Raw genomic sequence first — 55,754 nt, 5'->3', positions numbered from 1 at the left:
CCGGCGTGGTCAAAAACATCACCGAGTACGGTGCGTTCGTCGACCTGGGCGGCATCGACGGTTTGCTGCACATCACCGACATGGCCTGGCGCCGCGTGCGCCACCCGAGCGAGGTGGTGCAGGTGGGCCAGGAAGTCACCGCCAAGGTGCTCAAGTTCGACCCCGAACGGCAGCGCGTCAGCCTGGGTCTCAAGCAAATGGGCGACGACCCCTGGCTGGGCGTGGCGCGCCGCTACCCGGCTGGCACGCGCCTGTTCGGCAAGGTGACCAACATCGCCGACTACGGCGCCTTCGTCGAGCTGGAGCCCGGCATTGAGGGCCTGGTGCACGTGTCCGAAATGGACTGGACCAACAAAAACGTCGCCCCCAGCAAGGTTGTGTCGATCGGCGACGAAGTCGAGGTCATGGTGCTGGACATCGACGAGGACAAGCGCCGCATCAGCCTGGGCATGAAGCAGTGCAAGCCCAACCCCTGGCAAGAGTTCGCCGACACGCACCGCAAGGGCGATCGCGTCAAGGGCCCGATCAAGTCGATCACCGACTTTGGCATCTTCGTCGGCCTGGACAACGGCATCGACGGGCTGGTGCACCTGTCGGACCTGTCGTGGAACGAGCCCGGCGAAGTGGCCGTGCGCAACTACAAGAAGGGCCAGGAAGTCGAGGCCGTGGTGCTGGGTGTGGACGTGGAGCGCGAGCGCATCAGCCTGGGCATCAAGCAGCTCGACGCCGACCCGTTCACGACCTTCGTGTCGATCCATGACAAGGGCGCCACGGTCACCGGCACGGTCAAGAGCGTCGACGCCAAGGGCGCCGAAATCGACCTCGGCAACGATGTGGTGGGTTACCTGCGCGCCAGCGAGATTTCGCGCGACCGCGTGGAAGACGCCCGCAACGTGCTGAAGGAAGGCGACGAGGTCACCGCGGTGATCATCAACGTCGACCGCAAGAACCGCAGCATCCAGCTCTCGATCAAGGCCAAGGATGCCGCCGACCAGCAAGAGGCGATGGCCAGCCTGGCCAGCCACGCGGGCAACGCCGGCACCACCAACCTGGGTGCGCTGCTGCGCGCCAAGCTGGACAACAGCGGCAACTGACACCCAACCCGCACCCCCTGCGCAGGCGTGCCGTCCTTGGACGGCATGTGGCCTGCGGGGGCGCCCCACCCCGCCGGTGGCCGTCGCAGGCCCCGGCGGGTTTTTCGTTGGGCATAATCGCAGCATGAACCGCAGCGACCTGTTCGACGCCCTGGCCGAGCACCACCCGCAACTGACGGCCGACGATGCCGAGGCCGCCGTCAAAACCATCCTGGACGCGATGACGCAAGCGCTGGCGCGTGGGCAGCGCATCGAGCTGCGCGGCTTTGGCAGTTTTGCGGTCGTGGCGCGCGACGCGCGCCTGGCCCGCAACCCCCGCACCGGTGAAACGGTCGCGGTGCCGCCGCGGCGCACGCTGCACTTCAAGCCCGGCAAGGCGCTGCGCGAAGCGGTGGACGCCGCGGCCCACCCAGGCACCCCGCGATGAAGCTGTTGGGCTGGCTGCTGCGCGCGGCGTTTTTTCTGCTGGTGTTTGCGCTGGCGCTCAACAACCAAGCGCCGGTGGTCGTGCATGGCCTGTTTGGCACCCGCTGGGAAGGGCCGCTGGCGCTGGTGCTGCTGATCGTGTTGTTGCTGGGGGTGGTGCTGGGGGTGTTGGTGATGGCGCCCCTGTGGTGGCGCGCGCGCCGCCAGGCCCGCCAGTCGGCGACCGCCCCTGCGGCGCCAGCCGCCGCAGCGTCAGCCGCCGCGCCCCCGCGGCCACAACCGGACTTGCCCGATGCCGTTTGATTGGTCCTGGTTGTTGTGGGCACTGCCCGTGGCGTTTGCCTTGGGTTGGCTGGCGTCGCGGCTGGACCTGCGCCAGTGGCGCTTGGAGGGACGCCGCACCCCGCGGGCGTACTTCCGTGGCCTGCACCACCTGCTCAACGAACAGCAGGACCAGGCCATCGACGCCTTCATCGAGGCGGTGCGCAACGACCCGGACGCGGCCGAGTTGTATTTTGCCCTCGGGGGGCTGTTCCGCCGCCGCGGCGACTACGATCGCGCGGTGCGCGTGCACGAACACCTGCTGGCGCGCGCCGACCTGCCGGCGGCCGAACGCGAGCGCGCCCAGCACGCGCTGGCGCACGACTTCCTCAAAGCCGGTTTGCTGGACCGCGCGGAGGCGGCGTTCAGGGCGCTGTTGGGCACCCGCTACGACACCGACGCCCGGCTGGCCCTGCTGCACGTGTACGAGCGTGGCCGTGACTGGGCGCGCGCGGCCGAGATGGCCGAGACGCTGGAAGGCAGCGCGCACGGCAGCTTCCGGCTGCGCCGCGCCCACCACCTGTGTGAGCAGGCGATGCAACTGCAACGCCAGCAGCGCACCACCGAAGCGCTGGCGCTGCTGGAAGGGCTGGTGCAGCGCACGCCCGAATCGGCGCGTGCCTGGGTGGCCTTGGCCGAGCTGCGGCAAACGCTGGGCCAGACCGAGGGCGCGCTGCGGGCCCTGCACGCGCTGGCCCAACACGCGCCCGGGCATCTGCCCTTGGTGGCGCACGCGCTGGCCCAGTGGTCACGGGCGCTGGGCAAACCCCACGCCGCGCAGGCGCGCGCGCTGCTGCAGACGTGGGCCAGCCAGCACCCGCCCGCGCTGGACGTGACCCAGGCGCTGGCCACGCTGGACGACGACCCCGCGCAGGGGCGCCGGCGCTACGTCGAGCACCTGCGGCACGAACCCTCGCTGGTGGCGGCCAACCTGTGGCTGGCCGGTGTGGGCTTGGGTGACGACGACGCCGAACCGCTGGTGCGCCGCGCGCTGGAGCGCGCCTGCGAACCGCTCAAGCGCTACCGCTGCGCGGCGTGCGGCTTCGAGGCGCGTCAGTATTTTTGGCGCTGCCCCGGCTGCCAGGGCTGGGACACCTACCCGCCGCGGCGCGTCGAGGAGCTGTAGCGCATCCGCGGGGTGGTGGTTCCTGCCCTTAGCCGGCCGCCAGGTCGTGCAGGGTCACCTCGTCGGCGATGCGGTACAAGCGCCCCACCCGGTCCAGCGGCTGCAGCACACCACGCTTGACGAGCGCGCTGATTTCGCGGCTGACGGTCTCCAGCTTGAGGTCCATCATCGCGCCCATGTCCTCGCGCGAAAACAGCGTCACCACCGCGGGGTCGGAGGCGTGGCGCATCTTGAGCACGAAATTGGCCACCCGCTGGCGCGCCGTGCCGAAGTTGAGCTTGGCCAGCCAGTCGTCGGCTTCGCGCAGGGCCGCCTGCCACTTTTGCAGCAGGCGCATGTGCAGCCGTGGCGAATGCTGCGCCAGACGGTGGATCACCTCGGTGGGGATGCGGCACACCGACGCTTCGGTCAGCGCCACGGCCTCGCTGTCGTAGCGCGCGCCGGCCAGCGCCTCCAGACCCACGACGTCACCCGGTCGCAGCACGCGCAGCACGCGCTGGCGCCCGTCGGGGGTGCTGCGCACGAGCTTGACCATGCCCGTGCGCAGCGTGTACACGCTGTGCGCCGGCGCCGCTTCGCCGTAGAGCGTCTGCCCGGCGGCAAACACCAGGTCGTCGATCGGCGCGTGGATGAGGTTGAAGTCCTGTTCGTTGAGGTCGGCAAACAGCACCATGTCGCGGATGCCGCACGCCTTGCAGTCCGCGGTGCCGCGCCAAGCGGATTCGACTTTGATCGGGATCATGCCTGCATTGTCGCCGTTGCCGCCCAAGCGTGCTTGCGCCCGCGGGGCGATGCCCCCGCCGTCATCAGCCAAAAGGGCGCTTTCCCCGCCGGGAAAGCGCCCTGGGTTGGGCCGAGGTCCGTGGGACCTTGCAGGTTGCCCCTGCAGGTCACGACACCCGCGGCGCCAACTCGCCCTTTTCGTAGCGCTTGGCCATTTGCTCCAAGCTGTACACCTTGCCGATCTTGCTGGCCATCCCGGCGCTGCCAAAGGCCTCGTAGCGCGCCTTGCAAATGCCGCTCATGGCCTTGGTGGCCTCTTTGAGGAATTTGCGCGGGTCGAAGTTCTTGCGGTCTTCGGCCAGGTGCTTGCGGATGGCCCCGGTGGCGGCCATGCGCAGGTCGGTGTCGATGTTGACCTTGCGTACCCCGTGCTTGATGCCTTCGACGATCTCCTCCACCGGCACGCCGTAGGTGGTGCCCATGTCGCCGCCGTAGCTGTTGATGATGGCCAGCCAGTCCTCGGGCACGCTGGAGCTGCCGTGCATGACCAGGTGCACGTTGGGGATGCGGGCGTGGATTTCCTTGACGCGGTCGATGCGCAGCACCTTGCCGGTGGGCTTTTGCGTGAATTTGTAGGCGCCGTGGCTGGTGCCGATGGCGATGGCCAGCGCATCCACCTGGGTTTTTTGCACGAAATCGGCCGCCTCATCCGGGTCGGTCAGCAGCATCGAGTGGTCCAGCTCGCCCTCGGCGCCGTGACCGTCTTCCTCGCCGGCCTTGCCCGTCTCCAGGCTGCCCAGGCACCCCAGTTCGCCCTCGACCGAGACGCCGCAGGCGTGCGCAATGTCGGCCACCTGGCGCGTGACGCGCACGTTGTACTCGTAGCTGGCCGGCGTCTTGCCATCTTCCAGCAAGCTGCCGTCCATCATCACCGAGCTGAAGCCCGACTGGATCGAGCGCATGCACACGCCGGGCGAGGCCCCGTGGTCCTGGTGCATGCAGATCGGGATGTGCGGGTACATCTCGATGGCCGCCGCGATCAGGTGGCGCAAAAACGGCTCACCGGCGTAGGAGCGTGCCCCCGCCGAGCCTTGCAGGATGACGGGGCTGTCGACCGCGTCGGCCGCCTGCATGATGGCGTGGATTTGCTCCATGTTGTTGACGTTGAACGCGGGCAGGCCGTAGCCATGCTCGGCGGCGTGGTCCAGCAGTTGGCGCAGGGTGATCAGTGCCATGGTGGTGCTCCTCGGGTCTCGGTCGATGTCGTGATGGAAAGCGTGTTCGCCCCAGGCCGCATCAGCCACGCGCGCGCCGCGCCAGGATCTCGAACGCCGGCAGGGTCTTGCCCTCCAGCACTTCGAGGAAGGCGCCGCCGCCCGTCGAGATGTAGCCGACCTGGTCTTCGATGCCGTACTTGGCGATCGCCGCCAGCGTGTCGCCGCCGCCTGCGATCGAAAACGCCTTGGAGCGCGCGATCGCCTGCGCCAGCGTCTTGGTGCCGTGCTCGAACGCGGGGAACTCGAACACCCCCACCGGGCCGTTCCAGACGATGGTGCCCGCCGTCTCCAGCATCGCGGCCAGCGCCTGCGCGGTTTGCGGGCCGATGTCCAAAATCATGTCGTCCGCGCCGACGTCGGCCGCGGCCTTGACGGTGGCCGGGGCGTCGGCTTTGAACTCGGGTGCCACGACGACGTCGGTCGGGATCGGCACCTCGGCGCCGCGCGCGCGCATCGCCTCCATCACCGCCTTGGCCTCGCCCACCAGGTCGGGCTCGGCCAGGCTCTTGCCAATGGGCAAGCCCGCGGCCAGCATGAAGGTGTTGGCAATGCCACCCCCGACGATGAGGCGATCGACCTTTTGCGCCAACGACTGCAGGATGGTCAGCTTGGTCGACACCTTGGAGCCGGCGACGATGGCCACCAGCGGACGCGCCGGCTGCTCCAACGCGCGCCCGATGGCGTCGATTTCCGCCGCCAGCAGCGGACCGGCGCAGGCCACCGGCGCGTACTCGGCGATGCCGTAGGTGCTGGCCTCGGCGCGGTGCGCGGTGCCAAACGCATCGTGCACAAAGATGTCGCACAACGCCGCCATCTTGCGCGCCAGCTCGGGGTTGTTTTTCTTTTCGCCCTTGTTGAGGCGGCAGTTTTCCAGCAGCACCACCTGACCCGGCGCCACGCTGAAGCCCCCGTCGACCCAGCGCTGGATCAACGGCACGGGCTGCTGCAGCAGCTCACTAAGACGCTGGGCCACCGGCGCCAGCGTGTCCTCGGGCTTGGGTTGCCCCTCGGTCGGGCGGCCCAGGTGGCTGGTGACCATGACCGCCGCGCCGGCGTCCAGCGCCATGCGGATGGCGGGGATCGAGGCGCGGATGCGGGTGTCTTCGGTGATGCGCGCCACGCCGTCGTCGAACGCCAGCGGCACGTTGAGGTCGGCGCGGATGAACACGCGCTTGCCCTGGGCTTGGCCCTGGGCGCACAGGTCGGCAAAACGGATGAATTCCATGGCTTGGCTCGGCTCGACGGAGGGCAGGTGCGCCGCGCGGCGCGGCGCGGCCCTGCCCGGTGGGTCGGTGGGGTCAGGGCGTCGGCGTCACAGCGAACGGCCCACCACGCGGGCCATCTCCAGGCACTTGTTGGAGTAGCCCCACTCGTTGTCGTACCAGGCCACCAGCTTGACGAAGGTGGGGTCGAGCTGGATGCCGGCTTCGGCGTCGAAGACGCTGGTGCACACCTCACCGCGGAAGTCGGTGGCCACCACCTTGTCCTCGGTGTAGCCCAGCACCCCGGCCAACCCGCCCTCGGCCACCGGCTTGGCGGCCATGGCCTTCATCTCGGCGCAGATGTCGGCGTACTGCGCGGGGTTGTCCAGCTCGCAGGTCAGGTCCACCACCGACACGTCGCTGGTGGGCACGCGGAAGGCCATGCCGGTGAGCTTTTTGTTCAAGCTGGGGATCACTTTGCCCACCGCCTTGGCCGCCCCGGTGGAGCTGGGGATGATGTTTTCGAGGATGCCACGGCCGCCGCGCCAGTCCTTGTTGGAGGGGCCGTCCACCGTCTTTTGGGTCGCCGTGGCGGCGTGCACGGTGGTCATCAGGCCACGCTTGATGCCCCACTTGTCGTGCACCACCTTGGCCAGCGGCGCCAGGCAGTTGGTGGTGCAGCTGGCGTTGGAGATGATCTCCTGCCCCGCGTAGCTGGTGTGGTTGACGCCGTAGACGAACATCGGGGTGTCGTCCTTGCTGGGCGCGCTCATGATGACGCGCTTGGCGCCGGCCTGCAGGTGCTTGCGCGCGCCCGCGTCGTCCAGGAAGATGCCGGTCGATTCGATGACGACGTCGGCGCCCACGTCGCCCCAGCGCAGGTTGGCCGGGTCACGCTCGGCGGTCAGGCGGATGCGGCGGCCGCCCACCACCAGCGTGTTGCCCTCCACCGCCACCTCGCCCTGGAAGCGGCCATGCACGCTGTCGTACTTGAGCATGTAGGCCAGGTAGTCGGGCTCCAGCAGGTCGTTGATGCCGACGATCTCGATGTCGCCCTGGAAGTTGCGCAGTGCGGCGCGAAACACCATGCGGCCGATGCGGCCGAAACCGTTGATACCGACGCGGAGGGTCATGGGAACAAACTCCTTGCAGATGGGAAAGAAAAAACCTCACAACATGGCGGCTCGCCAGCGTCGCGCCACCACCGTCCCTTCAGGCGCAACCCGCGCTGGCCGTGGCCGTGCGCAGCACCGCCGGTCGCAGCGCGCCAAAATCCGCGATCACCCGGTCCGGCGCGCTGGCTTCGATCGGCTCGCCCATGTTGTAGCCGTAGGGGACGCACCACACCGCAACGCCGGCATGGCGGGCCGTGGCCACGTCGATCGACGAGTCCCCCACCAGCAACGCGCGGCTGCGGTCAACCCCGTAGCGTAACAGGCTGTCGGCCACCGCCAGCGGGTTGGGCTTCTTGACCGGCAGCGTGTCGCCACTGATGATGCGGTGAAACAGCGGCGCCATGCGGTGCGCGTCGAGCACGCGGGCGGTGTAGCGGGCCTCCTTGTTGGTGACCACGACCAGCTTGACGCCCTCGGCGCGCAGCGCCTGCAACGCCTCGATGACGTGCGGATACGGATGGCTGCGGGTGCCGCAGCGCGCCTCGTAGTGGCGCTGGAACACGGCCTCGGCGGCGGTGAAATAGGTCGTGTCGGCCCGCACGGCGTCGACCGTGCGGCCCAGGCGGGCCGCCAGCGCCTGCACCAGCAGCTCGCGCGTGCCGTGCCCGATCCAGCGCGTCACCTCGTCCAGCGACGCGCTGCCCAGCCCCAGCTCGGCCAGCGTGTCGTTGACCGCGTCGGCGATTTCGGGCGCGGTCTCGACCAGCGTGCCGTCCAGGTCGAACAGGATCAGGTCGAACGGCAAATCGGTGTGCGTCACGCTCACGCCAGCACCCCTCGCACGGCCTCGGCCACCTTGGCCGGCGTCAGGCCGAAAAACTCGTACAAGGCCGGCGCCGGGGCCGATTCGCCAAAGCGGTCGATGCCCACCACGCGCCCGCGGCGGCCCACGTACTTGGCCCACAGGTCGGGGTGGGCGGCTTCCACCGCCACCGCGGGCAGCCCGGGCGGCAGCACGCTGTCCTGGTAGGCGGCGTCCTGGCGGTCGAAGACGCTGGTGCTGGGCATCGACACCACGCGCGTGGGCACACCCTCGGCGGCCAACAGCGCCTGCGCCTTGAGCGCGATCGACACCTCCGACCCGGTGGCGATGATGACGGCGCGCGCACCGTCCATATCCTTGAGCACGTAGCCGCCGCGCGCCGCACCGTCGGCGTGCGCACGCTCGGTGACCACCGGCAGGTTTTGGCGCGACAGGCACAGCGCCGTGGGGCCATCGCGCCGCTGCACCGCGGCGGCCCACGCCACCAGGGTTTCCAGCGCATCGGCGGGGCGCCACACGTCCAGGTTCGGGATCAGGCGCAGGCTGGGCACGTGCTCGACGCTTTGGTGCGTGGGGCCATCCTCGCCCAGGCCGATGGAGTCGTGCGTGAAGACGTGGATGACGCGCTGGCGCATCAGCGCGGCCATGCGAATGGCGTTGCGGCTGTAGTCGGAAAACGTCAGGAACGTGCCGCCGTAGGGCAGGTAGCCGCCGTGCAGCGCGATGCCGTTCATGATGGCGGCCATGCCAAATTCGCGCACGCCGTAGCTGAGGTGGTTGCCCCAGCGATCGCGGCCGGCGATGGTGCAGCCTTTGAAGTTGGTCAGGTTGGAGCCGGTCAGGTCGGCGCTGCCGCCGAAGAACTCGGGGATCAGCGGCGCCAGGGCGTCCAGCGCCAACTGGCTGGCTTTGCGCGTGGCCACGGCGTCGGTGCGCGCGGCGGCCGCGTCGAGCAACGTGGGCAACCGCTCGGCCAGGTCGGCGCGCAGCTCGCCACGCATACGGCGCTGGAACTCGGCCGCCAGTTCAGGAAACGCGCGCGCGTAGGCGTCGAAGCGCTGCTGCCACGCGGCTTCAGCGGCCGCACCGTGGCCGCGCGCATCCCAGGCGGCGTAAACGTCGGCCGGCACCTCGAACGGGGGGTGCGGCCAGTCCAGCGCGGCGCGCGTGGCCGCCACCTCGGCCGCGCCCAGGGCGGCACCGTGCACGTCGTGCGTGCCCGCCTTGTTGGGCGAGCCTTGGCCGATGACGGTCTTGCAGCAAATCAGCGTCGGCTTGCCGTCCGGGCGCATCGCCTGGGTGCGCGCCAGCCGCAGCGCGGCGTCCACCGCGTCGGGGTCGTGGCCGTCGACGTCGCGGATCACGTACCAGCCGTAGGCCTCGAAGCGCGCCGGCGTGTCGTCAGCAAACCAGCCTTCGACATGGCCGTCGATGGAGATGCCGTTGTCGTCGTACAGCGCGATGAGCTTGCTCAGCCGCAGCGTGCCCGCCAGCGAGCACACTTCGTGGCTGATGCCCTCCATCATGCAGCCGTCGCCCAAGAACACGTAGGTGAAGTGATCCACAACGGTGTGGCCCGGGCGGTTGAACTCGGCGGCCAGCAGCTTTTCGGCCAGCGCCATGCCCACCGCGTTGGCGATGCCCTGCCCCAGCGGGCCGGTGGTGGTCTCCACGCCCGGCGTGATGCCCACCTCCGGGTGACCCGGCGTTTTGCTGTGCAGTTGGCGGAAGTTTTTCAGCTCCTCGATCGGCAGGTCGTAGCCGGTCAGGTGCAGCAGCGCGTAGATCAGCATCGAGCCGTGGCCGTTGGACAGCACGAAGCGGTCACGGTCGGGCCACGCGGGGTTGGCCGGGTTGTGCTTGAGGTGGCGGTTCCACAGCACTTCGGCGATTTCGGCCATGCCCATCGGGGCGCCGGGGTGGCCGCTTTTGGCCTGCTCCACCGCATCGACGGCCAACATGCGAATGGCGTTGGCCATGCGGCGCGCCAGCGCGGGCGCGGGAGCGGGACGGACGTGGAGAGGTTCGTGGTGTTGCATGGTGTCGTTGGGGGACGTCGTCAAAGGCGTGATGATCGCACCTTTCGGGCGTCACGCCAGGCCCAGGGCACGCCGCCGGCGCTCCATCATGCGCCAGATGAACGGGGTGAAGATCAGCTGCATGGCCAGCTCCATCTTGCCGCCGGGCACGACGATGGTGTTGGCGCGGCTCATCCACGAGCCGTCGATCATGCTGAGCAGGTACGGAAAGTCGATCCCCTTGGGCTTGGCGAAGCGGATCACGCACACGCTCTCGTCGGCGGTAGGGATGTCACGCGCGATGAAGGGGTTGGAGGTGTCCACCACCGGCACACGCTGGAAGTTGACGTGCGTCACCGCGAACTGCGGGCAGATGTAGTTGACGTAGTCGGGCATGCGGCGCAGGATGGTGTCGACCACCGCCTCCTGGCTGTAGCGGCGCTGCGTCTTGTCGCGGATGAGCTTTTGGATCCACTCCAGGTTGATCGAGGGCGCCACGCCGATGAGCAGGTCCGGGTACTGCGCGACGTTGACCTTGTCGGTGACCACGGCCCCGTGCAGCCCCTCGTAAAAGAGCATGTCGGTGTCGGGCGGCAGGTCCTCCCACGGCGTGAAGGTGCCCGGTTCCTGGCCGTAGGGAGCGGCTTCCTCCTCGTTGTGCAGGTACTTGCGGCAGCGCCCGCGGCCGGTTTCGGCGTAGGTTTTGAACAGGTTTTCCAGCTCTTCGAACAGGTTGGCCTCGGGGCCGAAGTGGCTGAAGTGCCGGTTGCCCTTGGCCTCCTCTTCGGCCATGCGCTGGCGCATTTCCTTGCGATCGTAGCGGTGGAAGCTGTCGCCCTCGATGATGGCGGCTTTGACGCCCTCACGCCGGAAAATGTTGGCGAAGGTGCGCGTCACGGTCGAGGTGCCGGCGCCGGACGAGCCGGTGATGGCGATGATGGGGTGTTTTTCGGACATGGCTACGTTCTCCTCGGGTGCTTCGAATCCGGTGCGCGCGGCCGGCGGCTTCAGTCGCGAAACAGGGTGCGCTCGGCAAACAGCGGGTTGTCGTCCTTCAGCGGCGCGGGCTCGCGGTGGTAGCGCTCGATGCGCTCGACTTCGTTTTTGCTGCCAAACACCAAGCCGATGCGCTGGTGCAGCGAGGTCGGCTGCACCTGCAAGATCGGCTCACGCCCGGTGCTGGCGCGCCCGCCCGCCTGTTCCATGATGAAGCCCACCGGGTTGGCCTCGTACAGCAGGCGCAGGCGGCCCGGCTTGCTGGGGTCTTTGGTGTCGCGCGGGTACAGAAAGACGCCGCCGCGCATGAGGATGCGGTGCGCCTCGGCCACCATGCTGGCGATCCAGCGCATGTTGAAGTCCTTGCCACGCGGGCCGGTTTTGCCCGCCAGGCACTCGTCCACGTAGCGCTTGACGGGGGGCTCCCAAAAGCGGCTGTTGGAGGCGTTGATGGCGAACTCCTGCGTGTCGGCCGGCACGCGGATGTCCGGGTGCGACAGAAAAAACTCACCCAGGTTGGGGTCCAGCGTGAAGCCGTGCACCCCGGTGCCCACGGTCAGCACCAGCATCGTCGAGGGGCCGTACAGCGCGTAGCCTGCGGCCAACTGCTGGCAGCCCGGCTGCAAAAAGTCCGCCGCCGTGACGTCGCGGCCGCTGTCGATGACGTCCTGCGGCGCGCGCAACACCGAAAAGATGCTGCCCACCGAGACGTTGACGTCGATGTTGCTGGAGCCGTCCAGCGGGTCAAACACCAGCAGGTACTTGCCGCGTGGGTACACGCCGGGGATGTTGTACGGCTCGTCCATCTCCTCGGAGGCCATGCCCGCCAGGTGGCCACCCCACTCGTTGGCGCGCACGAACAGCTCGTTGCTGATGACGTCGAGCTTTTTTTGCTCCTCGCCCTGCACGTTGATGGAGCCGGCTTGCGCGCCCAGCACCCCACCCAACGCGCCAAAGGCCACGCTGCGCGCGATGGCCTTGCACGCCAGCGCCACGTCCAGAATAAGCGCGTTGAAGTCCCCGCTGGCGCTCGGGAAGCGGCGCCGCTGTTCGATCAGGAACTGGGTCAGCGTGGTGCGTTGGTCCAGGGGCATCGGGTTCTCCTCGGGTTCTTCGTGTCGTGTCGGGGGTCAGGCCGGGGCGCCGACCGCTTCGGCGTGCCACTGACGCAGCGTCGGCAGGGTCAACCCGTCCAGACTGGGCAGCACGCGCAGCGCGCCACGCACATCGTGGTGCGCGGTAAACGCGTTGGGCGTGACGATGGTGGGCAGCCCGCAGGCGCGCGCGGCCTGCAGGCCGTTGGCGGAGTCTTCGAACGCCACGCACGCCGCCGCCGGCAGACCCAGCCGCGCCAGCGTTTGCTGGTAAACCTGCGGGTGCGGCTTTTTGCGCGGCGCGGTGGAGGCGTCTTCGATGACGGCAAACGCGCGTTGCCAGTCCGGCCCCATGGCCGCGCGCAGCAACGCCGCGATGTTGACGGGCGACGTGGTGGTGGCGATGGCCAGCCGCAACCCCTCGCGCTGCGCGGCTACGATCAGGTCCAGCACACCGGGGCGCAGCTGCACCGCGCCCTGGCGCACGGCTTCTTCGTAAAAGGCGGTTTTGACCTCGTGCAGCCGGTCGATGAAGGCGCGCAGCTCGTTGCCGTCGATGTCGCGCCGCTCGGGGTACACCTGTTGCCAGTAGTGCTGGATGCGCTCCTTGCCGCCCGAGACTTCCAGCAGCCGGGTGTACAGCGCCTCGTCCCACCGCCAGTCCAAGCCCTCGGCGGCGAAGGCGGCGTTGAACGCCGCCAGGTGCGCGCGCTCGGTGTCGGCCAGGGTGCCGTCGACGTCGAAAATCAGGGCTTGCAGCATGGCGCCACTCCTACGTTGCGTGGCACCACTATAAGCACAGTCTTACATAAGGTAAATTCACAATTTCTTTATTTCAACTTCAGCTTTGACTGAACATGCGCAACGCCACCTTCCGCCAACTGCGCGTCTTTGTTGAAGTGGCGCGCCACCTGAGCTTTTCGCGCGCGGCCGAGGCGCTGCACCTGACGCCGCCGGCCGTGACCATGCAGATCAAAGAGCTGGAAGGCCACGTGGGACTGCCGCTGTTCGAGCGCCAAGGGCGGCGCGTGGCCCTGACCACCGCCGGCGAGTACATGCTGGTGTACGCGCGCAAGGTGTTGGCCACGCTCAAAGACGCCGAGGACACCGCCGCGCGCCTCAAGCGCCTCGAAGCCGGTCAGTTGACGATCGGCATGGTGGGCTCAGCCCAGTACTTCTTGCCTTACCTGCTGGCCGCGTTTCGGCGTGAACACCACGGGGTGGACGTCAAGCTGGTCACCGGCAACCGGGAACAACTGCTGCGCCTGCTGCAAGCCAACGAGCTGGACGTGGCCATCATGGGCCGCCCCCCCACCGAGCTGGCCGTGCGCGCCGAGCCGTTCGCGGCCCACCCGCATGTGTTCGTGGCGCCACCCGCACACCCGCTGCTGCGCATCGGCCACCCCTCGCCCGAGGCCTTGGCGCCGTACCCGTTCATCGTGCGCGAGCGCGGCAGCGGCACCCGCGCGCTGTTGGAGCAGTTTGCGCACAAGCACGGCCTGGAGCTGCGCGTGGCGATGGAGCTGCCCGACAACGAGGCCATCAAACAAGCCGTGATGGCCGGCTTGGGGCTGGGGTTGATTTCGTTGCACGCGCTCAAGTTCGAGCTGGAGCACGGCCTCATCGTGCGCTTGGACGTCGAGGGCACGCCGCTGGTACGCGCCTGGCACGTGGTGCACACACTGGCCAAGCTGCTGTCACCGGCGGCCGAGGCGTTTCGCTACCACGTGCTGGAGCACGGCGAAGCGTTTTTGGCCGAACGCTACGGCGCGCTGTTGGCACTGCAACCGTCGGCCTGACGCGTTGCGCATCGGCGCACGCGGTCAGGCCGCTCGATGACGGGCACGCCAGGCGTGCACCCGCCGCGCCACGTCGCCCGCCTGGGCCACCACGTCCACCCCCGGGGGCAACGCGCGGCCGTGGCGCTGCGCGCCAGCGCCGCCCACCCACAGCGCCACGTTGTCGGGCAGCCGTGTGCGCAGCTGCACCAGCTCGTCGACGAGGTCGCGGCGGCCCACGTAGGCGCTGTAGCTCAGGCCCACCACGTCCACCGCCAGGCGCCGCGCCGCCGTCACGATGTCGATGAGCGGGGTTTGCGCCCCCAGCACCACACGCTCGCACCCCTGCAGCGCCAAAAAACACTCCGCCATCAGCAACCCCAACAGGTGGGGCTCACCGGGCGTGGTGGTCAACAACACCCGTGGCGCCTGCTTGGGCGTGCCCGGCGCCGCATCCAGCGCCGCAATCGCCTCGCGCAGCGTGCGCTGCACCACCTCGGTCCACAGGTGCTCCTGGTACACGCCAAGGCGGCCTTGGGCCCACGCCTCACCCACCGCCACACACATCGGCGCCACCAACGTTTGCACGGTTTGCGCCAGCCCGTGCTGCTGCAGCGACGCGCGCAGCGCCTGTTGCACGCGCTCGCCCTGGTCCGCCTCCAGCCAACCGAGCCACTGCGCCAGCACGGTTGCCTGCGCGTGTGGCGGTGTCGGCGCGGTGGACGGCGCCACGCGCGGCCCGCGCGCGGCCAGGTCCTGCAGCGCCGTCAGCGGCAAGCCCACCACCCTCCCCGGACGGTGGCCCAAATCCAACAAGCGCCGGATCAGGCGCAAGCGCTGCACCTGGGCGGTGTCGTAACACCGGTCGCCATGGGCGTCCCGCCCCGGGCGGGGAAAGCCGTAGCGCCGCTCCCAGACACGCAACGTGTCTTTGCCGATGCCGGTGTCGCGCTCGACATCGGCAATCGTCCACGTTGGGGCTTGGTCGGTGGACGAGGCATCGGAGGGTTGCTGCTCAGACATGGTGGTGCGGGCCGGTAACCTTGATCATCGCATGGATTTTTGTCTAGGACACAATAACCGCACCCACGGATCGGTCATCCGTCCGCGCCGTGGCCCCAAGCCACCCACCCCAGGAGCACACCATGCGCGTCGCCATCATCGGATCCGGCATCAGTGGTCTGGCGGCGGCATGGCGTTTGCACCGCAGCGCGCAGGTGTGGCTGTTCGAAGCCGCCCCGACCTTCGGCGGGCACACGCGCACGGTGGACGTCACGTTGCCCGACCACCGCGGCCGGCCGCTCACCCACCCCGTCGACACCGGGTTTTTGGTCTTCAACCACCGCACCTACCCCGGGCTGACCGCGCTGTTGGCGCAACTGCAGGTGCCCACCGCACCGGCCAGCATGTCGTTTTCGGTGCGCGTGCCGGCCACAGCGGGCCACCCCGCGCTGGAGTGGGGCGGGGCCTCACTGGCCACCGTGTTTGCCGACAAGCGCAACCTGTTGCGACCGCGCTTTTGGGCCATGCTGGCCGACATCGCGCGCTTCAACCGCCTGGGCACCGCGCTGGCGCTGGGCGACCACGGCGCGGCGCCGTGGGACGAGCCGCTGGGGGCGTTTTTGCGGCGGCACCGCTTTAGCACGGCGTTGCGCGACTGGTACCTGTTGCCGATGCTGGGCAGCATCTGGAGTTGCCCCACGGAGCGGATGCTGGACTTCCCGGTCGGCATGTTGATGCGCTTTTGCCACAACCACGGCTTGCTGCAAATCAACGACCGGCCGACCTGGTACACGGTGGCCGGCGGCGCCCGCCAGTACGTGCAGCGCATCGTCGCGCGGCTGCCGCACGCCCACGCCCGCACGCCGGTGCGCCGCATCGTGCGCGATGACTTCGGGGTCACCGTGCACACCGACACCGGCGCCGCCCGCTTCGATGCCGTCGTGTTGGCCACGCACACCGACCAAGCGCTGGCGCTGCTGGCCTCCCCCTCACCCCAGGAGCGTGCGGTGCTGGGCGCGATTCGCTACCAGCGCAACCACGCCGTGCTGCACACCGACACCAGCGTCATGCCGCGCCGCCGCTCGGTGTGGTCCGCGTGGAACTACGAGCACACCCCCCACGCCGCGGGGCGCGGCCACGTGTGCCTGCACTACTGGCTCAACGCGCTGCAGCCGCTGCCGTTTGCCCAGCCGGTGATCGAATCGCTCAACCCCCAAGGTCCCATCGACCCCCGGCGGGTGCTGGACACCTTCACGTTCGAGCATCCGGTGTTGGACCACGCCGCCGTGGCGGCGCAGCGCCAGTTGCCCCACCTGCAGGGGCATGCGCGCACCTGGTACGCCGGGGCGTGGGCTGGCTACGGGTTTCACGAAGACGGGCTGCAGGCGGGCTACGCCGCGGCCGACGCCTGCCTGGCCGCGCTGGGCCGGCTGCGCGCCGCCGCCTGAGGCCGGGGTTAGGAGCACCGCACGATGGCCAGCCGCCCCACCCCACCCGACCCGGTGCTGATTGGGCGCGGCTGGGTGCAGCACCAGCGGCTGCGCCCCCAGCCCCACCGCTTCGGGTACCGGACGTGGTTCGCCCTGCTGCCGATGCACGTGTTGCCCGAGGCCGCCGCCCGCGCGGGGCTCGCGCTCAACCGTCCGGGCTGGGTGGCCTTCGACGAACGTGACCACGGCGACGGGCGCAGCCCTGCCGCCGGCGGCGCGCTGGCCTGGCTGCGCGAGCTGCTGGCCGCCCACGGCATCGCCGACGCCGACGGCCCGGTGTGGTTGCAGACGTACCTGCGGGTCTTGGGCTACGTGTTCAAACCGGTCAGTTTTTGGTACTGCCACCGCGCCGATGGCACGCTGCGCGCCATCGTGGCCGAAGTCAACAACACCTTTGGTCAACGTCACTGCTACCTGCTGGACGCGCCCGCCTGGGGACGCACGCTGTACGCCCCCAAAACCATGCACGTGTCGCCGTTTGCGCGCGTGGAGGGTGGCTACGCGTTTCGTTTTTTGCGCACGCCGCTGGACGGCGCGCCGCCGCAGCGCATCGTGGCGCGTGTCGAGTACCGCGACGCCGCCGGCGCCCTGCTGTTGACCAGCCTGTCGGGCGCTTTGCAGCCGGCGCAGCCGCGCGAAGCCGTGCGGCTGCTGCTGCGCCACGGCTGGCACAGCGCGGCGGTGATGGCACGCATCCACTGGCAGGCGCTGCAACTGTGGCGCCGCGGGGTGCCGTGGTTTCACACCCCTGCAGCGCCGGCCGTGCACGTCACCCGGCAACAACCCACCCTGGCCCCTTGGAGCCCTTGATGAGCACACTGACCGCGCCCTCCTTTCGCACCGGTGACGACGGGACACCCGCGTGGCGCCACGCGCCGCCCGCCGGCCGGATCCTGCTGCGCTTGCTGCAGCGGTTGCAGCACGGCACGCTGGAGCTGCACACCCCGCAAGGGGTCACGTTGTGCCTGGGCCACGGCACCCCCGCGGCGCGGCTGGATCTGCATGACTGGAGCGTGGCAGGGGCGGTGCTGCGGCATGGCGACATCGGCCTGGCCGAGGGCTACCTGCGCGGGCAGTGGTCCTCGCCCGACGTGGTGGCGCTGCTGCGCCTGGCGCTGGCCAACCGCGCGGCGCTGGGTGGCGCGCTGCACGGGCACTGGGGCGCGCGGCTGCTGCACCGGGTGAGGCACTGGCTGCGCCGCAACACCCGCCGTGGCAGCCGACGCAACATCCACGCCCACTACGACCTGGGCAATGGCTTTTACCGCCTGTGGCTGGACGACACGATGAGCTACTCGGCGGCGTGGTTCGGGGGTGACCGCAGCCAGCCGCTGGAGCAAGCCCAGCACGCCAAAATGCGCCGCGCCTTGCACGCCTGCGCGCTCAGGCCGGGCCAGCGGCTGCTGGACATCGGCTGCGGCTGGGGCGCACTGGCGGAGCTGGCGGCACGCGAGTTCGACGTCGAGGTCACCGGCGTCACGCTGTCCAGCGAGCAACTGGCGCACGCCATGCAACGCATCGCCCACGCGGCGCTGAGCCACCGGGTGCAGCTGCGCTTGCAGGACTACCGTGACATCGACGACGGCCCCTACGACGCCATCGTCTCGATCGAAATGATCGAAGCGGTCGGCCGCGCGTACTGGCCAACCTACTTTGGCACGCTGCAGCGGCTGCTGCGCCCCGGCGGGCGGGCCTGCATCCAGGCCATCGTGATCCGCGACGAGCTTTTTGACGACTACCTGCGCGGCAGCGACTTCATCCAACAATACATCTTTCCCGGGGGCTGCCTGTTGAGCCGCGGCGAGCTCGAACGCCAGGCCCGCCGCGTCGGGCTGCAGATGGCCGACATGGTGGCCTTTGGGGGCGACTACGCCGAAACCTTGCGCCGCTGGCGCGCCGCGTTCGACGGCCAGCGCGACGCCGTGCGCGCGCAAGGCTTTGACGAGCGTTTTGTGCGGTTGTGGCACTTTTACCTGGCCTACTGCGAGGCTGGCTTCGACGCCGGCGACATCGATGTGGTGCAAGTCACGCTGGTCAAACCGTGAGCGCGCATGCGCCCTGGCGTGCGCGCTGCTGACCTGGGCGTGCACGCCTGCGGCGCTGGCCTCGGCGCAGCACGAGCCAAGCGCCCCTGGCGCAGCCGCCGCGGTTGCCGACTGGTTGCCCGAGGCGCGGCTGGTGGGGGCGGGCACCCTGCGGTACCTGGGTCTGACGGTGTACCACGCGCGGCTGCTGGCCCCGCCCGGCTGGCAACCCGACGACCTGGGACGCGCGCCGCTGGTGTTGGAGTTGACGTACCAGCGGCGTTTTCGGGGGGCCGACATCGCCCAGCGGTCGGTGCTGGAAATGCGTCGCGCCGAGCCCTTGGCGCCAGCAGACGAAGCCGCTTGGTTGGACGCGATGCGGGGCATCTTCCCCGATGTGGCGCCCGGGGACCGTATCGCCGGGTTGTGGCTGCCTGGCTGGGGGGCGCGTTTCGTGTTCACCGGCGCCGGCGGGCGCAGCCGCATGCTGGGCGAGGTCGCCGACGCGCGCTTCGCGTGGCGCTTTTTTGGCATCTGGTTGGCTCCCACGACCTCGGCGCCCGAGCTGCGCCAGGCGCTGCTGGGCCAACCGCCTGCCCAGGCTGCGGCCCGATGAGCGCAGCGGCTGACCCCACCGCCCACGGCTGGCGCTACGGCCTGCCCGGCCTGCCGCTGGCGTTCGCGGCGTTGCCGCTCTACGTGCACGTGCCCCACCACTACGCCACGCTGGGGGTGCCGTTGGCTGCGCTGGGCGGGGTGCTGCTGGTGGCCCGCGTGGCCGACGCGCTGACCGACCCGCTGATCGGGCGCGGGCTGGATCGCGTGTTCCGCCGTGGCGCAGCGGCCGTGCTGCGTTTGGCGTGGCCAACGGCGCTGCTGCTGTGGTGCGGCATGGCGGCGCTGCTGCGGCCACCGGCGCTGGCGTCCGGTGCGTTGGCGTGGTGGGCGCTGGCGTGCGTGGTGGCGACCACGCTGGCGTACAGCGTGCTGACCATCGCGCATCAAAGCTGGGGCGCGCGGCTGGGGGGTGACGCGGCGCAGCAGGCGCGCATCGTCGCTTGGCGCGAAGGCTGCACGCTCGTCGGCGTCGTCACCGCGTCGGTGCTGCCCACGCTGGCCGGCTGGGACCTGACCTTGGCCGTGCTGGCGGGGCTGCTGCTGGCCGGCTGGCTCGCCTGGACGCGCGCTCCGCGACCGGCCACGGGCCGCCCGGGCGCCCCTGCCGCCCCCATGGCCGAGCTGGGCCTGCCCTGGCGCCGACCGGCGTTTCGGTGGTTGATGGGGGTGTTCGTGCTCAGCGGACTGGCCAGCGCCATCCCGGCCACCTTGGTGCTGTTTTATGTCGGCGACCGCCTGCAGGCGGCGCACGCCGCACCGTGGCTGCTGGCCGCGTACTTCGTAGCCGCCGCGGCCGCCATGCCGCTGTGGCTGGCGTGGGTGCGACGCGTGGGGGTGGCGCGTGCGTGGCTGACGGGCATGCTGCTGTCCATCGGGGTGTTCGGCTGGACGGCCACGCTGGACGCGGGCGATGTGGCGGCGTTCGCGTGGGTGTGCGTGCTGTCAGGGGCGGCGCTGGGCGCCGACCTGGCGCTGCCGGCGGCGCTGTTGGCCAACGTCGTGGCCGACGTCGGCGACCGCGGGCAGCGCGAGGGGGCGTACTTCGGCTGGTGGAACCTGGCGGCCAAGGGCAACCTCGCGCTGGCCGCAGGCGTGGCGCTGCCCGTGCTCGAGCTGCTGGGCTACACGCCCGGCACGCGCGACCCCGCCGGCCTGCAAGCCCTGACGTGGGCTTACGCCGTGCTGCCCTGCGGCGTCAAGGCGCTGGCGGCCTGGTGGCTGTGGCAAGGGTTGGGGCGCCACCACCACCGACCCGCCCCCGTGCCGCCCATGGCGCCACCCGTTTGACCCCGGAGGTTGGATACGTATGCGCAACACCGCCGCCTCGCGCCGTCTGTGCTGTGGGCTGCTGGCCGTCGGGGCCGGCTGGCTGTTGGCCGGCTGCGCCGCACCCCCTGTCGAAACCTACGCTGACGAGCGCCCCGCGCTGGACCTCAAAACCTATTTCAATGGCCGGCTGCTGGCGCACGGCATGTTCCAGGACCGCAGCGGGCGGGTGGTGCGCCGTTTCGTGGTCGACATGACCGGCACGTGGAACGGCAACCAGGGCGTGCTGGACGAACGCTTCACCTACAGCGACGGCAAGACCGAGCGGCGTGTGTGGCGTCTGGTGGACGACGGCGATGGCCGCTACCGCGGCACGGCCGACGACGTGGTGGGCCAGGCCAGCGGACAGGCGCGGGGCCCTGCCTTTAACTGGCGCTACACCCTGCGCTTGCCGGTCGATGGCACGGTGTACGAGGTGCAGTTCGACGACTGGATGTACCTGATCGACGAGCGCGTCATGCTCAACCGCGCCACGATGCGCAAATGGGGCATCCGGCTCGGCGAGGTGACGCTGACCTTCACCAAGCTGGAACCATGAGCTTGAACCCACCGTTGCGCGACTGGGGCGGACGGCGCGCGTGGATCATCGGCGCCTCGTCAGGCATCGGGCGGGCGGTGGCCGATGCGCTGCACGCGCGTGGCGCCCGCGTCATCGTCTCGGCCCGCCAGGCCGATGCCCTGCACGCCTGGGCCGCCGCTGCACCGGGCCGCCACGCCCTGCCGCTGGACGTCACGGACCGCGAGGCGGTCGAGCACGCCGCCGCCCACGCCTTCGCTGGCGGCGCGCTGGACCTGGTGCTGCTGTGCGCCGGGCACTACCGCCCCATGCGCGCCACCGCCATCGACACCGACGAGCTGCTGCGGCACCAGCGCATCAACGTCGAGGGCGTGCTGCACACGATGGCCGCGTGCGTGCCCAGGCTGCTTGCCCAGGGCCACGGCCACCTCAGCCTGGTAGGCAGCGTGGCGGGTTACCGTGGCCTGCCGCAGGCGCTGGCCTACGGCCCCACCAAGGCCGCCCTGACCAACCTGGCCGAGGTGCTGTTTTTGGACCTGCGTCCGCGTGGGCTGGGGGTCAGTGTGATCAGCCCCGGCTTCGTTGCCACGCCGCTGACGGCGCACAACACCTTTCGCATGCCGGCGCTCATCACCCCCGAGCAGGCCGCGCAGGCCATGCTGCGCGGCTGGGCGCGCGGCGCGTTTCACATCCACTTTCCGCGTCGCTTCACCAGCGTGCTGCGCGCCCTGCGCTGGCTGCCCGACCGTGCCTACTTCGCCCTCATCCACCGCGTCACGGGCTTGTGAAGATGAGCACCCCCATCGCATCCCCCTTCACCGGCGACCCCAACGCGGCGCCGCTCGTGCGCGCCGTCGATTTTTTCGAAACGCTCACCCCCGCGGCGCTCGTGCACCTGGACCGCATGTTCACCGACGACGCACGCTTCAAAGACCCGTTTCACGAGGTGCAGGGCCTCAGCGCCATCCGCGCCATCTTCGAGCACATGCACCAGCAGCTGGACCAACCCCGCTTCGTGGTGCACGATCGCCTGGGCGACGCACGCCAGGGCTTCGTGACCTGGGTATTCACGTTCCGCTGGCGCGGCCAGCGCCAGCCGCGGCCCATCCGCGGCTGCACGCACTGGCGCTTCGCGCCGGACGGTCGCATCAGCGAGCACCGCGACTACTGGGACGCCGCCGAGGAGCTGTACGAACAGTGGCCGGGCCTCGGGGCGTGCATGCGCTGGCTCAAGCGCCGCGCCGCGGCCCCGCTGCCCCGGTAGGAGGCCGCGCGATGGCCGTGCAACTCGTGTGGTTCAAGCGCGACCTGCGGGTGCAGGATCACGCCGCCCTGGCGCACGCGGCGCGCGGCGGCCCGGTGCTGCCGGTGTACATCGTCGAGCCGGACCTGTGGCAGCAGCCCGAAGCCGCCGCCCAACACTGGGGCTTCATCCGTGAAAGTCTGCTCGAGCTGGACGCGGCCCTGCGGGCCAGCGGACGGCCCCATGCCCGGCTGCACGTGCTGGTTGGCCACGCCGTGCCCGTGCTGCAAGCCCTGCACCGCACGTTGGGCATGGCGGCCATCCACGCCCACGAGGAAACAGGCAACGCGTGGACGTTTGCGCGCGACCGCGCCGTGCGCCGCTGGGCCCGCGCGCACGGCGTGGCGGTGCACGAGGTGCCGCAGTTCGGCGTCGTGCGCGGCCTGCGTGACCGCGACCAATGGCTGGCCGCGCGTGAACGGCTGATGGCGGCGCCGCTGGCGCCCTGGCCACCCGCTGAACTCGCGTTTGCCCCGTGGCCCTTGCCCACGCCCGCGGGGCTGGACCCCGTGGCGTGGCGCCTGAGCGGCGACGGCGCTTGGCAGCCGCAACCCTGGCCCACGGCGCAGGCGCTGGGCTTGGATCCGTGGGAGCCTCCGGCGCGTCAGCGCGGCGGCCGCAGCGCCGCGCAGGCCACGCTGCACAGCTTTCTGCACACGCGCGCGGCGCAGTACCGCGGCGGCATCTCGTCGCCGTTGAGCGCGCCCACCGCCTGCTCACGCCTGTCGCCGTACCTGGCGTACGGCGTGCTGAGCCTGCGCGAGACCGTGCAGGCCACGCGCACCCAGGCGCAAGCCCTGGCCGCGGCGCCCCGCGGCCGTGACAACGCCGACCCCGACACCGCGCACGCCCGCCGTCTGCTGGCCGGGCTGCGCGCGTTTGAGAGCCGCCTGTACTGGCACTGTCACTTCATCCAGAAGCTGGAAAGCGAGCCCGCGCTCGAACACCACAACCTGCACCGCGGCTACGACGGCCTGCGCGAGCACGACGGCAACCCCGTGCACCTCGAGGCCCTGCACCAGGGCCGCACCGGCTGGCCGCTGGTGGATGCCTGCGTGGCCATGCTGCGGCACACCGGCTGGCTCAACTTCCGCATGCGCGCCATGCTTGTGTCGGTGGCGGCGTACCCGCTGTGGCTGCACTGGCGACCGGTGGGCGTGTGGCTGGCGCAGCTGTTTTTGGACTACGAACCCGGCATCCACTGGCCGCAGATGCAAATGCAGTCCGGCACCACCGGCATCAACGCCACGCGGGTCTACAACCCTGTCAAACAGGCGCTGGACCACGACCCCCACGGCGTCTTCGTGCGCCACTGGTTGCCGGCGCTGCGTCGTGTGCCCGACGCCTGGCTGTTCGAGCCCTGGCGCATGCCGGCCAGCGTGCAAGCCACCTGCGGCGTACGCCTCGGCATCGACTGGCCCGTGCCACCGGTGGCGCTGGACGAAGCGTTGCGGCAGGCCAAAGCACGCCTGCACGCCTGGCGCAACCGACCCGGCATGCGCGTGCAAGCGCAAGCCATCGTGCAACGGCACGGCTCGCGCCGCGGTATGCCCGCTGGCCGCGACGGCCAAGGCCGCGAACCCGCGACACGCCGCCGCCCTGTGGCCGCGCCCGGGCAGCTGAGCCTGTGGTAACCACCCAGTGGGTGGATACGGCACGCCGCTTGGGGGCTTGGGGCCCGGTTACGGTCGCACCACTGGCCCGCCGCTGAACACCAACCCCGCCACAAACCGCCGCACCACCCACGCCAAATGGCTGCGCCGCGCCGCCGCGCGGCCGTGCCGTGGTGGCTGTTGGTACAGCACGCGCGCCATGTCCAACCCCATGGCCATGCCGATCAGGGTTTCCGCTTCGCGTACCGCGTCGTTGCAGCGCGCCCCGCGCTGCACGGCGTAGCGCTGCAGCAGCGCCGCCACTTCGTCCACCGCCTGCTGCGGCCCCAGGTGCCAGATGCGCTGCAAATCGGCGCGCCGCTGCGGCAGCGCCGCCACGGCCTGCAGGTAGCGGCGGTACGCGGGTCGCGTCACGAAGCACAGCAGCCCATCGAGAAAACGCACCAACGCCCGCACCAGCGCTTCCTCATCGGGTGGCACGGTGTGCAGCGTGTGCAGCAGCGGCGCGGCCTCGTGCGCCACCAGGGCGCGCAGCAAGGCGTCGCGGTCAGGCCAGCGGCGGTACAGCGTCGCCTTGGACACGCCGCTGGCCTGCGCCACCGCCTCCATCGTCAACTGGGCCGGGCCGCCCTGCAGCAGCAAGCGGCGCGCTGCGTGCAGGATCGCCGCGTCTTTGCGCACGTCCATCGGACGCCCGGGCGCGGGGTGGCACCCACAGGCAACGGCAACAAGCGGTGTGGACATATCAATTAGTGTACGATACCGTTCACTAATATTCCACACCCAACGCGGAGATATGTCCATGGAGCGGTTGCGAGTGTCGATCGTTGCCGTTGCGCTGCTGGCCACGGCGCTGCTGGGGTGCCAGCGTGCCCCAGAACGCGCGACCAGCGCCGACGAACGCCCCTGGGTCGTGACCGCAGCGCCGCGCCCGCTCGGCGGCCAGGCCTTGGGGCTTTCGGGCACCGTGCGCGCGCGCATCGAAGCGCCGCTGGCGTTCCAAGTCGGCGGACGCATCGTCAAGCGCCACGCGGATGCGGGGCAGGCCGTGCGCGCGGGGCAGGTGCTGTTCGAGCTCGACGCGGCCGACTTGGAGCAAGCCGTGCGCGCCGCCGAAGCCGACCTGGCCGCCGCCGAAACCGCCGCCCGCACCGCGCAGGCCGACCTGGACCGCGTGCGCGCGCTGCAGGCGCAAAGCTTTGTCAGCGCGCAAGCGCTGGAGCGCGCCCAGTTGAGCGCGCGCGAGGCCGCCAGCCGCCGCGACGCCGCTCAGGCGCGGCTGGCGCAGGTGCGCAACAACCGCGGCTACGCGGCGCTGCGTGCCCCCGCCGACGGGGTGCTGACCGACGTCACCGGCCAGCCCGGACAGGTGGTGGCGGCGGGGCAGCCGGTGGCCACACTGGCCCAGGCGGGCGCGCGCGAAGTCGAGGTGCAGTTGCCCGACGGCGTGACGCCCCCGCCGCGTGGCGAGGCGCAGTTGCCCGGTGGACACAGCGTCGCGCTGACGCTGCGCGAGGCCGCCCCGGTCGTGGACCCGCTGGGCCGCACGCGCCGCGCACGCTACCGGGCGCCGGACCTGCCGGCCGAGCTGCCGCTGGGCAGCGTGGTGGCGGTGCGGCTGGCGGGCCCGAACGCGCCCACCTCCGCGCCGACGGCCCCCGCACCCGCAGCCGGTGCTGCGGCCTGGGTCGTGCCCGTGGGGGCGCTGGACGAGCGCGCCGAAGGGCCGCGCGTGTGGCGCGTGCGCGAAGGCAAGCTGGAGGCGGTGCCGGTGCGCGTGCTGCGTGTGGACGACCGGCAGGCGCTGGTGGTGGCGCCGCTGGCGCCGCAGGATCGCATCGTGGCGCTGGGCACCCACCTGTTGCAGCCGGGCATGGCGGTGCGGGAGCGCGCGTCATGAGCTTTCCGAACCTGTCGGCGCTGGCCGTGCGCGAGCGCGCCGTCACGCTGTTTTTCCTCATCCTGGCCGTGTTGGGCGGCGTGTACGCTTTTGCCACGCTGGGGCGGGCCGAAGACCCCTCGTTCACCGTGCGGGTGATGCAGGTCAACGTCGCCTGGCCGGGCGCCACGCCCGAGCAGTTGCAAACGCAGGTGGTGGACCGGCTGGAGAAAAAAATCCAGGAGGTCGAGTACCTCTACCGCATCGAAACCACGATCCGCCCCGGGCAGGCCACGCTGCAGGTGGAGTTTCACGACTACACCCCGCAGGCCAAGGTGGCCGAGCTGTTTTACCAGGTGCGCAAGCGCATGTGGGACGCGCAGCGCGAAATGCCCGCCGGCGTTATCGGTCCGGTGGCCAACGACGACTTTGCCGACGTGTACTTCAGCCTGCTGGCGCTGACCGCGCCCAAGCTACCGCACGACGAACTCGTGCGCGAGGCCGAGCGGCTGCGCGACCAGATCCAGCGCATCGAGGGCGTGCACAAGGCGCTGATCCTGGGCGAGCGCACGCAGCGCGTGTACCTGGAGTTCGACAACGCGCGGCTGGTCAACCTGGGGCTGTCGCCGCAAGCCATTTTCGAAGCTATTGACGCCAGCAACCGGCTGCTGCCCACCGGGCGGCTGGAAACCGACGGCCCGCGCCTGCACATCCGGCTGGATGCCGACCTGTCCGACCCCGAGGCGCTGGCCGCGCTGCCGATACGCGCCGGCGGCAAAGTGATCCGGCTGGGCGACATCGCCACCGTCCGCCGCGGCTACGAAGAGCCGCCCTCGTACCTCGTGCGCGCGCGCGGGCAAGACGCCGTGCTCATCGGCGTGGTCATGAACAAAGGCGAAAACGGCCTGCAGCTCGGCCAGCGTCTGCAAGCGTACCTGGAGCGCGAAAAGGCCGAGCTGCCCCTGGGGCTGGAGCTCACCCAACTCACCAACCAGGCCGACGCCATCGCCAAGGCGGTGGACCTGTTCCAGATCAAATTTTTCGTCGCCGTGGCGGTCGTGATGGGGGTGAGCATGCTGGCCATCGGGCTGCGCGCCGGCCTCATCGTCGGCATCGCGGTGCCGGTGACGCTGGGGTTGTCGTTCGTGGTGTTCAAGGCCATGGGCATCAACCTGGACCGCATCACGCTGGGGGCGCTGATCATTTCGTTGGGTCTGCTGGTGGACGACGCCATCATCGCCGTCGAGATGATGTTGGTGAAGATGGAAGAAGGCTGGGACCGCATCCGCGCCGCCGCGCACGCCTGGAACGTGACCGCCGCGCCAATGCTGTTTGGCACCCTGGTGACGGTGGCGGGCTTTTTGCCCATCGGCTTTGCCCGCTCGGGCGTGGGCGAATACGCCGGCAACATCTTCTGGGTGTTGGGCGTGAGCCTGCTGGTGTCGTGGCTGGTGGCGGTCACCTTCACGCCCTACCTGGGCGTCAAAATGCTGCGCGACGTGCCGCCCGAGCAGCGCCACAGCCACGAAGGGATCTACCAGACCCCGCTGTACCAGCGGCTACGCACCGTGGTGGCCTGGTGCGTGACGCACCGCAAAACGGTGGTGGCGGGCACGGTGGGCCTGTTGGTGATCTCGGCCATTGGCATGGCCAAAGTCGTGCCCAAGCAGTTTTTCCCCAGCAGCGACCGCACCGAGGTGTTGGTCAGCGTGTACCTGCCGCAGGGCACCAGCGTGCGCGTCACCGACCAGACGGTGCGCCGCCTCGAAGCCATCCTGGCGCCGATGCCCGAGGTCAAAACACTGTCGGCCTACGTCGGCGCGGGCGCGCCGCGCTTTTTCATCTCGGCCAACCCCGAGCCGCCCAACCCGGCGTTTGGCAAGCTCATCGTCGTCGCCCACGACGAAGCGGCGCGCGACCGTATCATCGCGACGCTCGAAGAACATATCCGCAGCGGCGAATTCGCCGAGGCGCGCATCCGCGTGGCGCGGCTGTTGTACGGGCCGCCGGTGGCCTGGCCGGTGCAGTTCCGCGTCTTTGGCCCCGACCCGGTGCAGCTGCGCGCCATCGGGTACCGTGTGCGCGAGATCATGGCCGCCAACCCGCATGTGGTCGATGCGCACCTGGAGTGGGACGAGCGCGTCCCGGTGCTGGCGCTGCGCACCGACCCCGACCGCTTGCGGCTGATGGGCCTGACGCCCCAGGACGTGGCGCAACAACTGCAAACCCTGCTGGAGGGCGCGCCGGTGACGCAACTGCGCGTGGGCAACCGCACGGTAGAGCTGACCGCGCGCGGCGCGCTGCAGGGCGGCCGCGTCAGCGCCGACACCTTGGGGGCGCTGGAAGTGCTCAACCGTGACGGCCGCAAAATCCCGGTGGCGCAATTGGGCACGCTCGAGGTGCGCTACGAAGAGCCCGTCATCAAGCGCTACAACCGCGAGCCGTTCGTGGCCGTGCAGGCCGAGGTGCGCGGCGCCCAGCCCAACGACGTCACGGCGGCGGTCTGGCAGGCGCTGGCGCCGCTGCGCGCCGAGCTGCCCGAGGGCTACCGCGTTGCCATCGGTGGCTCGGTCGAGCAGTCTGAAAAGGCCAACCTGTCGATCCAAAAGCTGCAGCCGCTGATGGTGGCCGCGATGCTCGTGTTCATCATGCTGCAGATGCGCTCGTTTGCCGGCACGTTCATGGTGGTGGCCACGGCGCCGCTGGGGCTCATCGGCGCGGTACTGGCGCTGCTGGTGTTTTGGCAGCCGTTTGGCTTCGTGGCGCTGCTGGGCCTGACCGGTCTGGCGGGCATTTTGATGCGCAACACGCTGATCCTGACGCAGCAGGTGGCCGACAACTTCGAGGCGGGCATGGCGCCGTTTGAGGGCGTCGTGGAAGCCGCCGTGCAGCGGGCGCGGCCCGTGGTGCTGACGGCACTGGCGGCGGTGTTGGCGTTCGTGCCGCTGACGCACGACAGCTTCTGGGGGCCATTGGCCTACGTGCTGATCGGCGGCGTGGCGGTGGGCACGGCCATCACGCTGCTGTTCGTTCCGGCGCTGTACGCGCTGTGGTTCCGCATCCGGCCCAGCGCGCCGGCGTGCTAAGCGTAAGCGCTCAGGCCAACAGCGGCTTGAGCAAGGGGATCACGGTGGCTGCCACGGTGACCCCCAACATCCAGCGGATCCCCCAAAGTTCGCGCTCCAAACGGTGCAGATCCTGACGCAGGTTCTTTTCGAATGCCGCAAGGTCTGTCTTGGTGGTCAGCGTTGTGTCCAGCACTTGCCCCAGGATCTCCTGCTGCGCCCGCACGAACGCTTCCGCTTGCTCAGGCGGAATCCCGCAAGCCTGCAAATCTTTGACCACTTTATGGGTATCGAACACGACCGCTGACATGGTGCAGCCATTGTAGAGGACCCCACTTATGGGCGCACACCGCCGTCGGCCAACCGCCGCGCGATTTCGCCCATCAACTGGCGCGCCAGCGTCAGCTTGGGGGCCGGGGGCAGCTCAATGGCCTCGCGCTCGTCCACCAGCAGCAGGGCGTTGTCGTCGCGGCCAAAGGTGGCCGGCCCGATGTTGCCCACCAGCAGCGGCACGCCCTTGCGCTCGCGTTTGGCGCGCGCGTGGCGCAGCAGGTCGTGGCTCTCGGCGGCAAAGCCGACGCAGTACAGCTCGCCGCGGCGCGCGCGCGGCAGCGCGGCCACGGTGGCCAGGATGTCGGGGTTTTCGACAAAGGTGAGCGCGGGCGGCGCGCCGCTGCCCTCTTTTTTCATTTTGTGCTCGGCCACCTGCGCCACGCGCCAGTCCGCCACCGCCGCCGCCGCCACAAACACCGTGGCCTGCTCCACGTGCGCCAGCACCGCCTGCAGCATTTGCTGCGCGGTTTGCACATCCACCCGCCGCACCCCGCGCGGCGTGCGCAGGTGCACCGGCCCGGCCACCAGCGTGACCGCGGCGCCGGCCTCGCGCGCCGCGCGCGCGAGCGCAAAACCCATCTTGCCGCTGCTGTGGTTGGTGATGCCGCGCACCGGGTCGATCGGCTCGAACGTCGGCCCCGCCGTCACCAGCACGTGGTGGCCGGCCAGCACTTTGGCCTGCAGGTGGGCCACCACCTCCTCGGCGATCTCGTCGGGCTCCAGCATACGGCCTTCGCCGACCTCGCCACAGGCCTGCTCGCCCTGCCCTACGCCCAGCACCACGGCGCCGTCGGCCACCACCTGCGCCACGTTGCGCTGCGTGGCCGGGTGCGACCACATCTCGCGGTTCATGGCCGGCGCCAGCAGCAGCGGCACCTGCTGGCGCGGCCGCGCCAGGCACAGCAGCGGCAGCAACTCGCTCGCGCGCCCCTGCGCCAACTGGGCGATGAAGTCCGCGCTGGCCGGCGCCACGACGATGGCGTCGACCCCACGGCCGTGGTTGATGTGCGCCATCGCGTTGGGCTCGCGCTCGTCCCACTGGCTCAGCACCACCGCCCGGCCGCTGAGGGCTTGCAGCGTCAGCGGCGCGATGAAGCGCGCCGCCGCTTCGGTCATCACCACCTGCACGTCGGCGCCGGCCTGCACCAGCAGCCGGCACAACTCGGCCGACTTGTAGCAGGCGATGCCACCCGTCAACCCCAGGACGATGCGCTTGCCTTCGAGCTCTTTCATGCGGCGCGACTATAACGCGCCGCACCGCGGTTGGGGGGTCGGCTTTTATAATCGGCCTTTCCACCGACGGGCCGTCACGCGGTCCGCCCACTCCCATGACCAAATACGTGTTCGTCACTGGCGGCGTGGTGTCGTCCCTGGGCAAAGGGATCGCCTCCGCGTCGCTGGCCGCGTTGCTGGAGTCGCGCGGCCTCAAAGTCACGCTGATCAAGCTGGACCCCTACCTCAACGTCGACCCGGGCACCATGAGCCCGTTCCAGCACGGCGAGGTGTTCGTCACCGACGACGGCGCCGAGACCGACCTCGACCTGGGACACTACGAGCGCTTTATCACCACGCGCATGAAGCGCAGCAACAACTTCACCACGGGCCAGATCTACAAGTCCGTGCTGGAGAAGGAGCGCCGCGGCGACTACCTGGGCAAGACGGTGCAGGTCATTCCGCACGTCACCAACGAAATCCAGACCTTCATCCAGCGTGGTGCCGAAGGGGTGGACGTGGCGATCGCCGAAATCGGCGGCACGGTGGGCGACATCGAGTCGCTGCCGTTTCTGGAAGCGGCGCGACAGATGAGCCTGCGCTTGGGGCCCAACAACGCGGCCTTCGTGCACCTGACCTACGTGCCCTACATCGCCGCCGCGGGCGAGCTCAAGACCAAGCCGACGCAGCACACGGTGCAAAAGCTGCGCGAGATCGGCATCCAGCCCGACGCGCTGCTGTGTCGCGCCGACCGCGTCATCCCCGATGAAGAGCGCGAAAAGATCAGCCTCTTTACCAACGTGCCGCTGTGGGGCGTCATCTCCATGCCCGACGTGGACACCATCTACAAAGTGCCGCGCGTGCTGCATGAGCAGGGGCTCGATGGCCTGATCTGTGACAAGCTGCGCCTGCACACCCCGCCGGCCAACCTCAAGCGCTGGGACGACTTGGTCTACGAGGTCGAGCACCCGCAGGGCGAGGTGCGCATCGCCATGGTGGGCAAGTATGTGGACCTGTCCGACAGCTACAAGTCGCTCAACGAGGCGCTGCGTCACGCCGGGCTGAAAAACCACGTGCGCGTGGCCATCACCTACATCGACTCCGAAACGCTGGAGCAAGGCGATGTGGCCGCGCGTTTGGGCGGTTTCGACGCCATCCTGGTGCCGGGCGGCTTTGGCAAGCGCGGTGTGGAGGGCAAGATCCGCGCCGCGCGCTACGCGCGCGAGCAGCGCGTGCCCTACCTGGGCATTTGCCTAGGGATGCAGGTGGCGACGATCGAGTTTGCGCGCCATGTGGCGGGACTGGAGGGCGCCAACTCCACCGAGTTCGACCCGCACACCCCGCACCCGGTGATCGCGCTCATCGACGAATGGCTCGACGCCGACGGCACGCTGCAAAAGCGCGACGCCAACACCGACCTGGGCGGCACCATGCGGCTGGGGGCGCAAAGCGCCGACGTGCTGCCGGGCACGCTGGCTTACCAAATCTACGGCCCGGTGGTCACCGAACGGCACCGCCACCGCTACGAGGCCAACACCCAATACCTGGACCGGCTGCGTCAGGCGGGGTTGGTGATTTCGGCCCTCACCCAGCGCGAGCAACTCACCGAAATCGTGGAGCTGCCGCAGGACGTACACCCGTGGTTCATGGGGGTGCAATTCCACCCCGAATTCAAGTCCACCCCCTGGGACGGGCATCCGCTGTTCAACGCCTACATCGCCGCGGCGCTGCGGCACCAGCAGCAGCGCGCGCCACAAACCACCCCGGAGGTCGCATCGGCATGAATCTGTGCGGATTCGAGGTCGGCCTGCACCGGCCTTTTTTTCTGATCGCTGGGCCCTGCGTGGTCGAGAGCGAGCAGCTGCAGATGGACGTGGCCGGCGAGCTCAAGGCCATCACGGCCGAGCTTGGCATCCCCTTCATCTTCAAGAGCAGCTACGACAAGGCCAACCGCTCGAGTGGCCAGTCATACCGTGGTCCGGGGCGGGAGCGCGGGCTGGAGATTCTGGCACGCGTGCGGCGCGACGTCGGTGTGCCGGTCCTGACCGACGTACACACCGAGGCCGAGGTGCCCGAGGTGGCTGCGGTGGTGGATGTGCTGCAGACGCCGGCATTCCTGTGCCGCCAGACCGACTTCATCCGCGCCGTGGCGCAGTCGGGCAAGCCGGTCAACATCAAAAAAGGCCAGTTTCTCGCCCCGCAGGATATGAAAAACGTCATCGACAAAGCTCGCGCCGCCGCGCGCGAGGCGGGCTTGTCGGAAGACCGCTTTTTGGCCTGCGAGCGTGGCGTCAGTTTTGGCTACCACAACCTGGTGTCGGACATGCGCGCACTGGTCATCATGCGCGACACCGGCGCACCGGTCGTCTTCGACGCCACGCACAGCGTGCAACTGCCCGGCGGCCAGGGCACCAGCTCCGGCGGCCAGCGCGAATTCGTGCCCGTGCTGGCGCGCGCCGCGGTGGCCGTGGGCGTGGCGGGCCTGTTCATGGAAACCCACCCCGACCCCGCACGGGCGCTGTCGGACGGCCCCAACGCCGTGCCGCTGAAGTTCATGCGACCGCTGCTGGAATCGCTGCAGGAGCTCGACGCCGTCGTCAAGCGCCGTGGCTGGCTGGAAAACGACTTCGCCACCGCATGACCACCACGCCCGTGCAGCCCCCCAGCGACGCCGAGCTGCGCGCCGCCCTCCACGCCGCCGTGCCGCAGGCGACGATGGCGTGGCTACACGGCAGCGCGGCGCAGGGCCGCCTGCGCACCGACAGCGACCTGGATCTGGCCGTGTGGCTGCCGCAGCCGCTGTCACCAACGCAGTGGCTGCAGGCCAGCGCCGAGCTGAGCCGCCGCCTGCAACGCGACGTGGACCTGCTGGACCTTGCACGCGCCAACACGTTGACGCAGTTCATCGTGCTCAGCCGCGGGCGTCTGTTGCTGGCACGCCAGCCCCACGCCCCCTGGTTGCTTTGGGCGCGTGTGCTGCGCGACTGGCAGGACCTGCAACGTCACCGCGCCCCCGCCGTGCGCGCGCTGGCCCAACGCCTTCAGGGGTTCGCGTCATGATCGACGCTGCTCTGCGCGAGGTTTTGGCGCAAAAATCCCAGCGCCTGCAACGCGCCGTGGCCCGCGCCCGCGCCGAATGGCGTGCCAGCCCCGACCCGGCACACGACTTCACGCACCAGGATGCCGCCTTGCTCAACGTCCAGCGCGCCTGCGAACAAGCCATCGACATGGCCAACTTGATCTGCAGTGCGCATGGTTGGGCGTTGCCAGAGGGTGCCCGCGCCGCCTTCCACGAACTGGCCCAACATGGCTGGATCGATGCCCCCTTGGCTGACGCCTTGGGACGCATGGTGGCGTTTCGCAACATCCTGGTGCATGAATACGAAGCCCTCGACCTGGGCATCGCTCAACATGTGATTGACCATCACCTGGACGACCTGCTGCGCTTTGCCGCCGTTGTGCTGCAGCGCGCGCTGCCCACCCCTTCGCCCAGTGCCCCATGAGTGCCTACATCATCGCCGACGTCGACGTCACCGACCCCGTGCAGTACGAGGAATACAAACGCTGGTCCACCGCCGCCATCCAGCAGCACGGTGCCGAGGTGCTGGTGCGCGGCGGTGCCGTCACCGTGCTGGAGGGCGACTGGCACCCCAGCCGGGTGGTGGTGCTGCGCTTTGCCAGTGTCGCCGCGGCGCGCGCCTTCCACGACTCCGAAACCTACCGCCGCGCGCGTCAAGCCCGCGCTGGCGCCGCCGTGATGCGCATGATCGTCGTCGAAGGCGTGGCCCCCAACGTTTGACAACCGCTTTGTTGACCATCCGCAACCTTCTCGCAAGCAAGGAACCCTACGCATGAGTGCCATCGTCGATATCGTCGGCCGCGAAATCCTGGACAGCCGCGGCAACCCCACCGTGGAGTGCGACGTGCTGCTGGAGTCCGGCGTCATGGGTCGCGCCGCCGTGCCCAGCGGTGCCTCCACGGGCAGCCGCGAAGCCATCGAGCTGCGCGACGGCGACCCCAAGCGCTACTTGGGCAAAGGGGTGCTCAAGGCCGTCGAGCACATCAACACCGAAATCTCCGAAGCCGTGCTGGGCCTGGACGCCAGCGAGCAAGCCTTCCTCGACAAAACCCTGATCGAGCTCGATGGCACCGACAACAAGTCGCGCTTGGGCGCCAACGCCATGCTGGCCGTCAGCATGGCCGTGGCGCGCGCCGCGGCCGAGGAATCGGGCCTGCCGCTGTACCGCTACTTCGGTGGCAGCGCCGCGCACACGCTGCCCGTGCCGATGATGAACGTCATCAACGGCGGCGCGCACGCCAACAACAACCTGGACCTGCAGGAGTTCATGATCCTGCCGGTGGGCGCGCCCAACCTGCGCGAAGCCATCCGCTGGGGCGCTGAGGTGTTCCATGCCCTCAAAAAAATCATCCACGACCGCGGCATGAGCACCGCCGTCGGCGACGAAGGCGGCTTTGCCCCCAGCGTGGCCAACCACGAAGCCGCCATCCAGCTGATCCTGGAAGCCATCGACAAGGCCGGCTACACCGCCGGCACCCAAATCGCCCTGGGCCTGGACTGCGCCTCCAGCGAGTTTTACAAGGACGGCCGCTACCACCTGGCCGGTGAAGGGCTGGTGCTCAGCGCCGCAGAGTGGACCGACATCCTGGCCACTTGGTGCGACAAGTACCCCATCATCAGCATCGAAGACGGCATGGCCGAGGGCGACTGGGACGGCTGGAAGCTGCTCACCGAGCGTCTTGGGCGGCGCGTGCAACTGGTGGGCGACGACCTGTTCGTGACCAACACCAAGATCCTCAAAGAAGGCATCGAGCGCGGCATCGCCAACTCGATCCTGATCAAGATCAACCAGATTGGCACGCTGACCGAGACGTTTGCCGCCATCGAAATGGCCAAGCGCGCCGGTTACACCGCCGTCATCAGCCACCGCTCGGGCGAAACGGAAGACGCCACCATCGCCGACATCGCCGTGGCCACCAACGCCGGCCAGATCAAAACCGGCTCGATGAGCCGCAGCGACCGCATGGCCAAGTACAACCAGTTGCTGCGCATCGAAGAGGATCTGGGCGACGTGGCCACCTACCCGGGTCGCGAAGCGTTTTACAACCTGCGCTGAGCGCGGCTGGCCGCCATGCGCCCTGCGCGCTGGGTGACGTTGTTGCTGCTGGCGCTGCTGGCGCTGGTGCAGGCCCAGATGTGGCTGGGGCGCGCCAGCGTGGCCGACGTCGCCGCGCTGCGCCGCCAGGTGGCCGAGGCCGAACAGGCCAACGAGGCGGCGCGCCAGCGCAACGAGCGGCTCGCCGCCGAGGTGCGCGACCTGCGCGAGGGGCTGGAGACGGTCGAGGAAATCGCCCGCCAAGAGCTGGGCATGGTCAAGCCCAACGAAATTTTCGTGCAATTCCAGCGCCCCGGGGCCGCCGCGGCCCGCGGCACGCCACCGGATCCACGCTAGAGCCGCCAGCGGCTGCCCGCCGCAAAGGCCCCGTCACGCGCGCGGTGGGGCGCGGCGTGGCGCCTCACTGCAAGCGTTCGCTGCCCGGCGGCTGTTGGGTTTGGTCCAAAAACAGCCGCGCCGCATCCACCGGGTCGAAGCGGTAGTGCTGGCCACAAAAGTCGCACGCCACGTCGATCTCGCCACGTTCGGCCAGAATCGACTCCACCTCCGCCACCCCGAGCCCTTGCAGCATCGAGGCCACGCGCTCGCGCGAGCACGTGCAGGCAAAGTGCGGCTGCAGCGGTTGCCCCTGCGGCACCAGCCGCAGCAGTTGCTCCTGCCAAAACAGGCGGTGCAGCACGGTGTCGGCGTCCAATGTCAATAGTTCGTCGCGCCGCAGGCTGGCCGCCAGCAACGCGATGCGGTTGAAGTCCTCATCCGCCCCCGGCACCTCGCCCTCCACCCCCGCGCGCCCGGCCAAGTTGCCTGCCCCCGCCGTGGGCATGCGCTGGATCAGCAACCCTGCGGCCACGCGCTCGTCGGCCGCCAGCACGATGCACGTGTCCAGCTGCTCGCTTTGGCGCATGTAGTGCTCCAGCATCTCGCTCAGACGGCCCAGGCGCTGCCCGCGCGCGTCCACCAGCGGCACAATGCCCTGGTACGGCTGCATGCCCGGGGTGCGCTCGCGCGGATCCAGCGTGATCGCGCAGCGCCCCTGCCCCAGCACGTTGACCATGTCGGCCAGCGGCGCGTCCGCCGCCACCTCGCCGACCACGGTGGCCGTGGCGCGGAAAGCCAAATCGGGCTGCACCTCGGCCACCGCGACCTTGACCGGCCCGTCGCCCACAATTTGCAACACCAGCGCACCCGCAAACTTGATGTTGCTGTGCAGCAGCACGGCGGCCGCGGCCATCTCCCCCAGCAACGCGGTCACCGGCGCCGGGTAGCCCCCCGCGGCCTGCCGACGCTGCAGCAGCGCCTGCCAGTCGTCGGTCAGGCGCACCAGCGCCCCGCGCACAGGCGCGCCATCGAACAAAAAGCGGTGCAGTTCGGACACCCGGCGCCCCTTCACGCCAAACGGCGCAGCCCCGCGCGAAAGCGCCGCGCGTTGTCGATGTAGTGCGCGGCGCTGTGGCGCAACGCCTCGATTTCCTGCTCGGTCAGCTCGCGCACCACCTTGGCCGGGCTGCCCAGAATCAACACGCCGTCGGGGAAGGTCTTGCCCTCGGTCACCAACGCCCGCGCGCCCACCAGGCAATGCCGCCCGATGCGCGCGCCGTTGAGCACCACCGCGCCGATGCCGATCAGCGACTCGTCACCGATCGTGCAGCCGTGCAGCATCACCTGGTGCCCCACCGTCACCCGCGCGCCCACGGTCAGCGGCACCCCAATGTCCGCGTGCAGCACGCTGCCGTCCTGGATGTTGGTTCCCTCCCCCACCGTGATGGGGTCGGTGTCACCGCGCAACACCGCGCCAAACCACACGCTGCTGTCGGCAGCCAGCGTCACGCGGCCAATCACCCGTGCATCCTCGGCCACAAAGGCCGTGGGGTGCACGCTGGGGGCAAAGTCGTCGAGTTGGTACAGGGCCATTCGTACAATTGTACGGATGCGCCCGGCCGCCACCAACCCGCCCCCCATGCCGCAGGAGCTGCGCCAAGCCGCGCTGCACTGGCTCACCGAGGCCGACCCGAGCGCCAAAGTGGCCGGCGTGCAACACACCTGGCAAGCTTGGCTGGCGCAGGGGCCTTCCTGCGCCCCGCTTGACGCGGCAGCCACCCTGACCCCACCCACCCAGCGCCCCCTGCCCGGTCGGCCAGGGCGCCCGCGGCTCGTGCCCCCGGCGGCCGTGCCCACCCGCTCGCCCTTCACGCCGGAGGGGCACGCCGCGCTGGCCCACGCCATCGCCCACATCGAGTTCAACGCCATCAACCTGGCGCTGGACGCCGTATGGCGCTACCCTGGCATGCCCGCCGAGTACTACCACGATTGGTGGCGCGTTGCGGCCGAAGAAGCGCGCCACTTCGAACTGCTGCGCTTCCACCTGCAAAGCCTGCCGCGCCCCGGCGGCGGCCAGTGGGACTACGGCGACTTCGAGGCGCACGACGGCCTGTGGACCATGTGCGAGCGCACCGCCGACGACATCGTGGCGCGCATGGCGCTGGTGCCCCGCACGCTGGAAGCGCGTGGGCTGGACGCCACACCGCCCATCCAGGCCCGGCTGCGCCGCGTCGGCACCCCGCAGGCCATGGCCCTGAGCGCCATCCTGGACGTCATCCTGCGCGACGAAGTCGGTCACGTGGCCATTGGCAACCGCTGGTACGGCTGGCTGTGCCAGCAGCGGGGCCTGGACCCCGTGGCGCACTACCGGCACCTGGTGCGCCTGCACCGTGCCCCCAAGCCCAAGCCGCCGCTCAACACCACGGCGCGTCAGCAAGCGGGCTTCACGGCGCAGGAGCTTGCTTACCTGCAGCAGTCCCTCTGACGCCTGCTCCCCCAAACGGGGGAATGACGCCCACGCGGCTCCCGCCGATACTGCGGCTGTTGCTGGGAGGGACGCTCCGTGGTGCCGCACCGCCGCCGCGCCCGCATGCGTGGGCTCACGTTGGTCGAAAGCATGGTTGTCGTCGCGGCACTGGCCACCCTGATTGCGGTGGCGCTGCCGGCCATGGGCACGTGGATCGAGCGGTCGCGCTTGCGCGGCGCGGCCGACGTGCTCAGCGCAGCACTGCGCCAAACCCAATCGGAGGCCCTCAAGCGGCAGCAGACCATGGTCGTCAGTGTCAGCGCCAACGGCACGCAATGGTGCCTGGGCTGGAGTGAGCAGACCGCTTGCGACTGCGCCCGGCAACCAACCGACTGCACGCTGGACGGGGTGGTCAACGTCCGCACCCACGCCGACCACCCCGGGGTGACGCTATCCCCAGGCATCGCCGGCGGCGTGTTCGTGTTCAACCCGCGCCGCGGCACCGCCACCGCCGGCAACCTCACGCTAGCCTTGGCCGATGGCAGCCAAATCCGCATCGTGGTGCATGGGCTGGGGCGCGTCCGCCAGTGCATCCCGGAAGGCGCGCCCGACTTGGGGGGCCTGCCCGGGTGCTGAGGGCGCCCGCAGGTCCTCGGATAATGGCGGTTTGCCCGTCGCCCGGTGCCACCATGCAACTCGCCACCTGGAACGTCAATTCGCTCAACGTCCGCCTGCCCCAGGTGCTGGACTGGCTCGCCCAGCGCCAGCCCGACGTCGTCGCGCTGCAAGAGCTCAAACTGCCCGACGACGCCTTCCCGGTGCCGGCCGTGCGCGCTGCGGGCTACGACGCCGTGTGGCTGGGCCAAAAAACCTACAACGGCGTGGCGTTGCTGGTGCGCCAAGGTGCAGGCCTGCACGACGTGCAGCGCAACCTGCCCAACCTGGACGACGATCAGGCGCGCCTGATCGCCGCCACCGTCCAGCCACCCGGGGCGGCGCAGGCGGTGCGCGTCGTCGGCGCCTACTTCCCCAACGGCCAGGCGCCGGGCAGCGACAAATTTGCCTACAAGATGCGCTGGCTGGCCGCCCTGCGCGAGTGGCTCGCCACACAGCTCGCGCAACACCCTCAGCTCGTGCTGATGGGGGACTTCAACATCACGCGCGACGACCTCGACGTCTGGGACCCCGACGGCCTGCGCGAAACCATCCACTGCACCAGCGCCGAGCGCGAGCAGTTGCAAGCGCTGCTGGCGCTGGGCCTGCACGATGCGCTGCGCACCGCCGCGCCGCAGGGCGGCGTGTACACCTGGTGGGACTACCGGCAACTGGCCTTCCCCAAAAACCGCGGGCTGCGCATCGACCACATCTTGCTCAGCACCCCGCTGCACGCCCGGCTGCGCACGTGCGAAGTCGACCGCGCCATGCGCAAACGCCCCCAGCCCAGCGACCACGCGCCGGTGGTGGCCACACTGGACCTCGACTGACGGCCGCGCCCCCTGCCGCCCTGCTACATCCCCGCAGCGGGCGTGCGCGAGTACGCCAACAGGTTCACCATTTCGTCCAGGTTGATGCGCGCACGCACCGCCGAGCCCGGCACCGCGTCGTCCACCGTGTACTCTGGCCGCGCCGTGTTCACCAGCTTCGGCGTTCCCAGCGGCTCCCCCGCGCGGTTGACCACCACCGCCGCCACCGGGGTGCCCGCCTTGTCGCCACGGCGCAACACCAGCGCCAGCTCCCCCTTGTGCAGACGCACGAACGTGCCCGGCGGGTAAATCCCCAACAGTTGCACCAGCGCCAGGCCCACCTCGTCCTGCGCACCGCCGGTGCGGAACAACACCGCCGTGCGCGCCGCTTCCTTGGCGCTGCGCCCGGGTCGGCTGGCGCGCGGGCTCATCGACGCCGTGTAGCGGTCCAGCACCTGGATGATGTGCGCCAGACGCTCCTGCGCCGGTCGTTGCGCCAGCGCAACACCCGGTGGCAGCGGCGCGTGGTGCAGCCGCACCGCGTCCAACCACAACGCGTCGGTGACACCGGCCGCCTGCAACAGACGGGCACCGGCTTCGGCGTGGGCATCGATCTGCGCCCGTTGGATCGTCGAGGGCGCCGTGCGCTGCTGCGCCAACACGTCCTGCAAGCGCAGCATGGCCACGTTCATCGTCGCGGTAGCCAGCACCAGCGCACGCAACTCGGGCGGCGGCAGCCGCAGCAACGGCGCCACCCGCAACGCCAACACGGCGCACTGCAGCGCGTGCAACACGCTGTAGTCGGCGGGGCTGGTGCAGGCACGGTAGGTCAGCACCAGCGTACTGCCGTCGGCGGCCACGTCCCCGGCCGTCAACTGCTCCAGGTCACGCCACAACCGCTCGAACCGCGCCGCACCCTGCTCGCGCGCCAGCGCCCCCTGCTCGACGCTGGCGAGCAACCGTCGCAGCCGTGCGGCCACCTCGGCGCACTGCTCGGGCAGCGTACCACGCAGCGGCTCGGCGGCCCCTTCAGCCCCCTCGTCAAGCTGAACGTGCCGCTCCAGCTCCTTGATCGCCGCGCCGCGCCGATCCAGCTCCAGCAGGCCGTTCATCCACACCTTGAGGGCCAGCTCCGACTCCTCGAACGGCACGTACACCTGCCGCCGCTCCCGCAGCAGCCGCAGTTGCAACTCGTCCTCGATGCGCTGGCCTTTGGCCAGCAACACCCGCCCCTGCGCGTCCAGCAAGGTGAACGGCAGCGTCATGCCCACGCGCAAACGCTCGGTGGGCAGGGGGACGGGGGTGTGGACAGAACGGCCGCTCATCAAGGGACAGCATTGTAGGCGGGTATGCCGCCCATCGCACCACAGCGGCCCACCGTTGCAAAAAGCCCTAAAGTCCCGCTCCACACGCCCGATATAACAGGCAACCGGTGTGTCAAACGGTTTGCCAGCGGCAGGGCACCCAGCCCCGTGCGACAAGCCTACCGGCAACCACCTCAGGAGCGACCGCTATGAGCCTGACCATCAACACCAATGCCATTTCACTGACCGCGCAGCGCAATACAATTAATAATATGCAGTCGCTGCAAACGACGATGGCGCGCCTGTCATCCGGGCTGCGCGTCAACACCGCCAAAGACGACGCTGCCGGCCTGGGCATCGCCGAGCGCATGAACAGCCAGGCGCGCGGCATGACCGTGGCGCTTCAAAACACTGCTGACGCGCTCTCTATGGTGGAAGTGGTTGATGGTGCGCTGTCAACAGTCACCGACGTGTTGCAGCGCATGCGAGACTTGGCCCTGCGCGCCGGTAACGGCACGAATGGCACGGAAGAGAGGACAAATATTAACCAGGAGTTCCGTCAACTCGCCGCAGAACTGGCGCGCATTCGAGATCAAACCAACTTCAATGGCCAAGCGATTCTGGGTGCAGATGCCAATTCATTCACTTTTCAAATCGGAGCCCAAGGCGGTCAAACATTGACCGTCAGCTTTGTCAGCTTAGGAAATGCGTCGGGTGTGAACTCCCTTATCAGCAATCTATCGATCGCAGGAACAGCAAGCGCTGCCAGTATCAGCGCGATTCTTGGGGCGTTGGATACAGCCATCCAATCAATCGTCGGTCGTCGCGCAGAGCTGGGCGCCTACATGAGCCGCTTCGAAAATATCATGACCAACCTGCGCGTGGGCATCGAGAAGCAGACCGCCGCGCGCGGCCGCATCATGGACGCCGACTTCGCCGCCGAGACGGCCAACCTCAGCCGTACACAGATCCTGCAGCAGGCCGGCACCGCCATGATCGCGCAGGCCAACCAGCTGCCACAAAACGTCTTGGCGCTGCTGCGCTGACGCGGCTTGACGGTCGCGTACTGCCCCGGGGGCCGCGCTGCCAACCAGGCCGCGCGGCCCTTCGTCGTGAGCGGATAACCGCCCGTAGATTCGCGTCTTGCGCGCTGAGCCCCTGCGGTATAACAATTCCCTTGCAGCCCTTAGCGCGTATCGGAGGCTCCCATGGCCATCTCGTCACCCGGCGTCGGCAGCGGCTTGGACGTCAACAGCATCGTCACCCAGTTGGTGACGCTGGAGCGCAAGCCCATCGCCAACATTCAGTCGCAGATCAGCACCCTGCAGTCGAGCATCTCGGCGTGGGCGCAGATCAAAAGCGGGTTGGCCAAGTTGCAGGATGCAGCTGGCAAGCTGGCCAGCTCGGGAACATGGTCGGCCCTCAGTGCCTCATCCAGCGCTGCAGACGTCGTGACGGTCAGTGCAGGCGCGGGGGCTGTCGCGGGTCAATACCAGGTGGAAGTGCAGGCGTTGGCGCAGGCCCAATCCACCCGTACCCAGGCGTTCACCGCGGGCAGCGCCGTCGGTGAAGGCGGCACACTCGAAATTCGACTGGGCCAGTGGTCGGGGGGCACCTTCACACCCGGCGGTGGGGCCAGCGTGAGTGTGGCCATCAACGCCACCGACACCTTGTCCACCGTGGCGCAAAAAATCAACGCCGCCAACGCGGGTGTGCGCGCCGCGGTGGTGCGCTCCGGAGGCGAGGAACGTTTGGTCGTGCGCAGCGCCGACACCGGCGCCGCCAACGGGTTCGACATCCGCGCGTTCGACGGCAGCAACAACCTTATCACCGACACCGACACAGGACTGGGCCGCTTGGCTTTTTTTGATGACAACAGCGGCGGCCCGGTGGGTCAAACCCTGGTGACGGGTGCCCAGGACGCCCAAGCCACCGTCGAGGGCATCGCGGTGACGTCCGCCTCCAACCGCTTTGAGGGCGTGCTCAGCGGCGTCACGTTCACGGCGCTGCGCACCACCACCCAACCCGTCACGTTGACCGTTGCCGATGACACCGAGTCGATGCGCAAGGCAGTGGAAGAGTTTCGCGCCGCATTCAACGAGCTTTCGACCACCATCAAAAACCTAACGCGCAGCGACCCCACCGGCGCAGGCAACGGCCCGCTGCGTGGCGACTCGGCCGCGCTGGGCATTCTGACGATGTTGCGCCGCTACGCCGGCGACATGGTGCCTGGCAACACCCCTGCCACCTTGAACGAAGCCGGGTTGCGTTTCAACCGCGAGGGCGCGCTCGACGTGGACAGCGCACGCCTGGACGCAGCTTTGGCCAACCCATCGGCCTTGGCCACCTTGTTCGGCAACGGCGGGTTGGCGGAGCGCATCCGAAACTTTGCCCGCGATACCCTCGCCGCCGGGGGCAGCGCCACGAGCCGGGTCAACAGCCTGCAAGAGACGGTCAAACGCAAAAACCAAGAGATTGACCGTATCAACGAGCGCGTGCAGCGCACCGAGGCCGCGCTGCGCGCCCAGTACACGGCGCTGGACACCAAGATGGCAGGCTACAGCAGCCTAAGCAACTACATCAGCCAGCAGCTCGCCGCATGGTCCAGCCCCAAACGCTGAAAGCCCCGAAACAAGCCAGCAAAGCCCCGTTGATCGGGGCTTTGCTTTTTTTGTAAACGCCGATGATGTGGCCATGAGGCGCTGGACGGCACGCACGGTGCACGCCAGGCCAACCGTCCCTCGTTTCACGACTTAGGAGCGCACCATGGCCCTGACGATCAACACCAACGTGATGTCGCTGAACGCCCAGCGCAACACCATCAACAACATGCAGTCGCTGCAAACGACGATGGCACGCCTATCGTCCGGTCTGCGCGTCAACACCGCCAAAGACGACGCGGCTGGGCTGGGCATCGCCGAACGCATGAACAGCCAAGCGCGCGGCATGACCGTCGCGCTTCAAAACACTGCTGACGCGCTCTCTATGGTGGAAGTGGTTGATGGTGCGCTGTCGACAGTAACCGACGTGTTGCAGCGCATGCGCGACTTGGCGTTGCGGGCTGGCAACGGCACCAACGGAGGCGCTGAGCGGTTCAACATCAACCAAGAATTTCGACAACTATCACAAGAATTGCAACGCATTCAGGATCAAACCAGTTTCAATGGCAGAGCCATTCTGGGCACTTCAGCAACCAGCTTTGTATTCCAAATTGGTGCGCAAGGAGGTCAAACAATCAGTTTCATACTGAACTCTTTGGCCGGACTTTCCGGTGTGGGATCGGCTATGACCACCGGGTTCTCAATTGCATCCAATGCAAGCACCGCAAACATTGCTTCGATCCTCGGAACACTCGATGTAGCCATTCAAAGCATTGTTGCCCGCCGCGCCGAAATGGGCGCCTACATGAGCCGCTTCGAAAATATCATGACCAACCTGCGCGTGGGCATCGAGAAGCAGACCGCTGCCCGCGGCCGCATCATGGACGCCGATTTCGCCGCCGAGACGGCCAACCTCAGCCGCACGCAGATCCTGCAGCAGGCCGGCACCGCCATGATCGCGCAGGCCAACCAGCTGCCGCAGAACGTGCTACGGCTGCTGCAGGGGTAAGGCAGCGAGGAACCAAGCGGCCTTACGGACCGCTTGGTTCATTCAAGCGTCGACACATCAAGAACTCAGCCCACTCCAAATCAAGTTCGGTGTCGATATCCACCGAACACACCGGATCCATCACGTAGGCAACGGTCTCGTCGCCGACAAAACTGCCGTTCCGGCGTAACCAATCGACCTGCGCCACGTACACGGCGCCGTTGAGTTCGAACAGCTCAGGCGCATCCTGACGTCTGGCGGGTCGTTGCTCGGGGGGCAGCAACGGCTTGAGCCGTCCGCCTCGCCCCAACCCGAACATCCACCACGGGTTGCACGCGGCCGGGGTAACCCCCACGCACGCCGGTGCATCCGCCCTCCAACAGTGCTGCAGCGCAGCTTCGATATCACCCGCGGTTCGCATTGGCGATGTAGGCTGCAGCAGCACGACCCAGTCGTAACCCGGCAACAGCGACAAGGCGTGCCAAACGACGTCAATCCCCGGCGTGTCGTCCTGGGCAAGCTCCCGTGGCCGCACGAACGGAACCTCAGCCCCCCATTGGCGCGCCACTTCGAGGATTTCCGCGTCTTCGGACGACACCACGACCCGTTCGACGCTGGGTGCAGCGCTTGCAGCCTCAATGGTCCAAGCGATCAAAGGTTTTCCAGCCAACGGGCGTATGTTTTTACGCCGCACCCCTTGGCTGCCACCACGCGCCGGTATGAGGGCCAATACACGCCGCCCTGACACGTCACTGGCCATGATGAATCACCCGCAGAATATCGCGCTGGGCCAGCTCAAAATCACCCATGCGCCCAATGTCCAACCAGTACTCGTGCACAGGGAACATCCGCACCTGCCGCCCCGCGCTGATATGCTGTTTTAGCAAATCTGGCATGTCCAGCCTCACCCCGGGCTGCACCGAATGCACCACTTGCGGCGCCAACACGTAAATACCCGCACTGACAAAAAAATGATGCACGGGCTTTTCAGTGATTTCCGTGATGCGTTGTCCATCATGTTCGATGACGCCATACGGCACCTGAAAATCATACTGCCGTGTGCATACGGTGGCGGCGGGTGTATGGCGGTCATGGTCTTGCAGCAGTGCCTCGTAGTTAACCCTGGTCATGATGTCACCATTGACCACCACGACGGGCCGTTGCACGGCCTCTTTGGGCAGCAGACCCAGTGCGCCAGCGGTGCCCAGCGGTTGGTCTTCGTGGATATATTGAATGCTGACACCCCAACGGCCACCATCTTGGAAATGATCGATGATTTTGTGGCGCAAGTAGTGCACCGAAATGTAAAATCGATAAAAACCGTAGTCAATCAAATCCTGCAGGATGTGTTCGAGCATTGGCTTGCCGCCTACCGGCAACATCGGCTTGGGGCAGTCGTCAGTCAAAGGGCGCAGGCGCGTGCCAAAGCCCCCCGCCATCAAAAAGACGGGGTTTTCCAGTCGCGGGCGTTTGAGTAAGTCACTCAGCGTTTCTAGGCCCACCACGACTCCGTCCGCGTCAACAATGGGGACCTGCAGCACCTGCGCACTGCCCAACAGACGTAGGGCATCCTCCCGCGAGTACTGTGGTGGCAGCACACGGGGCTGGGTGTTCATGACCTCCCCCACCGGTGCATCAAGGCTCAGGTGCCGCAGCAGGCCACGCCGGATATCGCCGTCCGTGACGGTACCCTGCAGCCGCCCCCAGTCGTCCACCACCAACGCGATGCGCTTAGCGCCACGATCGATGATTTCGATCGCCTGCCGAAGAGAGGCGTCTGCCCGCAACCGCAGGGCCTGCCAGTCGTGGCTGATCATGCACCTTGTCCTTCGGAAATCAAGTTGTCACCTACCCACCGGCCTCCGGGCGGAACGTCGTACCTTACCCTGGCGCCGGCACTCACGACTGCAGCTTCGCCCAGCTTTACACCCGGCAACACCACAGCACCAGCACCAACAAAGGCTCGCGGCCCGACCTGCACGCCGCCGCACAACACGCTGCCAGGCGCGACATGGGCACCGACGCCGACGGTGCAATCATGATCCACGCGCGCCCCGGTGTTGACAATCGCGTTGTCGCCAATGATGGCATCGGGTTGCACCACGGCGCCCGCCATCACTTGGGCTCCCTCCCCCAGTAAGGCCGTCGAGGCCACCACGGCGCTTGGGTGCACCAACGGGGGTACGCTGCACCCGCGCGCGCGCAGCCGCCCGAACAACGCATGGCGCGCTGGCGTTCCACCTGGCACCCAGCCGACCCCGATGGCAAACGCACACTCGCATGGGCTGATACGGTCCAACCAACCATCATCGTTGGCCACAATGGGCAGCCCCCGCCACGTACCCCCCATGTCAAGGCCGGGCGCAACCACACCGTCCACCTGCCAACCACCGCTTAACCGGAGCACGTCGAGCACCACCTTGGCATGGCCGCCGGCACCAAGCAGCACGATGCGCCTATTCATCCAACATGTCCCCCGGTTCGTAGGCACGCGTCGCGCGTCGGCCCAGCAGGTGCCAATACGCCAGCGGGGACATGCCGTCACCCGGTCGCATGACCCCCACTCGGCTGTCGTCCAACACATCGCCGGGTCGGATGGGTGCCACCGCCACGAGGCTTTTCCGCGCCACCCTGGCGGTGTCCTCTTCGCAGGGCTGCGGACGCTTGACGCCATCGCCCAGCGCCGCAGACACGACAGCCACCCCCCGGACCAAGGCAGCCATTTCGTCCGGCTCCAACGAGGCCGCATGATCCGGCCCGGGCATCGTCCGGTCCAGCGTCAAGTGTTTTTCGATCACCGTTGCCCCCAGCGCCGCAGCAGCCAGCGCCACCTCAATGCCCATCGTGTGGTCGGAATAGCCCACGGGAAGGCCAAAAGCGCGCGACAACGTCACCATGGCGCGCAAGTTGACCTGATCCATCGGCGCGGGGTACTGACTGGTGCAGTGCAGCAGGGTAACCCCCTGACGCAAGGCAGCTTGCCCCTCCCTGGAGGCATAGGCCTGCCGAAATGCCTCCGGCGAGGGCTTGTCGGCGGCACCGGCCACACGACCGAACGCGACCACCCCCAGCGCGGCCTCCACGTCACCCAAGGTTGCCATGCCGGTGGATACGATCAGCCGCGCGCCACTGCGGGCGTGCGCCAACAACAGGGGCGCATTGGTCAATTCGCCCGACGCGACCTTCAACTCGTCCAGCCCCAGGTCGTCCACCAACAAGCGCAAACTCGGCAAGTCAAAGGCCGTCGATAGAAAGCGCAAACCCCGCCGCCGAGCCTCGTCGCGCAACTCGCGATACACCGGCAAGGGAAGCTCAAGTCGTCGCAGCATGTCCAACTGGCTTTGCGTAGCACCCGTGTTGCGCTGCTGGTAGTCGGCCATCGCGGCACCCGGGGTGGCCAATGCCTCGGCACGGAACGTTTGGTATTTGATGACGTGAGCGCCCGCTCGGGCCGCGGCATCCAGCAGCCCCCACGCCAAGTCAGGTTGACCGTTGTGGTTGACACCCGCCTCCGCGATGACGGTCACCGACGGGGTATGCTCATCACCATTCATGCGGCCACTCCCGGTAAATCCCAGAACCCCTTGGGGCCCAGCTTGCTTGGGTCCACCCGCCGCAACACTTCCAGAATCGCCTGTGACACCATGCCGTCACCGTACGGGTTTGCGACACCTGCCAGACCAACTTGAAAGGCGGGGTGCAACACTTGCCGCAAAGCCCGCACAATAGCCTGCCGCTGTGGCGGGCAATCCACGACACTGGCCGCACGCAAGCGCCCCTGTTGGCGGCTGCCAATGTTCACGGTCGCACACCCAGCACTGGGGGCCTCGATAATGCCGCTGGAGGAATTGCCAACCACGGCACGCACCTGGCGCATCAGCGACCAGTACCGTACATGCCCCAGCGACGTGACGAAGCGGCATCGATCGGGACGTTGCCGCGCATACGTTTGCATGGCCTCGAACACGCCGCTGTGGCCGGCGTCGCTGTTGGGCGCGGTGATCACCACCCGGCATTCAGGCAGCTCGTCCAGCGCCGCGAGCAACTCCAGAGTCTGTTGCACGGGTTCACCCTCGTCCGCCGTGGCGGGGTGGAAGGTGACCAACAGGGCTTGGTCGCCAAGCTCAAGCCCAAGGTCGGCTTCCAACCGTGACCGTGACAGCAACGGCGTACGGCGTAAATGTTCCAAGCCAGGGGCCCCGACATTGAACACCCGATCAGGATGCTCACCCATCTGAATCACCCGGCGCCGGTACGGTTCGGCTGCCGTGAAGTGCAACGCCGCCCATTTGGTGATGGCATGGCGATAACCGTCATCCAGGGCGCCCAGCGTCACTTCCCCGCCGTGCAGATGCGCGATGGGTATCGCCAGGGTGTACGCCGCCAGCGCCGCGGCCACGGCCTCGTACCGGTCGCCCAGAAGCACCACCCAATCGGGCCGCAGCTCGTGCAATGCGCCAGCCATTGCGACCACGGCACGGCCCGCCGCCTGCGCCACGGCCAGGGGCGTGTCATCGGTCTGGGCCAAATCGACTTTGGCCGCAACGCAAAAGCCATCGCGTTCGATCTCGTCCACCGTGTGGCCATGACGCGGCATCAAGTGCATACCGGTGGCGATGACGCGCAGCTCAAAGTCAGGCGCCCCGTCCAGCTCGCGCATCAGCCAGTACAGCAAGCCGTAGTCGGCCCGCGTTCCCGTGACCACCGCAACCCGTTGAACACTCATCGGGCCAACCCTCACTGTGGTGGGGGGGTGCTGGGGACGTTGAGCACGCGCGCCGCCCACTCTTCGGTCACCGTCAACGCGTCACGCAGGCAGTGTTGGTACATAGGCAAGCGGTGCATCGGCGTCCACAGCGGACGTGTGCCAATCTGCTGTTCGTTGGTTCGCCCCAACCAATGGTCACGCGTCTGGACGTCCGGCAGCATCAGGCCGCACAACCAAAAATTACTCCGGGCGCCCGGGGGCTCGTCGATCCATGACCAGCCATGGGAATCGCACAGCGCAGCATACCGCAGTGCCAGGGTCCGTTTGCGGGCCAGCAGGTCGTCCAAGCGCTCCATCTGCGCCACGCCCAGCGCGGCGTTGAGGTTGGGCAGGCGGTAGTTGTAGCCCACCTCGTCGTGTTCGAACGCCCATGGATGGGGGCGTTTGGCGGTGGTGGTCAAGTGCCGGGCTCGGCACGCCAGGGCCTCATCATTGGTCACGACCATCCCTCCCCCACCTGTGGTGATGATCTTGTTGCCGTTGAAGCTGAAGACCCCCAAGCGCCCGAAGGTTCCCACGTGCCGCCCCTGGTAACGGCTTCCCAGCGCCTCCGCAGCGTCCTCCACCACCGTCACCCCCCACGCGTCGCAGACACGCACCAGCGCATCGATGCGCACGGGATGGCCCAGCGTGTGCATGGGCACGCACGCCCGCACCACCCTTCCACTGGTCCGATGCACGGTCACACCATCGTCACGCCGCACGGCATGTTGCGTCAGCCACTCATCCACTGCTGCCGGGCTCAGGCCCAAGGTGCTCGCATCGACGTCCAAAAAAACGGGGTCGGCCCCGCAGTACCGAATGGCGTTGGCCGTGGCCACGAACGTAAGGGCCTGGGTCAGCACCAGGTCCCCTGATGTCACACCCACCGCCTGCAGGGCCGTGTGCAGCGCGGCGGTGCCATTCACCGTGGCCACGGCGTAGCGCGCACCGACGTAGTCGGCCACCTGCTGTTCAAACACCGTCACGAAACGCCCGACGCTGGACACATAGGTCGAGTCGATGGCTTGCGACACCAGCGCTTTTTCGCGTTCACCCAACGTTGGCGCATGCAACGGTATTGCGCCGTCGGGCTGGCGGTACAGCTCTCGCACCGCACGGATGAAGGCGGCGACCTCAGACATGGTAGTGATCCGCCCTGTAGTGACGTAGGTGCTCCGGTTGGGTGAACCAGGCGATGGTGCGCTGCAGCCCTTCCCGCAGCGCAATCGCAGGCTTGAAACCGGTCAGACGCTCGATTTTGCGGTTGTCGCACCACAAGCGCTGCACCTCCGATGCGGCAGGCCGCATCCTTTGCGGGTCGCACACGAATTCGACCGACGCCCCCATCAGCTCGGCAATCAGGCGGGCGGTGTCTCCAATCGATACCTCGTAGTTCGAACCGATGTTGACCACTTCGCCGACGGCCGCGTCGCACTCCGCCAGCGCCACCATACCCCGACACGTGTCCTCGACGTAGTTGAAGTCACGCGTCGGTCTGAGGTCGCCCAGCTCGATGCGCCGCTTGCCAGCCGCGATTTGTGTGATGATGGTGGGGATCACGGCGCGGGCGGACTGGCGTGGCCCGTAGGTGTTGAAAGGCCGCGCCACCGTCACGGGCAATCCAAAACTGGCGTGGAAACTTTGCGCCATGGCGTCCGCGCCGATCTTTGATGCGCTGTAAGGCGACTGCGGCTGCAACGGATGGCTTTCGTCGATGGGCACGTAGCGGGCCGTGCCGTACACCTCACTCGTCGAGGTGTGTACAAAGCGTCGCACGCCCGCCTCAAGCGCCGCCTGGCACATATTGAGTGTGCCCAGCACATTGGTTTGGGCGTAGCTTTCCGGCGCGCGATAGGAATACGGTATCGCAATCAAAGCCGCCAAGTGAAAGACGATATCGACCCCCCGCACCAAAGTGCGACAAAACGCGGCGTCGCGGATATCACCCAACACCACCTCGATCCGCGCCTTGCAGGCAGCTTCATCAAGCCACCCCCAGTGCCCCCAACTGTTGTACTGCACCAACGCCCGCACACGGTAGCCTCGCGCGACCAGCAACTCCGTCAGGTGCGACCCGATGAACCCGTCTGCACCGGTGACCAGACACGTCGGCAAGTTGGGTGAAGCAGTGGAATGAGGGGAAGCCATGTCGCAGTTTCGCCGTTTGCGGTGTTGATCGGTTGGTAGCATCATCGTAGCGTAGACCCTCCTCCATGGTGGCCCGAGATGCCCGACGAAGCCCCCCCAATCCCAGCGACCGAATCACCGACAGCCGAACCGGTAGCCTTACACTGGACCATCAACGAGCACGGCGACCGCTACCTCGAGGAGGTCACAGGTGCCGTGTTCGACCGGCTGGGGGCCCAGGCCACCCTCGACGCCACGTTCGGCAAGACGTTCGAGCACGAAGACACCCTGTACATCGTCGTCGGGACGGACTCCGGGCTGCTTTATCGGTACGTGGCAGGGCGCCCCTTGTCCGCGGGCAGCCGGGTGTTGTTCATCGAGCCTGCGCCTATCTACCAAACCCTGCGCGATGCTGGCTGCTTCGAGCCCATACGCGACGATGTAGCCGTGGCGCCGGCTGACGACTGGCAGCAACAAGCCCAAGCCCAGCGGCTGGGCGACTACCTATACCTGGACGCGGTGGAAGTGATTTTTTCGCTCGGGGTGCAAAGCTGCGTCGATTCCGCGAGCACGCAACTCGCGTGGGCGCTGCGGGATCAAGTGGCTGCGCTGCGCTGGCAAACCGCGGCCAGTCGCGGCCACGAAGCCTTTTTGGCCTGTCAAATCGAGAATGCCGTGGACAGTCCGGCCAGTGCCGCGCAGTGGGTGGGCAGCGCGAACGGGTGTGTGGGTGTGCTGCTCGCTGGTGGCCCGTCGCTCGACGATTTGTTGCCCTGGGTGCTGCAGCACCGAGACCACTTGGTGGTTCTGGCGGTGTCTCGCATCAGCGCGCGCCTTCAACAGGTTGGCATCGAGCCCGACTTCATCGTCTCGGTCGACCCGACCCAGATGAGTTATGAAATCAGCCGCGAAATGCTCAACTTTGGGCCGCGCACGGTGTTCATCCACTCGAACCACGTGCAGCCGCGCCTGCTGGCGCAGTGGCCCCATCGCTCGGCTTATCTGGGACAGCTGTTGCCTTGGACGTCAAGCCTCAACCCCACGCGCTGTGTGTACGCCGCCGGCCCGACGGTCACCAACACAGCCTTGCAGTTCGCCGCAGCGCTTGGGTTGAGCTGCGTAATCCTGGGCGGCGTGGACCTGTGCTTCACCCCGGACGGACACACACATGCCCTCGGAAGCAACGAACGTAAAGCCGGGCCGCGTTTTGACCTCCCCCAACTTGAGGTGGTCACCAACGATGGACGCCGGGCGCTGACGACGGCGGATTTTCTAGCCGCCGCTCAGACGTTGTCCGCGCAGGCCCAACAGCTACGTCGACAAGGTATCGATATCGTGACGGTGGCACCCGGCTCGGCACGTATGGAGGGTGTGCGCTTTACAAATCTCGACGAAGTAACCGACATCGTCGACCGGGCCGCTCAGACAGCCTCACAACTCCAGACCGTTGCACCAGACAGCACCGATCGCCTCGGGCATGCCCAGCGCTTGGTGCGGGAATTCGACCGACAGCTCAAGACCCTTGCCGACCTCGCCGGAGAACTACACCACGCCCGCCGCATCGTCGCCAAACTGTTCGACGCACAAGGCACGATCCGCAACCGTAACCTTCGCCTACGGCTGGAACGGTTGGAGCGCGAACTCGAGCAACGCTATCCCGAGCACGTTCGGCTGGTGCGCAGCTGTTCCGTAACAGCGTTGTTGCGCGCCATGAAACACAACCGCGAGCTCGAGTCGTTGCAAGCCGAGCAAGTACGCAAGGCACTGGCCGACTACTACGACACCCTGTTGTCTGGCACCCAACGACTGCGATCGCTGATTGAGAACGCTCGGGACAAAGCTCGCGAGCGTGTGCGAGAGTACAGCGATGCCGCATCCCTATCAGAACTTGCTCAACTATGGTCGCGCCGAGGAGAGCATGGTCGCTGGAAGCTCTGGATCCTTCGGCTGGGTCAGCGTCCCCGCACACCAAGTGACGAACAAGCACTTCAGGAATTGCAGTCGCGGCATGAAGCCGATATGCAGTCCAACAACAGCTTGCACTTGGCCCGCGCGCGTACCCAAGCCGACCCAATGGCCGCGCTGGTGCGGCTCGAACAACTGGAAGCTCGCCACAACCTTTATAGTTTACACGGACTGATTCAGGGCTTGCAACAGATCGCTGAGCGCCCGGGGGTTGCCCCATGCCTTGCTTTGGCAGAAGGCGTACTTGCCGAACTGGAAGACCGTGCCGCAGACGCCATGGTCAGCTACGAAAAAGTTTTGCAACACGACGACCGGCGCTTCTGGGCGCCAGCGTTGAGTCGTATCGCACGGTGGGCTCTGCGTGAAAGCAATGCCACCATGGCGTTGCACGCTCTGCAGTGCCTAAGCGACCTCAGCCCACGCTATCTACCCCTGTATGGGGACTTGCTGGCCGCTCAAGGACAGCTTGCCGAAGCGATGGACGCCTACGACGCTTACTTGCGAAAGCACCCGAACGACACGCACACGATGCGTCGGCTGGCAGAAATGCTTCGATCACGGGGGATGCACGAGCCCGCCAGCCTTATTGCGGCGCACATCAACTCGCTAACCTCACAGCCCGACACCCCAAACAACCCCAGTTTTGTATGATGTTTTAACCCATAAGACAATAAATATCGCATACACATGATTATAATCGTTGCCCACTGTATCGAAGCGAACTGATTCCTAACCCTGATAAACGCTGACTTTTCGAAGACCAAACAACAACCTCAATGTTAACCGGCATCAACACCTGAAGACCACCTCGAACAATGAACACCAACACGAAAACTTTCTTGCATGTTGGATGCGGCCCTAAAACCAAATCAGGCACAACAAAGGAGTTTAGCCAAGAAACTTGGACCGAACTACGCCTCGATATCGATCCATCCGTTAGTCCTGACATTATTGGATCGATGACGAATATGTCAAGCGTACCGGACGAAACTATCGATGCCATCTACTCAAGCCACAACATCGAGCACTTGTACGCACACGAAGTTCCCACAGCCTTACGCGAGTTCTGGCGAGTATTGAAACCGAACGGCTATGCAATAATCACATGCCCCGATGTACAAGCAATTTGCGCGCTAGTCGCTGACGACAAGCTCCTGGAGCCCATTTACATGTCGGCAGTCGGCCCAATAACACCTATGGACATGCTTTGGGGATGGCGACCCGCAATCGCTGCGGGTAACACATTCATGTCACACAAAACAGGTTTCACGCTACGCATACTCGCCGCCGCACTCGTCAATGCCGGGTTCAAATCCATTGCGCACGCAAGACGTGCAGCGCCCCATTTGGATCTATGGATAGCAGCATCAAAATCCGACCTCACACAGCAAGAACTTATTGAGTTGGCCCAGCAACACTTTCCCCTCTAGCACCAAACAAGACGCAAACAATCAAACCACATTGCCCGCTCAATCATAGCCTATAAAAACCAGCAGCGCAGCATTGATCTCCGCCTTCCAGAAAGATGAAGCAACATTTTGTAGCAAAACCCAAACGGACAATCAATAAGACAGACAGACGACGATCGCATTCATCCAATTATTTTTCGATAACTGCACAGGATTATCTGCAATATACAATCAAGAAATTAAAATATACAGTCACTGATATCATGATTTTCATACACGATGACGCATGGATCGATGGCCATTTTATTGTCGATCGCGCATCCGCCGGACTGGAAACTTTTGACATTGTTGGTGTGGCCGGAAATCGACGACGCACCCCATTTCAACCTAGCCGGGCTTTTATTTTTGATGCCGCCATCAATAGCCTACGCTGGGACGAGCAACAACATCTCAGGCGCAATAGCTCATGGAGAAGCCCCTTCGGGCGCCTCTCGCGTTATGGCCCAACTGGTTAGGAATGCGAGCTGCTGGATGGGGTATTGCTCGCAGCGAAACAAACGACAATACTCAAAACAGGGCTCCGGTTCGATCCCCGTTTTTCTTTCATTTTTATGATTTTAGATTTTTGTCGGAGTGCACGAACCTTATCGTTGTCTGCCGGAACTTGGCCAATATCCATCACACACGAAAGTACAGAAAGTTTTGACTCTGATTCATGGAAACAAAACCGGAATATCTATCTCGAAAAGTTGGGTAAATAGTCGTCCCTGAAAAATTCATTTTCACGCCGCCCGCAGCCGCAGCAGCGGCGGGTTGGCGACGCGAGTCTCGGTTGGCCGCAGCCGGACGAGCC

The 55,754-nt window shown here is 67.6% G+C and carries 55 protein-coding genes (1 of these 55 running past the window's edge); 32 read left to right on the top strand and 23 right to left on the bottom strand.

The genetic code is table 11. The annotated features are described in order from the left end of the window. From rpsA to lapB, 4 genes are all read left to right on the top strand, one after another. Positions 1-1,094, top strand: partial view of a 30S ribosomal protein S1 gene (gene rpsA, locus EDC36_RS10895; protein ID WP_132963290.1) — the 3' portion only. It extends 586 nt beyond the left edge of the window; only the last 1,094 of its 1,680 coding nucleotides appear in the window; the start codon falls outside the window, past its left edge; it ends in the stop codon at positions 1,092-1,094. A 124-nt stretch (positions 1,095-1,218) separates the two neighbouring features. Beyond that, a complete protein-coding gene (locus tag EDC36_RS10890) occupies positions 1,219-1,521 on the top strand; it encodes an integration host factor subunit beta (protein ID WP_132963289.1) in 303 nt (100 codons plus the stop codon). Further along, positions 1,518-1,823, top strand: coding sequence for a lipopolysaccharide assembly protein LapA domain-containing protein (locus tag EDC36_RS10885; protein WP_132963288.1), 306 nt, complete (start codon positions 1,518-1,520; stop codon positions 1,821-1,823). The genes EDC36_RS10890 and EDC36_RS10885 overlap by 4 nt, the downstream gene beginning before the upstream one ends. Further along, positions 1,813-2,967, top strand: coding sequence for a lipopolysaccharide assembly protein LapB (lapB, locus tag EDC36_RS10880; RefSeq protein WP_132963287.1), 1,155 nt, complete (start codon positions 1,813-1,815; stop codon positions 2,965-2,967). Before EDC36_RS10885 ends, lapB begins: the two co-directional genes overlap by 11 nt. Before the next feature lie 28 nt (positions 2,968-2,995). Here lapB and EDC36_RS10875 read toward each other — a convergent pair whose 3' ends face one another. From EDC36_RS10875 to EDC36_RS10835, 9 genes are all read right to left on the bottom strand, one after another. Beyond that, a complete protein-coding gene (locus EDC36_RS10875) occupies positions 2,996-3,709 on the bottom strand; it encodes a Crp/Fnr family transcriptional regulator (RefSeq protein WP_132963286.1) in 714 nt (237 codons plus the stop codon). 148 nt (positions 3,710-3,857) lie between these two features. Beyond that, positions 3,858-4,925: a class II fructose-bisphosphate aldolase gene (gene fba / locus EDC36_RS10870; protein WP_132963285.1), complete on the bottom strand. Its 1,068-nt coding sequence runs from the start codon at positions 4,923-4,925 to the stop codon at positions 3,858-3,860. A 61-nt stretch (positions 4,926-4,986) separates the two neighbouring features. Continuing rightward, complete coding sequence (locus EDC36_RS10865; RefSeq protein WP_132963284.1) at positions 4,987-6,192, bottom strand: phosphoglycerate kinase; 1,206 nt, start codon at positions 6,190-6,192, stop codon at positions 4,987-4,989. A gap of 87 nt (positions 6,193-6,279) precedes the next feature. Beyond that, the gene (gene gap / locus EDC36_RS10860) at positions 6,280-7,302 is read right to left on the bottom strand and encodes a type I glyceraldehyde-3-phosphate dehydrogenase (protein ID WP_132963283.1); all 1,023 of its coding nucleotides are present in this window, start codon (positions 7,300-7,302) and stop codon (positions 6,280-6,282) included. A gap of 79 nt (positions 7,303-7,381) precedes the next feature. Continuing rightward, positions 7,382-8,110, bottom strand: coding sequence for an HAD family hydrolase (locus EDC36_RS10855; protein ID WP_243646569.1), 729 nt, complete (start codon positions 8,108-8,110; stop codon positions 7,382-7,384). Then, positions 8,107-10,086, bottom strand: coding sequence for a transketolase (tkt, locus tag EDC36_RS10850; RefSeq protein WP_390617127.1), 1,980 nt, complete (start codon positions 10,084-10,086; stop codon positions 8,107-8,109). Before tkt ends, EDC36_RS10855 begins: the two co-directional genes overlap by 4 nt. Positions 10,087-10,197: 111 nt before the next feature. Continuing rightward, positions 10,198-11,082: a phosphoribulokinase gene (locus EDC36_RS10845; protein WP_132963281.1), complete on the bottom strand. Its 885-nt coding sequence runs from the start codon at positions 11,080-11,082 to the stop codon at positions 10,198-10,200. 50 nt (positions 11,083-11,132) lie between these two features. Beyond that, positions 11,133-12,215 carry a class 1 fructose-bisphosphatase gene (locus EDC36_RS10840; RefSeq protein WP_132963280.1) on the bottom strand — a complete coding sequence of 361 codons (1,083 nt, stop codon included), beginning with the start codon at positions 12,213-12,215 and terminating at the stop codon, positions 11,133-11,135. Positions 12,216-12,251: 36 nt separating this feature from the next. Then, on the bottom strand, positions 12,252-12,977 hold the full coding sequence (locus tag EDC36_RS10835) for an HAD-IA family hydrolase (RefSeq protein WP_132963279.1): 726 nt from the start codon (positions 12,975-12,977) through the stop codon (positions 12,252-12,254). A 95-nt stretch (positions 12,978-13,072) separates the two neighbouring features. Here EDC36_RS10835 and EDC36_RS10830 point away from each other — a divergent pair, with 95 nt between their 5' ends. Beyond that, a complete protein-coding gene (locus tag EDC36_RS10830; RefSeq protein WP_132963278.1) occupies positions 13,073-14,014 on the top strand; it encodes a LysR family transcriptional regulator in 942 nt (313 codons plus the stop codon). A gap of 24 nt (positions 14,015-14,038) precedes the next feature. On the opposite strand, the gene EDC36_RS10825 is transcribed toward EDC36_RS10830, so the two are convergent. After that, a complete protein-coding gene (locus tag EDC36_RS10825; protein WP_132963277.1) occupies positions 14,039-15,016 on the bottom strand; it encodes a MerR family transcriptional regulator in 978 nt (325 codons plus the stop codon). A 122-nt stretch (positions 15,017-15,138) separates the two neighbouring features. On the opposite strand from EDC36_RS10825, the gene EDC36_RS10820 reads away from it, so the two are divergent. From EDC36_RS10820 to EDC36_RS10780, 9 genes are read left to right on the top strand one after another with little or no spacing between them, the layout of a single operon-like run. After that, on the top strand, positions 15,139-16,443 hold the full coding sequence (locus EDC36_RS10820) for an NAD(P)/FAD-dependent oxidoreductase (protein WP_132963276.1): 1,305 nt from the start codon (positions 15,139-15,141) through the stop codon (positions 16,441-16,443). Positions 16,444-16,467: 24 nt separating this feature from the next. Further along, complete coding sequence (locus EDC36_RS10815; protein ID WP_132963275.1) at positions 16,468-17,295, top strand: DUF1365 domain-containing protein; 828 nt, start codon at positions 16,468-16,470, stop codon at positions 17,293-17,295. Beyond that, complete coding sequence (locus EDC36_RS10810) at positions 17,295-18,530, top strand: SAM-dependent methyltransferase (RefSeq protein ID WP_132963274.1); 1,236 nt, start codon at positions 17,295-17,297, stop codon at positions 18,528-18,530. The genes EDC36_RS10815 and EDC36_RS10810 overlap by 1 nt, the downstream gene beginning before the upstream one ends. Then, entirely contained in the window at positions 18,499-19,125 is a 627-nt protein-coding gene (locus EDC36_RS10805; protein WP_243646568.1) for a chalcone isomerase family protein, read from the top strand. Before EDC36_RS10810 ends, EDC36_RS10805 begins: the two co-directional genes overlap by 32 nt. Continuing rightward, positions 19,122-20,414: an MFS transporter gene (locus EDC36_RS10800; RefSeq protein WP_132963273.1), complete on the top strand. Its 1,293-nt coding sequence runs from the start codon at positions 19,122-19,124 to the stop codon at positions 20,412-20,414. The genes EDC36_RS10805 and EDC36_RS10800 overlap by 4 nt, the downstream gene beginning before the upstream one ends. A gap of 19 nt (positions 20,415-20,433) precedes the next feature. Next, on the top strand, positions 20,434-20,991 hold the full coding sequence (locus EDC36_RS10795; protein WP_132963272.1) for a DUF3833 domain-containing protein: 558 nt from the start codon (positions 20,434-20,436) through the stop codon (positions 20,989-20,991). Beyond that, positions 20,988-21,758, top strand: a complete 771-nt coding sequence (locus tag EDC36_RS10790; protein WP_132963271.1) for an SDR family NAD(P)-dependent oxidoreductase — start codon at positions 20,988-20,990, stop codon at positions 21,756-21,758. Before EDC36_RS10795 ends, EDC36_RS10790 begins: the two co-directional genes overlap by 4 nt. 2 nt (positions 21,759-21,760) lie before the next feature. Continuing rightward, entirely contained in the window at positions 21,761-22,234 is a 474-nt protein-coding gene (locus tag EDC36_RS10785) for a nuclear transport factor 2 family protein (RefSeq protein WP_132963270.1), read from the top strand. An 11-nt stretch (positions 22,235-22,245) separates the two neighbouring features. Next, positions 22,246-23,907 carry an FAD-binding domain-containing protein gene (locus EDC36_RS10780; RefSeq protein WP_132963269.1) on the top strand — a complete coding sequence of 554 codons (1,662 nt, stop codon included), beginning with the start codon at positions 22,246-22,248 and terminating at the stop codon, positions 23,905-23,907. A 48-nt stretch (positions 23,908-23,955) separates the two neighbouring features. Here EDC36_RS10780 and EDC36_RS10775 read toward each other — a convergent pair whose 3' ends face one another. Further along, positions 23,956-24,573 carry a TetR/AcrR family transcriptional regulator gene (locus EDC36_RS10775; RefSeq protein WP_165902858.1) on the bottom strand — a complete coding sequence of 206 codons (618 nt, stop codon included), beginning with the start codon at positions 24,571-24,573 and terminating at the stop codon, positions 23,956-23,958. Positions 24,574-24,688: 115 nt separating this feature from the next. Here EDC36_RS10775 and EDC36_RS10770 point away from each other — a divergent pair, with 115 nt between their 5' ends. Continuing rightward, positions 24,689-25,786 (top strand): efflux RND transporter periplasmic adaptor subunit, encoded by a 1,098-nt coding sequence (locus tag EDC36_RS10770; protein WP_207895075.1) that lies wholly within the window; start codon positions 24,689-24,691, stop codon positions 25,784-25,786. After that, positions 25,783-28,851 carry an efflux RND transporter permease subunit gene (locus EDC36_RS10765; protein WP_132963267.1) on the top strand — a complete coding sequence of 1,023 codons (3,069 nt, stop codon included), beginning with the start codon at positions 25,783-25,785 and terminating at the stop codon, positions 28,849-28,851. Before EDC36_RS10770 ends, EDC36_RS10765 begins: the two co-directional genes overlap by 4 nt. Positions 28,852-28,861: 10 nt before the next feature. Here EDC36_RS10765 and EDC36_RS10760 read toward each other — a convergent pair whose 3' ends face one another. Continuing rightward, complete coding sequence (locus EDC36_RS10760) at positions 28,862-29,140, bottom strand: DUF1640 domain-containing protein (protein ID WP_132963266.1); 279 nt, start codon at positions 29,138-29,140, stop codon at positions 28,862-28,864. Between the two features lie 26 nt (positions 29,141-29,166). Continuing rightward, positions 29,167-30,396 (bottom strand): bifunctional phosphopantothenoylcysteine decarboxylase/phosphopantothenate--cysteine ligase CoaBC, encoded by a 1,230-nt coding sequence (coaBC, locus tag EDC36_RS10755; RefSeq protein ID WP_132963265.1) that lies wholly within the window; start codon positions 30,394-30,396, stop codon positions 29,167-29,169. A gap of 95 nt (positions 30,397-30,491) precedes the next feature. On the opposite strand from coaBC, the gene EDC36_RS10750 reads away from it, so the two are divergent. The 7 genes from EDC36_RS10750 to ftsB are packed head-to-tail and all read left to right on the top strand — an operon-like array spanning position 30,492 to position 35,846. After that, positions 30,492-32,159 (top strand): CTP synthase, encoded by a 1,668-nt coding sequence (locus EDC36_RS10750; RefSeq protein ID WP_132963264.1) that lies wholly within the window; start codon positions 30,492-30,494, stop codon positions 32,157-32,159. Next, positions 32,156-33,016, top strand: a complete 861-nt coding sequence (gene kdsA / locus EDC36_RS10745) for a 3-deoxy-8-phosphooctulonate synthase (RefSeq protein WP_132963263.1) — start codon at positions 32,156-32,158, stop codon at positions 33,014-33,016. The genes EDC36_RS10750 and kdsA overlap by 4 nt, the downstream gene beginning before the upstream one ends. Beyond that, positions 33,013-33,435 carry a type VII toxin-antitoxin system MntA family adenylyltransferase antitoxin gene (gene mntA / locus EDC36_RS10740; RefSeq protein WP_132963262.1) on the top strand — a complete coding sequence of 141 codons (423 nt, stop codon included), beginning with the start codon at positions 33,013-33,015 and terminating at the stop codon, positions 33,433-33,435. The genes kdsA and mntA overlap by 4 nt, the downstream gene beginning before the upstream one ends. Continuing rightward, entirely contained in the window at positions 33,432-33,878 is a 447-nt protein-coding gene (gene hepT, locus EDC36_RS10735; protein ID WP_132963261.1) for a type VII toxin-antitoxin system HepT family RNase toxin, read from the top strand. Before mntA ends, hepT begins: the two co-directional genes overlap by 4 nt. Next, positions 33,875-34,174, top strand: coding sequence for a DUF1330 domain-containing protein (locus EDC36_RS10730; protein ID WP_132963260.1), 300 nt, complete (start codon positions 33,875-33,877; stop codon positions 34,172-34,174). The genes hepT and EDC36_RS10730 overlap by 4 nt, the downstream gene beginning before the upstream one ends. Positions 34,175-34,226: 52 nt before the next feature. After that, a complete protein-coding gene (gene eno / locus EDC36_RS10725) occupies positions 34,227-35,510 on the top strand; it encodes a phosphopyruvate hydratase (protein WP_132963259.1) in 1,284 nt (427 codons plus the stop codon). A gap of 15 nt (positions 35,511-35,525) precedes the next feature. Then, positions 35,526-35,846 carry a cell division protein FtsB gene (gene ftsB, locus EDC36_RS10720; RefSeq protein ID WP_132963258.1) on the top strand — a complete coding sequence of 107 codons (321 nt, stop codon included), beginning with the start codon at positions 35,526-35,528 and terminating at the stop codon, positions 35,844-35,846. Between the two features lie 64 nt (positions 35,847-35,910). Here ftsB and hslO read toward each other — a convergent pair whose 3' ends face one another. Both hslO and EDC36_RS10710 read right to left on the bottom strand, forming a co-directional pair. Then, positions 35,911-36,885 carry an Hsp33 family molecular chaperone HslO gene (gene hslO, locus EDC36_RS10715; protein WP_132963257.1) on the bottom strand — a complete coding sequence of 325 codons (975 nt, stop codon included), beginning with the start codon at positions 36,883-36,885 and terminating at the stop codon, positions 35,911-35,913. 11 nt (positions 36,886-36,896) lie between these two features. Continuing rightward, on the bottom strand, positions 36,897-37,421 hold the full coding sequence (locus EDC36_RS10710; protein ID WP_132963256.1) for a gamma carbonic anhydrase family protein: 525 nt from the start codon (positions 37,419-37,421) through the stop codon (positions 36,897-36,899). Between the two features lie 16 nt (positions 37,422-37,437). Here EDC36_RS10710 and EDC36_RS10705 point away from each other — a divergent pair, with 16 nt between their 5' ends. From EDC36_RS10705 to EDC36_RS10695, 3 genes are all read left to right on the top strand, one after another. Continuing rightward, positions 37,438-38,313: a ferritin-like domain-containing protein gene (locus EDC36_RS10705; protein ID WP_243646567.1), complete on the top strand. Its 876-nt coding sequence runs from the start codon at positions 37,438-37,440 to the stop codon at positions 38,311-38,313. A 132-nt stretch (positions 38,314-38,445) separates the two neighbouring features. Continuing rightward, the gene (locus tag EDC36_RS10700; protein ID WP_165902857.1) at positions 38,446-38,931 is read left to right on the top strand and encodes a GspH/FimT family pseudopilin; all 486 of its coding nucleotides are present in this window, start codon (positions 38,446-38,448) and stop codon (positions 38,929-38,931) included. A 53-nt stretch (positions 38,932-38,984) separates the two neighbouring features. Next, positions 38,985-39,779, top strand: a complete 795-nt coding sequence (locus EDC36_RS10695; RefSeq protein ID WP_132963254.1) for an exodeoxyribonuclease III — start codon at positions 38,985-38,987, stop codon at positions 39,777-39,779. Positions 39,780-39,802: 23 nt separating this feature from the next. Here EDC36_RS10695 and EDC36_RS10690 read toward each other — a convergent pair whose 3' ends face one another. Next, positions 39,803-41,083 (bottom strand): HD-GYP domain-containing protein, encoded by a 1,281-nt coding sequence (locus tag EDC36_RS10690; protein WP_132963253.1) that lies wholly within the window; start codon positions 41,081-41,083, stop codon positions 39,803-39,805. A gap of 188 nt (positions 41,084-41,271) precedes the next feature. On the opposite strand from EDC36_RS10690, the gene EDC36_RS10685 reads away from it, so the two are divergent. The 3 genes from EDC36_RS10685 (at position 41,272) to EDC36_RS10675 (ending at position 44,671) form a co-directional block, all read left to right on the top strand. Then, complete coding sequence (locus EDC36_RS10685; RefSeq protein WP_132963252.1) at positions 41,272-42,108, top strand: flagellin N-terminal helical domain-containing protein; 837 nt, start codon at positions 41,272-41,274, stop codon at positions 42,106-42,108. Positions 42,109-42,270: 162 nt separating this feature from the next. Further along, on the top strand, positions 42,271-43,683 hold the full coding sequence (gene fliD, locus EDC36_RS10680; protein ID WP_132963251.1) for a flagellar filament capping protein FliD: 1,413 nt from the start codon (positions 42,271-42,273) through the stop codon (positions 43,681-43,683). Positions 43,684-43,828: 145 nt separating this feature from the next. Then, complete coding sequence (locus EDC36_RS10675; protein ID WP_132963250.1) at positions 43,829-44,671, top strand: flagellin N-terminal helical domain-containing protein; 843 nt, start codon at positions 43,829-43,831, stop codon at positions 44,669-44,671. A gap of 22 nt (positions 44,672-44,693) precedes the next feature. Here the strand turns inward: EDC36_RS10675 and EDC36_RS10670 are convergent, their stop codons facing one another. From EDC36_RS10670 to EDC36_RS10640, 7 genes are read right to left on the bottom strand one after another with little or no spacing between them, the layout of a single operon-like run. Further along, complete coding sequence (locus EDC36_RS10670; RefSeq protein WP_132963249.1) at positions 44,694-45,410, bottom strand: acylneuraminate cytidylyltransferase family protein; 717 nt, start codon at positions 45,408-45,410, stop codon at positions 44,694-44,696. Beyond that, entirely contained in the window at positions 45,400-46,467 is a 1,068-nt protein-coding gene (locus EDC36_RS10665) for a nucleotidyltransferase family protein (RefSeq protein ID WP_207895074.1), read from the bottom strand. Before EDC36_RS10665 ends, EDC36_RS10670 begins: the two co-directional genes overlap by 11 nt. Continuing rightward, entirely contained in the window at positions 46,464-47,114 is a 651-nt protein-coding gene (locus tag EDC36_RS10660) for an acetyltransferase (protein WP_132963248.1), read from the bottom strand. Before EDC36_RS10660 ends, EDC36_RS10665 begins: the two co-directional genes overlap by 4 nt. After that, entirely contained in the window at positions 47,107-48,204 is a 1,098-nt protein-coding gene (gene neuB, locus EDC36_RS10655) for an N-acetylneuraminate synthase (RefSeq protein WP_132963247.1), read from the bottom strand. Before neuB ends, EDC36_RS10660 begins: the two co-directional genes overlap by 8 nt. After that, complete coding sequence (gene neuC / locus EDC36_RS10650) at positions 48,201-49,376, bottom strand: UDP-N-acetylglucosamine 2-epimerase (protein WP_132963302.1); 1,176 nt, start codon at positions 49,374-49,376, stop codon at positions 48,201-48,203. The genes neuB and neuC overlap by 4 nt, the downstream gene beginning before the upstream one ends. A gap of 11 nt (positions 49,377-49,387) precedes the next feature. Further along, on the bottom strand, positions 49,388-50,542 hold the full coding sequence (locus EDC36_RS10645; protein WP_132963246.1) for a LegC family aminotransferase: 1,155 nt from the start codon (positions 50,540-50,542) through the stop codon (positions 49,388-49,390). Beyond that, positions 50,535-51,593 (bottom strand): NAD-dependent 4,6-dehydratase LegB, encoded by a 1,059-nt coding sequence (locus EDC36_RS10640; RefSeq protein ID WP_279388346.1) that lies wholly within the window; start codon positions 51,591-51,593, stop codon positions 50,535-50,537. Before EDC36_RS10640 ends, EDC36_RS10645 begins: the two co-directional genes overlap by 8 nt. 33 nt (positions 51,594-51,626) lie before the next feature. Here EDC36_RS10640 and EDC36_RS10635 point away from each other — a divergent pair, with 33 nt between their 5' ends. The 3 genes from EDC36_RS10635 to EDC36_RS10625 all read left to right on the top strand — a co-directional run bounded on the left by EDC36_RS10635 (position 51,627) and on the right by EDC36_RS10625 (position 55,416). Beyond that, positions 51,627-54,143, top strand: coding sequence for a 6-hydroxymethylpterin diphosphokinase MptE-like protein (locus EDC36_RS10635; RefSeq protein WP_132963245.1), 2,517 nt, complete (start codon positions 51,627-51,629; stop codon positions 54,141-54,143). A gap of 164 nt (positions 54,144-54,307) precedes the next feature. After that, positions 54,308-54,922: a class I SAM-dependent methyltransferase gene (locus tag EDC36_RS10630; protein WP_132963244.1), complete on the top strand. Its 615-nt coding sequence runs from the start codon at positions 54,308-54,310 to the stop codon at positions 54,920-54,922. Positions 54,923-55,017: 95 nt separating this feature from the next. After that, positions 55,018-55,416 (top strand): hypothetical protein, encoded by a 399-nt coding sequence (locus EDC36_RS10625; protein WP_132963243.1) that lies wholly within the window; start codon positions 55,018-55,020, stop codon positions 55,414-55,416. The last annotated feature ends 338 nt before the right edge of the window (positions 55,417-55,754 follow it).

This window comes from Tepidimonas ignava (genome assembly GCF_004342625.1).
GTDB classification, from domain to species: Bacteria; Pseudomonadota; Gammaproteobacteria; order Burkholderiales; family Burkholderiaceae_C; genus Tepidimonas; species Tepidimonas ignava.
This window is presented reverse-complemented; position numbering and strand designations above follow the sequence as displayed.

Bases quoted from the DNA above. Each gene is read 5' to 3' on its own strand.
- tkt (WP_390617127.1), bottom strand. From the start codon at position 10,086: ATGGCCAACGCCATTCGCATGTTGGCCGTCGATGCGGTGGAGCAGGCC.
- EDC36_RS10840 (WP_132963280.1), bottom strand. From the start codon at position 12,215: ATGCCCCTGGACCAACGCACCACGCTGACCCAGTTCCTGATCGAACAG.
- coaBC (WP_132963265.1), bottom strand. From the start codon at position 30,396: ATGAAAGAGCTCGAAGGCAAGCGCATCGTCCTGGGGTTGACGGGTGGC.
- EDC36_RS10770 (WP_207895075.1), top strand. From the start codon at position 24,689: ATGGAGCGGTTGCGAGTGTCGATCGTTGCCGTTGCGCTGCTGGCCACG.
- EDC36_RS10785 (WP_132963270.1), top strand. From the start codon at position 21,761: ATGAGCACCCCCATCGCATCCCCCTTCACCGGCGACCCCAACGCGGCG.
- hepT (WP_132963261.1), top strand. From the start codon at position 33,432: ATGATCGACGCTGCTCTGCGCGAGGTTTTGGCGCAAAAATCCCAGCGC.
- EDC36_RS10805 (WP_243646568.1), top strand. From the start codon at position 18,499: ATGTGGTGCAAGTCACGCTGGTCAAACCGTGAGCGCGCATGCGCCCTG.
- fliD (WP_132963251.1), top strand. From the start codon at position 42,271: ATGGCCATCTCGTCACCCGGCGTCGGCAGCGGCTTGGACGTCAACAGC.
- EDC36_RS10690 (WP_132963253.1), bottom strand. From the start codon at position 41,083: ATGAGCGGCCGTTCTGTCCACACCCCCGTCCCCCTGCCCACCGAGCGT.
- EDC36_RS10760 (WP_132963266.1), bottom strand. From the start codon at position 29,140: ATGTCAGCGGTCGTGTTCGATACCCATAAAGTGGTCAAAGATTTGCAG.
- EDC36_RS10865 (WP_132963284.1), bottom strand. From the start codon at position 6,192: ATGGAATTCATCCGTTTTGCCGACCTGTGCGCCCAGGGCCAAGCCCAG.
- EDC36_RS10730 (WP_132963260.1), top strand. From the start codon at position 33,875: ATGAGTGCCTACATCATCGCCGACGTCGACGTCACCGACCCCGTGCAG.
- EDC36_RS10750 (WP_132963264.1), top strand. From the start codon at position 30,492: ATGACCAAATACGTGTTCGTCACTGGCGGCGTGGTGTCGTCCCTGGGC.
- EDC36_RS10820 (WP_132963276.1), top strand. From the start codon at position 15,139: ATGCGCGTCGCCATCATCGGATCCGGCATCAGTGGTCTGGCGGCGGCA.
- EDC36_RS10640 (WP_279388346.1), bottom strand. From the start codon at position 51,593: ATGATGCTACCAACCGATCAACACCGCAAACGGCGAAACTGCGACATG.
- EDC36_RS10775 (WP_165902858.1), bottom strand. From the start codon at position 24,573: ATGGACGTGCGCAAAGACGCGGCGATCCTGCACGCAGCGCGCCGCTTG.
- neuB (WP_132963247.1), bottom strand. From the start codon at position 48,204: ATGAATGGTGATGAGCATACCCCGTCGGTGACCGTCATCGCGGAGGCG.
- eno (WP_132963259.1), top strand. From the start codon at position 34,227: ATGAGTGCCATCGTCGATATCGTCGGCCGCGAAATCCTGGACAGCCGC.
- lapB (WP_132963287.1), top strand. From the start codon at position 1,813: ATGCCGTTTGATTGGTCCTGGTTGTTGTGGGCACTGCCCGTGGCGTTT.
- mntA (WP_132963262.1), top strand. From the start codon at position 33,013: ATGACCACCACGCCCGTGCAGCCCCCCAGCGACGCCGAGCTGCGCGCC.
- EDC36_RS10885 (WP_132963288.1), top strand. From the start codon at position 1,518: ATGAAGCTGTTGGGCTGGCTGCTGCGCGCGGCGTTTTTTCTGCTGGTG.
- EDC36_RS10790 (WP_132963271.1), top strand. From the start codon at position 20,988: ATGAGCTTGAACCCACCGTTGCGCGACTGGGGCGGACGGCGCGCGTGG.
- EDC36_RS10780 (WP_132963269.1), top strand. From the start codon at position 22,246: ATGGCCGTGCAACTCGTGTGGTTCAAGCGCGACCTGCGGGTGCAGGAT.
- kdsA (WP_132963263.1), top strand. From the start codon at position 32,156: ATGAATCTGTGCGGATTCGAGGTCGGCCTGCACCGGCCTTTTTTTCTG.
- EDC36_RS10675 (WP_132963250.1), top strand. From the start codon at position 43,829: ATGGCCCTGACGATCAACACCAACGTGATGTCGCTGAACGCCCAGCGC.
- EDC36_RS10830 (WP_132963278.1), top strand. From the start codon at position 13,073: ATGCGCAACGCCACCTTCCGCCAACTGCGCGTCTTTGTTGAAGTGGCG.
- EDC36_RS10645 (WP_132963246.1), bottom strand. From the start codon at position 50,542: ATGTCTGAGGTCGCCGCCTTCATCCGTGCGGTGCGAGAGCTGTACCGC.
- EDC36_RS10665 (WP_207895074.1), bottom strand. From the start codon at position 46,467: ATGATCAGCCACGACTGGCAGGCCCTGCGGTTGCGGGCAGACGCCTCT.
- EDC36_RS10765 (WP_132963267.1), top strand. From the start codon at position 25,783: ATGAGCTTTCCGAACCTGTCGGCGCTGGCCGTGCGCGAGCGCGCCGTC.
- EDC36_RS10815 (WP_132963275.1), top strand. From the start codon at position 16,468: ATGGCCAGCCGCCCCACCCCACCCGACCCGGTGCTGATTGGGCGCGGC.
- EDC36_RS10835 (WP_132963279.1), bottom strand. From the start codon at position 12,977: ATGCTGCAAGCCCTGATTTTCGACGTCGACGGCACCCTGGCCGACACC.
- EDC36_RS10695 (WP_132963254.1), top strand. From the start codon at position 38,985: ATGCAACTCGCCACCTGGAACGTCAATTCGCTCAACGTCCGCCTGCCC.
- EDC36_RS10890 (WP_132963289.1), top strand. From the start codon at position 1,219: ATGAACCGCAGCGACCTGTTCGACGCCCTGGCCGAGCACCACCCGCAA.
- EDC36_RS10700 (WP_165902857.1), top strand. From the start codon at position 38,446: ATGGTTGTCGTCGCGGCACTGGCCACCCTGATTGCGGTGGCGCTGCCG.
- EDC36_RS10810 (WP_132963274.1), top strand. From the start codon at position 17,295: ATGAGCACACTGACCGCGCCCTCCTTTCGCACCGGTGACGACGGGACA.
- EDC36_RS10635 (WP_132963245.1), top strand. From the start codon at position 51,627: ATGCCCGACGAAGCCCCCCCAATCCCAGCGACCGAATCACCGACAGCC.
- EDC36_RS10705 (WP_243646567.1), top strand. From the start codon at position 37,438: ATGCGCCCGGCCGCCACCAACCCGCCCCCCATGCCGCAGGAGCTGCGC.
- EDC36_RS10630 (WP_132963244.1), top strand. From the start codon at position 54,308: ATGAACACCAACACGAAAACTTTCTTGCATGTTGGATGCGGCCCTAAA.
- gap (WP_132963283.1), bottom strand. From the start codon at position 7,302: ATGACCCTCCGCGTCGGTATCAACGGTTTCGGCCGCATCGGCCGCATG.
- EDC36_RS10625 (WP_132963243.1), top strand. From the start codon at position 55,018: ATGAAGCAACATTTTGTAGCAAAACCCAAACGGACAATCAATAAGACA.
- EDC36_RS10800 (WP_132963273.1), top strand. From the start codon at position 19,122: ATGAGCGCAGCGGCTGACCCCACCGCCCACGGCTGGCGCTACGGCCTG.
- neuC (WP_132963302.1), bottom strand. From the start codon at position 49,376: ATGAGTGTTCAACGGGTTGCGGTGGTCACGGGAACGCGGGCCGACTAC.
- EDC36_RS10670 (WP_132963249.1), bottom strand. From the start codon at position 45,410: ATGGCCAGTGACGTGTCAGGGCGGCGTGTATTGGCCCTCATACCGGCG.
- EDC36_RS10875 (WP_132963286.1), bottom strand. From the start codon at position 3,709: ATGATCCCGATCAAAGTCGAATCCGCTTGGCGCGGCACCGCGGACTGC.
- EDC36_RS10845 (WP_132963281.1), bottom strand. From the start codon at position 11,082: ATGTCCGAAAAACACCCCATCATCGCCATCACCGGCTCGTCCGGCGCC.
- fba (WP_132963285.1), bottom strand. From the start codon at position 4,925: ATGGCACTGATCACCCTGCGCCAACTGCTGGACCACGCCGCCGAGCAT.
- EDC36_RS10825 (WP_132963277.1), bottom strand. From the start codon at position 15,016: ATGTCTGAGCAGCAACCCTCCGATGCCTCGTCCACCGACCAAGCCCCA.
- ftsB (WP_132963258.1), top strand. From the start codon at position 35,526: ATGCGCCCTGCGCGCTGGGTGACGTTGTTGCTGCTGGCGCTGCTGGCG.
- EDC36_RS10685 (WP_132963252.1), top strand. From the start codon at position 41,272: ATGAGCCTGACCATCAACACCAATGCCATTTCACTGACCGCGCAGCGC.
- EDC36_RS10795 (WP_132963272.1), top strand. From the start codon at position 20,434: ATGCGCAACACCGCCGCCTCGCGCCGTCTGTGCTGTGGGCTGCTGGCC.
- EDC36_RS10660 (WP_132963248.1), bottom strand. From the start codon at position 47,114: ATGAATAGGCGCATCGTGCTGCTTGGTGCCGGCGGCCATGCCAAGGTG.
- EDC36_RS10710 (WP_132963256.1), bottom strand. From the start codon at position 37,421: ATGGCCCTGTACCAACTCGACGACTTTGCCCCCAGCGTGCACCCCACG.